This is a genomic window from Acidovorax sp. FW305-C-20-28 (assembly GCF_058783375.1).
The window spans coordinates 1-56,548 of the sequence record NZ_JBYSYM010000017.1; the positions used below are offsets into that span (position 1 = coordinate 1).

Genomic DNA, 56,548 nt, shown 5'->3' on the forward strand with positions numbered 1-56,548 from the left:
CGATTGGACGCCTCGGCTGCTTGCATGGGCATGAGCCCATGCGGCGCATCCGAAGCATCCACTCATCCCGATTGCGCTCCAACGCGATCCCCTGGGAGACAGTGAACAGGTTCTCATGGCGCCTGCAGCCAGTCCTTGAGCGGCTGGCCGGCCCAGGCCTTGGCTTCGTCACCCACGAAAGCCAGGGGCTTGGAGGCCGGCAGCTTGCGGCGCTTTTCCTGCGCCGCAATGGATTTCTGGGCTTCGCCCATCCAGTCGGTGGGCGACAGCTTCTCGGCGTCGGCCTGGCCGAACAGGGCTTCGGCAAACGGCGTGTGGTTGCCCGTGTACTGGCACTTGAACGAGGTGCCGCGCACATCGGTTGCGGTCAGCACCACGCGGTTCGGGGCCTTCAGCGGCTCGATGAAGGCGCCGCTGTAGCAGGCCGACAGCACCACCAGGGTGGGCACCTTGCCCAGGGGGGCCAGCGCATCGCTCAAGATCTTGGGCGTGATGGGCTGCAGGTTCTTGCCGCCGGCGTTGACGCTGAGCAGGCCGGGGTTGGCATGGCTGGAGATGAACAGCAGCACGCGGTCGCGCGGGCGCGCCACCTCGGCCGTCTTGGCCATCACGAGGGCGAAGTTCTCGGCCGTGGCCTGCGGCCAGTCGGCGCTCTGGTCCTTGGCCGGGTTGGCCAGCTTGAGCATCAGCGCGTTCGGGTCGATCTCGCTGACCAGCTTCTCGGCCAGCACCACGTCGTTGCGGAAGGCCTTGGCCTGCGAATGCATGGCAAAGCCGGCAAAGATGATGCGGCCCGGCGGCTCGGCCGGCGGTGGCGGCGCGGGGGCGGCCTGGGGCTCAGGGGGCGGTGCCTCGGCCACCGGCGCCGGGGGGGCGGCGCAGCCGGCGGCCACGAGGGCCAGTGCCAGGGCACTGGCGTGGAAGAAGCGCCGCTGGGCGGCGCCGGGAGCAAGGGGCGATGGCATCGAAGGCAGGTCCACAGGAAGGCAACAACAATCGGGAGAACCCGGTGCATGCGGTGCAGCGGGTTGCGAAGCGTGCGTATCGTAAGGGAGTGCCGTGGCCTGTCCAGCGCCTGTTTGGGTGAGCGGCCCAAGCACTGGTGTCGTTGTCATTCAAGACAATCAAGGGTCGATTGCTATTGAATGTGTAGCACTCAAGAAAAAGCCGGTGCATGCACCGGCTTCGTGTTTGTGTGGCATTTGTCACACTTTGATCATGCGGCCCGCAGTGCCGGGCGCGCCAGCCGGCTCGCATGCAGCCAGGCGCGGCGCAGCACCGGGGGCGACCAGGCCTCCTCGGGGATCAGCAGCAGGCGCTGCGCGCGCAGGGCACGGCCCAGGTCGATCTGGCTGGTCAGCACCGCCAGCGGAATCGCCAGCGCCAGCGGCAGGCCCACGGGCATGAGCCACAGCAGCGCGCTGCCGTCGACGAAGGCCACGCCCAGCGCCAGCAGGGCGATCACGGCGGTCATGGGCGCCAGCTGGCGCGTGGCCTGGCCCCAGGGCACGGCATTGGCTTCGCGTGGGGGCGACTTCCACTGCAGCTCCAGGCCGGTGATGGCCAGCAGCACGAACAGCGAGTGGGCCAGCATGCGCACGGGGGCTTGCAGGATGGCCAGCACGCTTTCGGCCATGGCGCTCTTGATGAGGCTCCAGCCGCCACCGTACTGCGCCTGTTCGCGGCGCATGAACACGGCGGTCACGCCCAGGATGCGCGGCAGGAACAGCATGGACACCGTCCAGCCCCACAGGCCCAGCAGCTCGGCCGGCAGGATGTGCCAGTTGGCCACCACCGGCGCGCCCGACAGCCACAGCGCCGTGCCCAGCGTCAGGAAGGCCAGCCACAGCGGCGCCGACAGGTAGGCCATGGCGCCGGTCACGAACATCGAGCGGTGCACGGCATGGATGCCGGGCTCGGCCACCAGGCGCGCGTTCTGCAGGTTGCCCTGGCACCAGCGGCGGTCGCGCTGCAGCTCGGCCAGCAGGTCCGGCGGCTGTTGCTCGTAGCTGCCGATCAGGTCGGACACCAGCCACACGTGGTAGCCGGCGCGGCGCATCAGCGCGGCCTCGACGAAGTCGTGCGACAGGATGCCGCCGGACATGCCGCCCTTGCCCGGGATGGGCGCCAGCGCGCAGTGCTGCATGAACGGCTCCATGCGGATGATGGCGTTGTGGCCCCAGTAGTGCGACTCGCCCAGCTGCCAGTACTGCATGCCCAAAGTGAACAGGCGGCCCGTGACGCGCGAGGCGAACTGCTGCGCGCGGGCATGCAGCGTGACGTGGCCGATGGCCTGGGTCGCGGTCTGGATGATGCCCGCGCTGGGATTGGCTTCCATGAGCTTGGCCATGGAAACGATGCAGTCGCCGCTCATCACGCTGTCGGCATCGAGCACCACCATGTAGCGGTAGTCCTTGCCCCAGCGGCGGCAGAAGTCGGCCACGTTGCCGGCCTTGCGGTGGCTGCGGCGCGTGCGCAGGCGGTAGTACACCTGCACCTGGGGCTGCTGGGCATGCTCGGCCAGCGCACTGCGCAGGTCTTCCCAGGCAGCGCGCTCGGCCTTGGCGATGGCAGGGTCGTAGCTGTCGGACAGCACGAACACGTCGAAGGTCGCGCCATGGCCCGTGGCCGCCACCGACTCGCAGGTGGCACGCAGGCCGGCGAACACGGTGGCCACGTCCTCGTTGCAGATCGGCATGATGATGGCCGTGCGCGCATCGGGTGCCAGCGTGTGCGAGGCCACGCTTTTGGCCGACAGCGCATGGCGGTCGCCGCGCACCATGACCCAGAAGCCCATCATGCCGGTCATGAAGCCGGTGACCACCCAGGCCGAGAGCAGGGCGAACAGCGCCATCTGGCCATAGCCCAGCCAGGCGTTGTCGTAGTCGGGCTGCACACCGGCGAAGAGCGTGGTGGCCAAGGTGGTGGAGAGCAGCGTGAGCAGCGCGAAGGTCCAGCGGCGGCGCTGGGCGGCGCCTTGCCAGGCCTCGGCCTGCGCGGGCGCTGCCGGGCCCTGGTTGCCGCGGCCGGTCAGGCGCGACAGCACGGCGGTGCCGATGCTGTTCCAGAAGCCGCGCCAGGGCAGGGGCGGCATGGAGCCGCGGTTCAGCGGCGGTGCCGTCACGGAGTTGGGGTGGCGCTCCTCGCGCAGCGCGCTGCGCTGCGGGCGCTTGGCGCCATGCAGCGCCACCACGACGGCGCCGGTGTCTTGGGAGACCGAGGCCTCCGGCAGGCTTACTCGGGAAGAATGATGTGCGTCCATGTTTCGCTCACAGCGTGGTTGTCGTGTTGAAGGAAGGCGCGCAACTCGATCGGGCGATCGCTCTGCTGGCGCTGCACGCGCACGGTCATGCGCCACTGCCCGTTGGCAGGGTTGCGGTAGGCCGCGTTTTCGAGAACCTTGCCGTTGGCATCGGCCGTGACCACGGCCTTGACGGCGGCGTCGGCCGGCAGGGCTGCGAGGGCCGGGCCGTTGAAATCGACCACGTACTGCACCTGCTGGCGCAGCTCCTGCGCGCTTTGCTTGGTAAAGCCCATGCCGCGGCGCGATTGGGTGACCCAGCTGCCCGGCGGGCGCTGCTGCTCGTCGCCCTGCCAGGCCAGCTCGTACGCAAACTCCAGCGGGGTGCCGGGTGCAGGCAGCTTGGCCGGCACCCAGTAGGCGACGATGTTGTCGTGCGTCTCGTCAGGGGTGTTGTTCTGCACCAGCTCCACGCGGCCCGTGCCCCAGTCGTGCAGTGGGCGCACCCAGGCGCTGGGGCGGCGCTCATAGCGCGCCTCCACGTCCTCGTAGCTGGCCCACTGGCGGTCGCGCTGCATCAGGCCGAAGCCCTTGGGGTTGGTGGTGGTGAAGGAGGTCACCAGCGTGCTGCCGGGGTTCTGCAGCGGGCGCCACAGCCACTCGCCCTCGCCGGTGGCGACCATCAGGCCGTCGGAGTCGTGCACCTCGGGGCGGAAGTCCTGCTTGCGCGGCTGGTTCTCGCCGAAGAAGAACATGCTGGTCAGCGGCGCCACGCCCAGCGTGCCGATGGCCTGTGCCGCGTTGCCGCGCACGAAGACCCGGGCGCGCACCGTGGTCACGGTCTGCGCGCCGGGGCGGATGTCGAAGCGGTAGGCACCCGTGGCGCGCGGCGAGTCGAGCAGCGCGAACACCGTGGCCTGCGTGCTGCCGGCCTCGGGGCGCACCAGCCAGAAATCGGTGAAGCGCGGGAACTCCTCACCGCCGCTGCCGCCCACCGTGTCGATGGCCAGGCCACGCGCCGACAGGCCGTACTGCTGGCCCGCACCGAGCGCGCGGAAGTAGCTCGCGCCCTGGAACACGGCCAGCTCGTCCTTGTAGTCGGGCGAGTTCAGGTGGTTGTGCAGGCGAAAGCCGGCAAAGCCCAGGTCGCCCCAGGCCTGGGGCTGCACGGTGTTCTTGCCGTAGTCGAAGTCGGCGCGGCTGTAGGCGATGTCGCGCGTGCCGGTGGGCGTGAGCTCGTGCAGGCGCACGGGCTGGGTCTGGTACAGGCCCAGGTGGAAGAACATGGCCTCGAAGGGCAGCTTCTCGGCACGCCACAGCGCGCGCTCGGGCTTGTAGCGGATGTCGCGCACCTGGTCGTAGTCGAGCCGGGCCAGGTCGGCGGGCAACTTGTCGCTGGCGGGGGTGAAAGGCTTGTCGGCGCGTTCGCGCGCCAGCTTCGTCAGGCTCTCGAAGTCGAACGCCTGGGCCTGCGCCACGCTGGCCGCCAGCAAGGCTGACAGCGCCAGCGCGGCAGCAGCACTGCGGCGCAAGGTGCGGGAAAAAGAAGGAAAGACAGCATCCATGCCGGCATATAGGGCAAACCCTGTGCCAGCTTGGAAAAACGCTTTTACATCAACGGCTTAGGCCCGGTTTGGCCTGTAAGCAGATGTGCGGTGCAGCAAAACAGCCTGAAAACACCGGTTTTTGTCGCCGGATGGCGACAAGGCGCTGGCCTGCTGTCGCCAATCCTTTTGAAATCAACAACTTACTCCTGTCGCTCATCGGCGACGTCGTCGCCGGAGCCCTCGTCAGGACCTGCATCGCTCTTGAAATGGCCGGGCGTCAGCGCGTGCTTTTGCAGCAGTCGGTAGAACTCCGTGCGGTTGCGCTGGGCCAGGCGCGCGGCGTCGGCCACGTTGCCGTCGGTCATCTTGAGCAGGCCCACCAGGTACTCGCGCTCGAAGCGCTGGCGTGCGTCGGCAAAGCTCAGCACCTGGGCCGAGGGAATGCGCAGCGCGCGCTGCACCAGGGTCAGCGGCACCAGTGGCGTGGTGGACAGCGCGCACACCTGCTCGACCACGTTGAACAGCTGGCGCACATTGCCGGGCCAGGCGGCCGTGGTCAGGGCCTTGAGCGCCTCGGGTGCAAAGCCCGACAGGCGCTTGTCGTACTTGCGTGCCAGCCGGTCCAGGAAGTGGTTGGCCAACAGGGGAATGTCTTCGCGCCGCTCGGCCAGCGGGGGCAGCGCCAGCGTCACCACGTTGAGGCGGTAGTACAGGTCCTCGCGGAACTGGGCGGCGGCCATCGCGGCTTCGAGGTCGCGGTGCGTGGCCGAGATGATGCGCACGTCGATGGGCGTGGACTGGCTCGACCCCACGGGCCGCACGGCCCGCTCCTGCAGCACGCGCAGGAGCTTGACTTGCAGCGCCGGCGGCATGTCGCCGATCTCGTCGAGCAGCAGTGTGCCGCCCTCGGCGGCCTGGAACAGGCCCTTGTGGTTGCTGGTCGCGTCGGTGAACGCGCCCTTGACGTGGCCGAACAGTTCGGATTCGAGCAGCGCCTCGGGGATGGCGCCGCAGTTGACCGCCACGAAGGGCTTGGCCGCGCGCGGGCTGGCCCGGTGGATGGCCTGGGCCAGCAGCTCCTTGCCGGCGCCGCTGTCGCCCAGCAGCAGCACGCTGGCATCGGACTGGGCCACCATGTAGGCCTCGGCCAGCAGCTCGGTCATGCGGTTGGAGCGGCTCACGATCTCGGCACGCCAGGCCTCGTTGGCATGGGCCTGGGCGAGCACCGGGGCGCTCAGTGCCAGGGCTTGGCCAATTTTTTCGAGCAGGTCCTTGCCGTCGTAGGGCTTGGTCAGGTAGGTGAACACGCCGCGCGAGGTGGCCTCCACCGCGTCGGGGATGGTGCCGTGCGCGGTGAGCAGGATCACGGGCAGCGAGGGGTGGCGCTCGCGCACCTCGTCGAACAGGGCCAGCCCGTCCTTTCCGGGCAGGCGCACGTCGCTCAGCACCAGCTGCGGGCGCGCCATGTCGAGCTGGGCCAGCGCGGCCTCGGCCGAGCCCACGGCGATCACCTCGTAGCCTGCGCCCTTCAGGCGCAGCGAGAGCAGGCGCAGCATGTCGGCATCGTCATCGACCACCAGGATGCGCTGCTGCGCACTGGCCGGGGCGCCGGGTGCCTTGTTGTTCGATGCGGGCATGGTCAGCGCGCCTCGCTGGCGGCGGGAGCGGCGGGGCGCGCGGTCATGCTGCGCTCGATGGCGCGCACGGCCTCCAGGCGCTCGTTGAGCTGGTCGGTGCGGCGCTGGGCCTCGCGCAGCTGCTGGGTCTGGCGCTCCAGTTGTTCCTCCAGCCGGCGCTGCTGCAGCAGGCGGCCTTCGAGCAGGCGCGCCAGCGGATGCAGGGGCTGGGTGGCTGCGTCGTTGTGGGCCAGCAGGCGCTGCACCACGGCCAGGGCGCGCGCCGTGTCCACGGGCTGGCGCGTCTGGGCCAGTGCCAGTGCCAGGTTCAGCGGGCTGGCGGCCAGGGTGTCCTCGGCCTCGCCCAGGCGCGCGATCTCGCGCGTGAGTTCGGCCGGCGCCATGCGCTGCACCCGGTCCGCGTAGGCCAGCGTGAGCGTGACCAGCGGGGCCTCGGGCGCGGGGGCTGCCACGGCGGGCGGGGCCGGCTGCGGTGCCGGCTCTGCGGGCGGTGCCACGGGCAGCGGTGCGGGCACCACCACGGCCACGGGCGCGGGCGGGGTGCGCGGCGGTGCGGGGCTGGTGCAGCCTGCCAGCAGTGCGGCCGGCGCCAGCACCAGCGCGCCGATGCGCAGGTGGGTGGTGCAAAAGGAGGTCGGCTGGCTAGGAGGCATGGGGCAGTTCGATGCGAAAGAAGGAAAGATCGCCATCTTCCACCAGTTCCACCCGGCCCCCGTGGGCTCCGACGTATTCCTGGACGATGGATAGGCCCACCCCGGTGCCGCGCACGGCGTCCTCGGGCTGGCGGGCGCCACGGTAGAAGGGCTCGAAGACATGGGGCCGGTCGGCCGGGGCCACGCCCGGGCCCTGGTCGATGACGTCGATGCGCACCCGCCCCGGCACCCGCGACACGGCCAGGCGCACGGTGCCCTGCTTGGGCGAGAAGCGGATGGCGTTGGACAGCAGGTTGCCGATGGCCGAGGCGATCTTGTCGCCGTCGAGGGCCAGCGACACCGGGGTGCCTTCCACCCGCACGCGCAGGCCGCGGGCCTGCCACTGCAGGCGCTGGGACTCGACCTCGGCCTCCAGCAGCGCCAGCAGGTCGGTCTCGCGCCGGTGCAGTTGCCGCGCCTCGAAGGCGGCGGCGTTGAAGCGCAGCAGCGCCTCGATCTCGTTTTGCAGCACCAGGGTGTTGTGGTGCAGGATCTGCGCGACTTCCTGCTGCCCGGGGTTGAGTTCGCCGGTCACGCCGTCCTGCAGCAGGGCCACGCCCTCGCGCAGGGAGGCCAGCGGGGTCTTGAGCTCGTGCGAGACATGGCGCAGAAAGCGCGCCTTGTCCGAGTCGAGCTCCAGCAGGCGCAGGCGCAGCCATTCGAGCTGCAGGCCCACGCGGCGCACGTCGGCCGGGCCGCTGATCTGGATGGGTTGCTCCAGGTCGTTCTCGCCCAGCAGGCGGATGGCGCCTTCGAGCCGCTTGAACGGGCGCGCCAGCCAGATGCCGAAGGACAGGGCCAGCACCAGCGCCAGCACGATCACGCCCACCACCTGGTGCGTGACGTCGCGGCGGCTCGCGTCCACCTTGGCCTGCAGGGCGCTGTTGCGCTCGGCGTTGAGCTCCTGCACGGCCTGCACGATGGCATTGTTCAGCGTGTCCAGCGCAACGAACTCCTCGGCCACGGCGCGCTCGTTCTCCAGCGACACCGCGGCCGGTGCCGCCACCAGCGACTGCACCGTGGCCAGGTGGGCGCGCCACTGCGCCACATGCTTGGCCGACAGGCCGCCGTCCTGCAGCTGCTGCAGGGTCTGCTGGGCCTCGCGCGCGATGTCGTCGAAGCCGCGGCGCAGTTGCGCATCGCCCAGCACCAGCGACTGGCGCGCCGTGCGCTCCATGGTCTGGCCACGCTGGCCCAGGGCCTGGGCGGCGGCGCTCAGGCGCGTGGCCTGCACCGCGCCCTCGCGGCTTTGCACCATGAGCTGTTCCAGCGAGTACAGCGCACCCAGGGAGCTGGCGCCCAGCAGGCCCGCGATCAGCAGAAAGGCCAGCAGCAGCAGTTGCTGGAACGACAGCCCGTGCAGCCGGTTCCGGCCGGGGTCGGCTGCGGGGGGCGTGCTGGCGTCCGCCATCGGGGCTGCTGCGGGATCAGGCCGTGGCCGTCTCGTTCACCACGACTTCGCCGCGCAGGGTGTAGGCCTTGGCCTCGGTGATGGTCACGTCCACCATCTGGCCCACCAGGCGCGGCTGGCCCACGAAGTTGACCACGCGGTTGCACTCGGTGCGGCCCATGAGCTCGGTGGCATCGCGCTTGGAGGCGCCTTCCACCAGGATGCGCTGCACCGTGCCCACGCGGCTTTCGCTGATGGACTTGATGTTGGCGTTGATCACCGCCTGCAGGTGCTGCAGGCGGCGCAGCTTCACGTCGTGCGGCGTGTCGTCGTGCAGGCCGGCCGCGGGCGTGCCGGGGCGCGGGCTGAAGATGAAGCTGAAGCTGTTGTCGAAGTGGATGTCGTCGATCAGCTTCATCATCTTGTTGAAATCGTCCTCCGTCTCGCCGGGGAAGCCGACGATGAAGTCGCTGCTCATCGCCAGGTCGGGGCGGATGGCGCGCAGCTTGCGCACCGTGCTCTTGTACTCCATGGCGGTGTAGCCGCGCTTCATGGCCATCAGGATGCGGTCGCTGCCATGCTGCACCGGCAGGTGCAGGTGATTGGCCAGCTTGGGGATGCTGGCGTAGGCCGCGATCAGGCGCGGCGTGAACTCGTTGGGGTGGCTCGTGGTGTAGCGGATGCGCTCGATGCCCGGGATCTCGGCCACGTATTCGAGCAGCAGCGCGAAGTCGGCGATTTCGGTGGTGCCGCCCATCTTGCCCAGGTAGGCGTTCACGTTCTGGCCCAGCAGGGTGATTTCCTTCACGCCCTGGTCGGCCAGGCCTGCCACTTCCACCAGCACGTCGTCGAAGGGGCGGCTCACCTCTTCGCCACGGGTGTAGGGCACCACGCAGTAGCTGCAGTACTTGCTGCAGCCTTCCATGATGGAGACGAAGGCGCTCGCGCCCTCGACGCGTGCCGGGGGCAGGTGGTCGAACTTCTCGATCTCGGGGAAGCTGATGTCCACCTGCGGGCGGTCCAGGCGCTCGCGCTGGTTCAGCAGCTCGGGCAGGCGGTGCAGGGTCTGGGGGCCGAACACCACGTCCACATAGGGCGCGCGCTTGATGATCTCGGCGCCCTCCTGGCTGGCCACGCAGCCGCCCACGCCGATCTTCACGCCGCGTGCCTTGAGGTGCTTGAAGCGGCCCAGGTCGCTGAACACCTTTTCCTGCGCCTTCTCGCGCACCGAGCAGGTGTTGAACAGGATCAGGTCGGCTTCTTCCGCGTTCTCGGTGGGCTCGTAGCCCTGGGCGGCGTTGAGCACGTCGGCCATCTTGTCCGAGTCGTACTCGTTCATCTGGCAGCCGAAGGTTTTGATGAAGACTTTTTTGGCCATGGCAGTCAATCTCGTGTCCGAATGGGGGATGCGGCGGCGCGCGTGGGGCGGCCGCTGGGGGCAGGGCGGGGCGCCGGGCGGCCTGCAGGGGCCGGCCCGGGCCGGGCGGTTACTTCTTGACCGGGTCCGACTCGGTGCGGAAGTTGAAGTGGATCTCGCCCGAGCCCTTGCGCGGCTGGGCGGCTTCGCCTTCGGTCAGGATCCAGGCGGACAGCAGCATGCCCGTGCTGTTCTCGACCAGGTAGTTGACCTTGAAGGTCTGGCCCTGCACCGTGTGCAGCATGACCAGCGTGTTCTGGGGCGTGAACAGGCGCATGCCGGGCGCCATGCGGATGGGGTTGCCGTTGAGCGTGGCCTGCGAGCCGGCCAGCACGGTCAGGTTGCCGCGCAGCGCGGCGTCGGGGAAATTGCGCATTTCACCCATGCCGCCGGGCACCTGCTGGGCCTGGGCCGGGAGGGTCGCGCACAGCAGCGCGGCGGCCAGGCCGCTCAGGGACAGGGCTTTGCGGGCCTGGGAGATCAGGGCGGGGGTGCAGCGGTTCATGGTGTGTATCCAGAGGCTGTGGGCCAAGGTGGGGAGGTCGATTTTACCGGCCGGTGCAGGGGCAAAGGCCTTGGGAAACAAGGTCTTACCGGGCACGGCGTGCGCCGAAACAACGCCCGCGCAAAGAAAAAACCCGCAACGCCGGGGCGTTACGGGTTTTCAGATTTGGTGGTGGTAGGTGGACTTGAACCACCGACATCAGCATTATGAATGCTGCGCTCTAACCAACTGAGCTATACCACCGCAAGACTGAAATTATAGAACAAAAATTATTGGTGTGTAAAGTTCGCGGCGCGCTTGTTCACGAAAGCGTCCATGCCTTCCTTCTGGTCCTGGGTGGAGAACAGCGCGTGGAACAGGCGGCGCTCGAACATCACGCCGTCCGACAGGCTGCCCTCGAAGGCGCGGTTCACCGATTCCTTGGCGGCCATCACGGCGATCTGCGAGAAGCCGGCGATGATGAGGGCCGCGCCCAGGGCTTCCTCTGCCAGCTTGTCGTAGGGCACGACGCGGCTCACCAGGCCGGCGCGCTCGGCCTCGGTGGCATCCATCATGCGGCCGGTGAGGGCCATGTCCATGGCCTTGGACTTGCCCACCGCGCGCGGCAGGCGCTGCGTGCCGCCGGCGCCGGGGATCACGCCGAGCTTGATCTCGGGCTGGCCGAACTTGGCGTTGTCGGCCGCGATGATGAAGTCGCACATCATCGCCAGCTCGCAGCCGCCGCCCAGGGCGAAGCCGCTCACGGCGGCGATCACGGGCTTGCGGATGGCGCGGATGGTCTCCCAGTTGCGCGTGATGTAGTCGCCCTTGTAGGTGTCGGCAAAGCTGTACTTGGCCATGGCGCCGATGTCCGCGCCCGCCGCGAAGGCGCGTTCGCTGCCGGTCACGATGATGCAGCCGATCTTCTCGTCGGCGTCGAAGGCCTTGAGGGCCTCGCCCAGCTCGTTCATCAGCTGGTCGTTGAGGGCGTTGAGCTGCTTGGGGCGGTTGAGCGTGACGATGCCGACCTTCTCGGCTTCGGTGCGCACTTCGATGGTTTCGTAGGCCATGGGGTCCAATCTCCTCGGGTGTTTGTCTCGGTAGGGGACTATACCCAAGCGCCGGTGGACGTGCCGGGTGCCATCACCCCAGCCACCGGCCCACGGTGCCGCTGTTGGTGATGGACAGGCTCACGGTGTCCACCTGGCCGCCCTTGCGCTCGCCCGCATCGGACGGCAGCACCAGGGGCAGCTGCAGCAGCCGGCCGTCGCGCGCCACCACGGCCACCAGCTTGTGCTCGGTGCCGGCATAGAAGGCCACGTCGTCGAGCTTCTGCACGCGCCAGCCCTGGCCGTCGACCAGCACGCCCAGCCATTCATCGCCCGCGGCGATCCCGGCCTTCTCGGCCGCACCGCCGCGCAGCACGGTCTTGACCTGCACGCTGTGGTTCTCCGCCACGCGCAGGCCCAGCCGCTGCGCCAGTTGCGGGCGCTCGGCCTTGAGCAGCACGCCGTGGGCGGCCAGCAGCTCGGCCAGCGGGAGCTCGTCCGTGCTGTGCACCCAGGCGTCGATCTCCGCATCGAACGGGCGGTGCGCCAGCTCCCGGAGCACCTCGCGCAGGTCGGTCTCGGCCATGGGACCGCCTGCGCAGCGCTTCCACAGCGCGCGCATCACCTCGTCCAGCGTGGTCTTGCCTTCGCGGCGCAGCGCCAGGTCCAGGCACAGGCCCACCAGCGAGCCCTTGGTGTAGTAGCTCACGGTGGAGTTGGGGGTGTTCTCGTCCTGGCGGTAGTACTTCACCCAGGCATCGAAGCTGGCCTGCGCCACGCTCTGCACATGGCGCCCGGGGGTCTGCAGGACCTGGTTGACGGTCTTGGTGATCAGGCGCAGGTAGGTGGCATCGTCGATCAGGCCCGCGCGGCGCAGCAGCAGGTCGTCGTAGTAGCTGGTGAAGCCTTCGAAGAACCACAGCAGCTCGGTGTAGTTCTCCTGGCCGTAGTCGTAGCGGGCCAGCTCGGTGGGGCGCAGGCGCTTGACGTTCCAGGTGTGGAAGTACTCGTGGCTGATCAGGCCCAGCAGTGTGGTGTAGCCGTCGCTGGCGCGGGCCTCGCCCTGGCGCGGCAGGTCGCGGCGGCCGCAGATCAGCGCGGTGGAATTGATGTGCTCCAGCCCGCCATAGCTGTCGCCCACGGCGTTGAGCATGAACAAATAGCTCTTGAACGGGGCCTTGCCCTTGTCGCCGTGCCAGAAGGCCATGGCCGTCTCGCAGATCTTCTGCGTGTCGGCCAGCAGGCGCTTGCCGTCGAACGAGGGCGCGGCGCCTGCCACCACGAAACGGTGGGCCACGCCGCCGGCCGTGAAGCGGCCGCTCCAGAAGGTGCCCATCTCCACCGGGCAGTCCACCAGCTCGTCGTAGTGCGCTGCGGTGTAGGTGCCGAAGCCGGCCTTGTCGATCGCGCGGGCGCTGAGCCCCGTGGCGACCGACCAGTGCGCCGTGGCGGCCGTGCTGGCCACCTCCAGCGTGTGCTCGCCGTCCTCCTGGCCATGCACGCGCAGGCACAGGCTGGTGCCGTTGAAGAAGCCGCGCGCGGCATCCAGCCAGGCGGTGCGCACCGAGTTGTCGTAGGCGCAGACCTGGTAGCTCAGCACCAAGGGCTGGCCCGGGCGGCAGTCCGCCTGCCAGCGGTTTTTTTCCAGTTGCACCAGGGGCACCGTGCGCCGGCCCTGGCGGGCCTGCAGCTGCTGCAGGTTCTTGGAAAACTCGCGCACCAGGTAGCTGCCGGGGATCCACACCGGCAGCGACAGCTCCTGCTGCTCGGCGGGGGCCGCCACCGTGAGGGTGACCGAGAACAGGCGGGCATGGAGGTCGGCCGGCTCTATGCGGTAGTGGACAGGGGCGTGGGACGTGTCGTCGGTGCGCTGGGTGGCCATGGGCGGTGGTGCTTTGCGTGGCGCGGGGCCTGACCCGCGCGGTTCGAAATCAGGGGGGAGCGCCGGGCGCGGTGGCCCGGTGCGTCCCGCGGGTCGCGGTCAGTTGGTCGTGGGGGTTTCTGCAGCGGCTTCGGCCAGGCGCTTTTCCACGTCCTGGGCGCCGATGGCGCCGGGCACGCGGATGCCGTCGGCAAAGATCAGGGTCGGCGTGCCGGTGATCTTGTGCTTCTTGCCAAAGGCCAGGTTGCGCTGCAGCGCGGTGGTGTCGCAGCTGGCGGATGCGGGGTTCTTGTCGCGCACCATCATGTCCTGCCAGGCGGCGACCTTGTCCTTGGCGCACCAGATGTTGCGCGACTTCTCGGCCGAGTCGGGGCTCAGGATGGGGTAGAGGAACAGGTAGACCGTGACGTTGTCCACCTTCTGCATGTCGCGCTCGAAGCGCTTGCAGTAGCCGCAGTTGGGGTCTTCGAACACGGCCACCTTGCGCTTGCCGTCGCCGCGCACGATGGTGAAGGCGTCCTTGATCGGCAGGGCCGAGAAGTCCACCGCCGTGATCTTGGCGATGCGGTCTTCCGTCAGGTTGCGCCGTGCCTTGGTGTCGATCAGCTCGCCCTGGATCAGGTAGTTGCCCTTGGCGTCGGTGTAGAACACGTCGGTGCCGATGCGCACCTCGTACAGGCCCTGCATGGCCGTGGGGCTGACCTCGTCGATCTGCTTCATCTGCGGAATGCGCTCGGCCAGGGTCTTGCGGATGGCCGCTTCCTGGGCCGTGGCCGACAGGGCCAGCAGGCCCAGGGCAGCGCCTGCGAGCAGGGTGGGAATCAGTTTCATGGTGGTCTCGATGGCTTGGATTCGGGAAGGGGCCACGGCGCGCAGCCCCTTCGGTGTCGGTCGTTTGGTCAATAGATCCCCATGGCCTGGCGGGCCACAAAATGCTTGAGCGGTCCGCTGTGCTCGAAGCCCTTCATGCCCCAGTTGCGCAGCGCCTGCCAGGGGCCTTCCTGGCGGGCGAACAGCTGCTGCAGCCCATCGGTGGCCAGTCCCATGGGCAGCAGCGCCGTCTTGCGCTCCCGCTCGTAGCGGCGCAGCAGCTTGAGGTCGGCCACGCTGCGCCAGTAGTCGCGTGCATGCAGCAAGCCGCCCAGGGCCTGGGCATCGGCCAGCCCCAGGTTCAGGCCCTGGCCTGCCAGCGGATGCACGTTGTGGGCGGCATCGCCGGCCAGCACAAAGCTGCGCTGCTGCCGGCCCTTGGGGGCCAGCGGGCCGCACCATCGGTCGGCCCGGGCCTGCTGCAGCGGCCAACTGGCACGCTCGCCCGCCAGCTGCAGGCGGCCCAGGGTGCGTTGGCTCGCCGCTTCCAGGCGCTGTGCGAATTCCTCGGGGGCCAGCGCCAGCAAACCGGGCACCTGCTCCTTCTGCACAGACCACACCACGGCCACGGAGTTCCCTTCGGATCCACCCAAAGGCAGAAAAGCCAGGATGCCATCGGGCAGGAACCACTGGCGCGCCACCTGCCCGTGCGGCAGCTCGCACTGCAGCCGGGTGGCAATGGCGTGCTGCCCGTAGGGCGTGACCTCGAACTCGACCCCGAACTCGGCACGGGTCTGGCTGGCACGGCCCTCGCAGACCACGGTCAGTGCGGCCTCGACCGGGGCCTCCAGCGTCTCGACCTGGGGCTGGTAGCGCACGGCCTCGGCCAGCCGGGCTTCCAGCGCCGGCACGTCCACGATCCAGGCCAGGGCGTCCACGCCCTGCGCCTGCGCGTCGAAGCACACGGCACCGCCCTGGTCGCCCGCCACCTGCATGGAGCGGACCGCGGTGGCGTGGGCCGCATCGGGCCAGCTGCGCAGGCCTTCGAGCAACTGGCGCGAGGCCAGGTTCAGCGCATAGGCGCGCACGTCGGAGTGGCCGCTCGACGCCGGGGCCGGGCCGGCCACCAGGGCCACGCGCAGGCGGTCGCGCGCCAGCAGCAGGGCCAGGGTGCGGCCCACGATGCCCGCGCCGCGAATACAGATATCAAAGGTTTGCGCCATGCGGGCCATTGTAGGAGCGGGGGCGGGCCCGCGGAGGCAGTGCAGAATTGGGGCCTTTCCCTGTCCGTTCTTTTTCAGGAGCGCCACCGCGTGAGCTTCAGCACCGAATCCGACCTGTCGGGCACCATCGCCCGGCTGTTTGTCTACCCCATCAAGTCCTGCGCCGGCATCGAGGTGCGCGAAGCCCTGCTCACCGAAACCGGCCTGGACCTGGACCGTGCCTGGATGGTGGTCGACCCCCAGGGCCAGTTCCTCACCCAGCGCGAGCTGCCGCGCATGGCGCTGATCCGCCCCCAGCTCAAGAGCGAGGAGATGGTGCTGCGCGCCCCCGGCATGCTGGCCCTGCACGTGGGCATCGACGTGGTCGAGGAGCCCATGACCGTGACCGTCTGGCGCGACACCGTGCCCGCCTGGGACATGGGCGCCGTGGCCGCCCAGTGGTTCACCGACTTCCTGGGCACGCCCTGCCGCCTGGTGCGCTTCGACCCCGAGGTCAAGCGCCTGTCCAGCATGGACTGGACCGGCGGCGTGGAGGCGCCCAACCAGTTCGCCGACGGCTTTCCGGTGCTGGTGGCCAGCCAGGCCTCGATCGACAGCTTGAACGAGCGCCTGGCCGCCGCCGGCCACGCCGCCGTGGGCATCGAGCGCTTTCGCCCCAACGTGGTGCTCGATGGCGTGGAAGCGCACGACGAGGACCGCGTGGACCAGATCCGCGTCGATGCCGAGGGCGGCGAGCTGCACCTGGCGACCGTCAAGCCCTGCGCGCGCTGCCCCATTCCCGACATCGACCCCGTCACGGCCGAGAGCACGCCGGTGGTGGGCGACACCCTGCGCACCTACCGCCAGGACAAGCGCCTCGATGGCGCCATCACCTTCGGCATGAACGCCATCGTGCGCCAGGGCGCGGGCCAGGTGCTGCGCGTGGGCCAGCGCATCGCGGCCGATCTGCGCTTCGACTGAGGGCTTGTGGGAGGGCGTGTGGGGCCTGCGGCCAGCCGCCCGTAAAATAGGCGGTTTGTCTCCCGAATTCCAGAAAGCCCTGCCATGAGCCTCCAATGCGGCATCGTGGGCCTGCCCAATGTGGGCAAGTCCACCCTCTTCAACGCGCTGACCAAGGCCGGCATCGCCGCCGAGAACTACCCGTTCTGCACCATCGAGCCCAACACCGGCGTGGTCGAGGTGCCCGATCCCCGCCTGCAGAAGCTGGCCGGCATCGTCGAGCCCGAGCGCATCGTGCCGGCCATCGTCGAGTTCGTGGACATCGCCGGCCTGGTGGCGGGCGCCTCCAAGGGCGAAGGCCTGGGCAACCAGTTCCTGGCCCACATCCGTGAGACCGACGCCATCGTCAACGTGGTGCGCTGCTTCGAAGACCCCAACGTGATCCACGTGGCCGGCCGGGTCGACCCCATCGCCGACATCGAGGTCATCCAGACCGAGCTGTGCCTGGCCGACCTGGCCACCGTCGAGAAGGCCCTGAACCGCTACAGCAAGGCCGCCAAGTCGGGCAACGACAAGGAGGCGGCCAAGATCGTCTCGCTGCTCACGCCCATCCAGGCCGCGCTCGACCAGGGCAAGCCCGCACGCAGCATCAGCGTGAGCAAGGAAGACGCGCCCCTGCTCAAGCAGTTCTGCCTGATCACCGCCAAGCCCGCCATGTTCGTGGGCAATGTGAGCGAAGACGGCTTCGAGAACAACCCGCTGCTCGACCGCCTCAAGGAATACGCCACCGCCCAGGGCGCCCCCGTGGTGGCCATCTGCGCCAAGATCGAGGCCGAGATGGCCGAGATGGGCGACGAGGACCGCGACATGTTCCTGCAGGAGATGGGCCTCGAAGAACCCGGCCTGAACCGCCTGATCCGCGCCGGCTTCAGCCTGCTGGGCCTGCAGACCTACTTCACGGCCGGCGTCAAGGAAGTGCGCGCCTGGACCATCCACATCGGCGACACGGCGCCCCAGGCGGCCGGCGTGATCCACGGTGACTTCGAGCGCGGCTTCATCCGCGCCCAGACCATCGGCTTTGACGACTACATCGCCTACAAGGGCGAGCAGGGCGCGAAGGACGCAGGCAAGATGCGCGCCGAAGGCAAGGAATACGTGGTCAAGGACGGCGACGTGCTGAACTTCCTGTTCAACGTCTGACCCTTTCCGGCCGACTCCTCGGCAGGCGCCCCCAGCGCCTGCCCCCGCATCCCTGCTGGGCCCTGGGCCTTGCAGGGATTTTTTTATGCGCCCGAATCCCCGATCCCCATGAACCCCGGAATCCTCTACGCCAGCCTGGCCTATGTCGCCTGGGGCCTGCTGCCCGTGTACTTTCGCCAGGTGGCCGATGTGCCCGCGCTCGAAGTGGTGGTGCACCGCACGGCCTGGGCCTTGCTGTTCCTGCTGGCGGTGCTGGGCTTGCGCCGGCAGTGGGCCTGGCTGCCGGCCCTGCTGCGCCAGCCGCGCGTGGTGGCGGCCTTTGCGCTGTCGGCGCTGCTGCTCTCGTCCAACTGGCTGACCTATGTCTGGGCGGTGCAGAACCAGCATGTGGTGGATGCCAGCCTGGGCTACTTCATCCTGCCGCTGGTCAACGTGGCCATGGGCTTTTTCTTTCTGCACGAGCGGCCGCGCCCGGGGCAGTGGCTGGCGGTGGCCGTGGCGGCCGCGGGCGTGCTCTGGCTCACGCTGCAGACCGGGCGCCTGCCGTGGATTGCACTGGTGTTGGCGCTCACTTTCGGCATCTATGGGCTGGTGCGCAAGCTGGCACCGCTGGGGGCGCTCGAAGGCCTGGCGCTGGAGACGCTGATGCTCGCACCCCTGGCCTTCGGCGCCATGGCCTGGTGGGCCTGGCAAGGCCAGGGCGTGCTGGTGCAGGGCGATGCCACCCACATCGGCTGGCTGGCGCTGGCGGGGCCGCTCACGGCCATTCCGCTGCTGCTGTTCGCCGCGGGGGCCCGCAGGCTGCCGCTGGCGACGCTGGGCATCCTGCAGTACATCTCGCCCAGCCTGCAGTTCGCCCTGGGCGTCTGGCTGTTCCACGAGCCGCTGCAGCCCTCCCGGCTGGCAGGCTTCGTGCTTATCTGGGCGGCATTGGTCGTCTACAGCCTGGAAGGGTGGTGGCAGGTGCGTGCGGGCACGGCCGTGGCTGCGGCAGACCGCTGACCCGCGCGGGCGGGGGGCGCTACTGGAAAACACGGGGGTGGCTGCGGGGGGCTGTACCTAAAATACCGGGTCCCGTGATCGGGGCCCCAAGACTGTGCGCGCGCGCCCTGTCTGTGCGCCAAGCGCCGGTGCGAACCCGCCCTGGCCCTGGTGGCTGTCCATTGACTGAAAAAACGAACGTTTCCAACCAAGTGCACAGACCACCATGGGCGCCACCTCCCCCCTCGCGACGCTGTTTGGGCGCAAGAAGCCGCTGTTCGCCAACACCGATGCCTTTCCGCTGACGGACGCCATCCTGGAGTTCGATGACTCCAGCGACGAGCCTGCGGCGCAGCACCACCTCTCGCGCCGCGAGATGGACCTGGCCGGCCAGCCACGCGACCGGGCCGCCGCCCGGCGCTGGTGGGTGGCCAGCGCGCTGATCGCACTGTACTTCCTGGCGCTGCTGGGCTTCCATGCGCTGGGCATGGTGCAGGCGCGCACCGTGTTCGTCGCGCTGGCGCTGGTGGCTGTGGGCGTGCCCGGTTTTGCCCTGGCCTTCGCGCTGGGGCTGCACCACCGCGCCCGGGACAAGCAGCTCAAGCTGCCCATCGCCATGGTGGCCTGCGCCAGCCTGCTGGTGCTCTGCTACCTCGCCCCCATCCTGCAGATCCTGATGGCGCCGTTTGCCTTCATCGTCGTGGCCTATGCCATGTACCGGGTGTCGGGCCGCGCGCTCATGGCCCTGGCCGGCATGCTGATGGGGGGTTACGCGCTGGTGATCGGCCTGCACCATGCCGAGCAGGGCAACGAGGCGCTGCTGCGGCTGGAGCTGGCGCACTGGCTGTCGCTGGCGCTGGCGCTGCCGGCCTTCATCCTGCTGATCGGCAAGGTGCAGAAGCTGCACCGCATCCTGCACCGCGCCAGCCGCAAGATCCGCAACATCCAGGAAGATGCCCAGCGCGACACCCTGGTGGGCTGCTTCAACCGGCGCTACACCGTGGCCGCGCTCGAAGAGCAAAAGCAACTGGCCGACGAGAGCGGCATCCCGCTGTGCCTGGCGGTGATCGACCTGGACCATTTCAAGCGCATCAACGACGAATTGGGCCACCTGGGCGGCGACGAGGTGTTGCGCACCTTCTCGCGCGTGGCGCAGGACAATGTGCGCGCCGGCGACATCTTCGGGCGCTATGGCGGCGAGGAGTTTTTGCTGATCTTCCCCGGCACCTCGCTGCTGCCCGCGCTCAACACCTGCGAGCGCATCCGCGCCCACGTGGAGTCGCATGCCTGGCCCGCGGCGCTGCAAAGCCGTGTGTCCGTGTCCATCGGGGTCACGCAGTACATCCTGGGCGAGTCGGTGCTCGAATTCTTCTCGCGTGCCGACACGGCCATGTACATGGCCAAGGAAGGCGGGCGCAACCAGGTGGTGGTGGAGGAGCCCGTCTCCAAGGGCGATTCGTCCATTGCACCCCTGGGCACCGAAAAGGACTTTCTCGGCACCCCCGCGCCCTGATCAGCCGCCCAGTTGCCCGGGCATGAAGTGCAGCAGCACGGTGGTCATCACCAGGTAGCGCATGAACTTGCCCACGGCCATGTAGGCCAGGCAGGGCCAGAACGGCAGCTTGAGCCAGCCGGCCACGGCGCACAGCGGGTCGCCCACCACGGGCAGCCAGCTGAGCAGGCAGGCGCGGGCGCCAAAGCGCTCCAGCCAGGCCAGGGCGCGCACATTGGTGGCATGCCCGCGCGCCTTGTCCACCGCCTTGTGGGCCCCCAGGCCCATCCACCAGCTGACGCCGCCACCCAGCGTATTGCCCACCGTCGCCACGAGGATGGCGGGCCAGAACATTGCCGGGTTGAGTTGGATGAGGCCGAACACGGCCGGCTCCGAGCCCAGCGGCAGCAGCGTCGCCGAGACGAACGAGACGACGAAGACGGTGCTCAGGCCGACCTGGGGCAGGGCCAGCCACTGCATCAGCTGGTGCATCCATATTTCCATGCTTTCCATGCACCAGAGTTTAGGGGTGGCCCGCGGCCGAAAAGCCGGCTAGGGCTTCCGTCCTACAGGGGCGCGCGCCATCTGCGCATGGCCCGTCGCGGCGCGGATTCGTATCGTTCATGGACGCTACCGCTCACGCAGGAGGCCCCATGCACACCATCCATCGCACCCCCACCATCGCCCGCCGCAGCCCCTGGCTGTCGCTGGCAGCGGTCGCGTTGCTGGCCGCGTGCGCGCAGAGTCCCCAGGCAGCCGTGCCCCCTGCAGTGCCCTCGGGCGCGACCAGCGTGGTGCCGGGGCAGGGCTGCACTGCCACCGGCCAGCCGGCCGCCCTGCGCGCCGTGGAAGACAGCCTGAAGGCCCAGGGCCTGGCGCTCAAGGCGCGCTGCCATGCCGAGAGCGGGGCCTGGGTGGTGCGGGTGGCCGTGGTCGATGGCCTGCGTGCCAGCAAGCTCGTGCGCGGCCCCCTGGCCGATGGCGGCGAGGTGGACATGGGCACACCGTCCGGCGTGCTGGCACCGGCCACCCAGGACTTCTCCCCCGATGTGCACCACAACCGCCAATGGCTGCGCAGCCTGATGGCGCGCCACCAGTTCGACAACCTGCCCGATGCCTGGTGGCACTACACCCAGCGCGGCGTGCCGGCACCGGCCAGCGATACCGATCTCGCGGCCCGCTGACCGGGCCCCTTGCAGGGGTGATGCAGTATTGCTGCACTGCAGCATGCGCGCCTCAAAAAAGTCGCGCATATTTCATTTGCTGAAATTTTAAGCAGGTACAATCCTGCCTCCTTTTTCGGCATTCGCGGCATTCGCGCACCCCCATCCCCTCCATGCAGATCGGCCACATTCCTTTGGCGAACGCCTTGTTCGTCGCCCCGATGGCGGGCGTCACGGACCGGCCGTTCCGCCAGCTGTGCAAGGCGCTGGGGGCGGGCTATGCCGTGAGCGAAATGGTGACCTCGCGCAAGGACCTGTGGAACAGCCTCAAGACCTCGCGCCGGGCCAACCATGAAGGCGAACCCGGGCCCATTGCCGTGCAGATCGCCGGCACCGAGGCGCAGATGATGGCCGAGGCCGCGGTCTACAACGTGGAGCGCGGCGCGCAGATCATCGACATCAACATGGGCTGCCCGGCCAAGAAGGTGTGCAACAAGTGGGCGGGTTCCGCCCTGATGCAGGACGAGGCGCTGGCCGTGTCCATCGCGCAGGCGGTGGTCGAGGCCTGTGCACCGCACAAGGTGCCCGTCACGCTCAAGATGCGCACCGGCTGGTGCCAGGAGCACAAGAATGCCGTGGCGCTGGCGCGCCAGTTCGAGGCCGTGGGCATCCAGATGCTCACGGTGCACGGGCGCACACGCGAGCAGGGCTATAAGGGCCAGGCCGAGTACGACACCATCGCTGCCGTGAAGGCGGCGGTGCGCGTGCCCGTGGTGGCCAATGGCGACATCACCTCGCCCGAGAAGGCGCGCGAGGTGCTGGCCGCGACCGGGGCCGATGCCATCATGATCGGCCGCGCGGCCCAGGGGCGGCCCTGGATCTTCCGCGAGATCGGGCATTTCCTGGCCACGGGCGAACACCTGGCGCCACCGCTGGTGGCCGAGGTGCGGCGCCTGCTGCTGGACCACCTGCACGACCACTACCGCCTGTATGGCGAGCTGACCGGGGTGCGCAGTGCGCGCAAGCACATTGCCTGGTACCTGCGCTCCATGCCGGGCGGCGAAGCCTTTCGACAACACATCAACACCATCGAGGACTGCGCGGTCCAGTGGCAGGCGGTGGCGGACTACCTGGATGCGCTCGCGCAGCAGATGGACCGTTTTCCCGCCGCCAGCACACTGGCCGCCGACGCAGACCCCAGCGAAGAACAAGAGGGATTGGCTGCATGAGCAAGAAACATATTGAAGAGTGCGTGCGTGAGAGCCTGCAGGGCTACTTTCGCGACCTGGGCGGCGAGACGCCCGATGGCATGTACGACATGCTGGTGCGCGTGGTCGAACGCCCGCTGCTGGAGGTCGTGATGCAGCAGGCCGAGAACAACCAGTCGCGTGCCGCCGAATGGCTGGGCCTGAACCGCAACACCCTGCGCAAGAAACTGGTGGAGCACAAGCTGCTCTGACCTCGGCGCCGGATCGTTGCTGGCGCGCCCTTCCACCGGCGCGGTCGCCTGCCTCCACGCCCCACCCGATTCCACACTACCCACCGACCTGCCATGAACGCACTTCTTTCCGTCTCCGACAAAACCGGCATCGTTGAATTTGCCCAGGCGCTGCATGCCCTGGGCATCAAGCTGCTGTCCACCGGAGGCACGGCCAAGCTGCTGGCCGACAAGGGCCTGCCCGTGACCGAGGTGGCCGAGGTCACCCAGTTCCCCGAGATGCTGGACGGCCGCGTCAAGACCCTGCACCCCAAGGTGCACGGCGGTCTGCTGGCACGCCGCGAACTGCCCGAGCACATGGCGGCGCTCAAGGAGCACGGCATCGACACCATCGACCTGCTGGTGGTCAACCTCTACCCCTTCGAGTCCACCGTGGCCAAGGCCGGCTGCACCCTGGCCGACGCCATCGAGAACATCGACATCGGCGGCCCCGCCATGGTGCGCAGCGCCGCCAAGAACTGGAAGGACGTGGGCGTGCTGACCGACGCCTCGCAGTACCCCGCCGTGCTGGCCGAGCTCAAGGCCGCGGGCAAGCTCTCCGACAAGCTGCGCTTTGCGCTGTCGGTGGCCGCCTTCAACCGCATCGCCCAGTACGACGGCGCGATCAGCGACTACCTCTCGTCCGTCACCTTCGAGGAAGAAAAACTGTCGGAGACCTACGTGCCCGCGCGCGCCCAGTTCGCGGGCCAGAGCAACGGCATCTTCACCAAGGTGCAGGACCTGCGCTACGGCGAGAACGCCCACCAGCAGGCCGCGCTGTACCGCGACCTGCACCCCGCGCCCGGCTCGCTGGTCACCGGTGAGCAACTGCAGGGCAAGGAACTCTCGTACAACAACATCGCTGACGCCGACGCCGCCTGGGAGTGCGTCAAGAGCTTCGAGGCACCGGCCTGCGTCATCGTCAAGCACGCCAACCCCTGCGGCGTGGCCGTGGGCCTGGACGCGCTGGACAGCTACAGCAAGGCCTTCCAGACCGACCCCACCAGCGCCTTCGGCGGCATCATCGCCTTCAACCGCCCGGTGGACGGCAAGGCCGCGCAGCAGATCTCCAAGCAGTTCGTCGAGGTGCTGATGGCGCCCGACTTCACGGCCGAGGCGCTGGAAGTCTTCAAGGCCAAGGCCAATGTGCGCCTGCTCAAGATCGCGCTGCCCGCGCACGGCGGCACCACCGACTGGCAACGCGGCCGCAACGCCATGGACGCCAAGCGCATCGGCTCGGGCCTGCTGCTGCAGACTGCCGACAACCATGAGCTGTCGCTGACCGACCTCAAGGTCGTGACCCAGAAGCAGCCCACGCTCGAAGAGATGGAAGACCTGCTGTTCGCCTGGAAGGTGGCCAAGTACGTCAAGAGCAATGCCATCGTCTTCTGCAAGGGCGGCATGACCATGGGTGTGGGCGCCGGCCAGATGAGCCGCCTCGATTCGGCCCGCATCGCCAGCATCAAGGCCGGCCACGCCAACCTGAGCCTGCAGGGCACGGTGGTGGCGAGCGACGCCTTCTTCCCCTTCCGCGACGGCCTGGACGTGGTGGTCGATGCGGGCGCGACCTGCGTGATCCAGCCCGGTGGCTCCATGCGCGACAACGAGGTCATCGACGCCGCGAACGAGCGCGGCGTGGCCATGGTGTTCAGCGGCGTGCGCCACTTCCGCCACTGAGGACAACGGGAGGCCGCAGGCCTGCCGGCGCACCGAAGCACAAAAGGCCAGGGCCTGGAGGCGACTCCAGGCCCTGGCCTTTTTCCGTGGGCGGCTCTTGCCTCAGGTGCCGAAATCCATGGGCAGGCCCACGTAGTTTTCGGCCAGCGCCGTGGATGCGGCGCGCGAGTGGATCAGGTAGTCGAGCTCGGCTTCCTGCATCTTCTGGCCGAACTCGCCGGTGTCGGGGAAGCGGTGCATCAGCGAGGTGAACCACCACGAGAAGCGCTCGGCGCGCCAGACGCGGCGCAGGCAGCGGTCGGAGTAGGTGTCGATGCCGGCGCTCGACTTGTCGCCGTAGTAATCGGCAAACGCGTTCCACAGGTAGCCCACGTCGCTGGCGGCCAGGTTCAGGCCCTTGGCGCCCGTGGGGGGCACGATGTGGGCCGCGTCGCCCGCCAGGAACAGGCGGCCGAAGCGCATGGGCTCGGCCACGAAGCTGCGCAGCGGGGCGATGCTCATCTCCAGCGCCGGGCCGGTGACCAAGTGCGCGCGTGCCTCGGGGTCCAGGCGGTTCGCGAGCTCGGCCCAGAACTGTTCGATGCTCCAGTTCTCCACCTTGTCGGTGTCGGGCACCTGCAGGTAGTAGCGGCTGCGCGTGGTGCTGCGCATGCTGCACAGCGCAAAGCCGCGCTCGGTGTTGGCGTAGATCAGCTCGTGCGAGACGGGCGGCACGTCGGCCAGCACGCCCAGCCAGCCGAAGGGGTAGACGCGCTCGTAGGTCTTGAGTGCGCCCTCGGGCACGCTGGCGCGGCACACGCCGTGGTAGCCGTCGCAGCCGGCGATGAAGTCGCAGCGCAGCTCGTGCGTCTGGCCGTCCTTCTCCCAGGTCACGCACGGCTGGCTGCCGTCGAAGTCGTGCACGCGCACATTGGCGGCTTCGTACACGGTGGTGAGGCCCGCGGCGGCGCGCGCGTCCATCAGGTCGTGCGTGACCTCGGTCTGGCCGTAGACCGTGACGCGGCTGCCGCCGGAGAGGGCATGCAGGTCGATGCGGTGGCGCGCGCCCTTGAACAGCAGTTCGATGCCATCGTGCGGCAGGCCCTGGGCATGGGCGCGGGCGCTCACGCCGGCTTTTTCCAGCAGGTCCATGGTGACCTGTTCGAGCACGCCGGCGCGGATGCGGCCGAGCACGTAGTCGGCGCTGCGTTGCTCGATGATGACGGCCTCGATGCCGGACGTGTGCAGCAACTGGCCGAGCAGCAGGCCGGCCGGGCCGGCGCCGATGATGGCAACCTGGGTACGCATGGGGGAACCTCGCAAAGCTGGGGATGGACGGGCCCTGCAAGCTCTCTTGCAGGGCATGGCCCAAGCGTAGGTTGATGCAGGTCAAAGCGCGATGCCGCCCAACCGGTTGCGTGCGATCAGTGGACGCTTTGTGCGATCATCGCGCAATGCTTGAGTGCCCGACCGCCTGCCGCCCATGACCACTGCCGCCACCCCCATCGCCAAGGCCGACCTCATCGAAGGCATGGCCAAGGGCATGGCCGTGCTGGAGAGCTTCGATACCGAGCGCCAGCGCCTGAACGCCACGCTGGCCGCGCAGCGCACCGGGCTCACGCGCGCGGCGGCGCGCCGGCACCTGCTCACGCTGGCGCACCTGGGTTACCTGGAGAGCGATGGCAGCTACTTCTGGCTGGCGCCCAAGGTGCTGCGTTTTTCGGGCAGCTACCTGGCCTCGGCACGGCTGCCGCGCGTGCTGCAGCCCACGCTCAACCGGCTGGCAGCGCAGACGCAGCAGTCCTTCTCGGCCGTGGTGCTCGATGGCAGCGAGGTGGTGATCGTGGCGCGCAGCGGGGTGTACGGCGCGCCCTCGCGCGTGCTGGCCTATGGCCTGCACCTGGGCGCGCGGCTGCCGGCGCACCCCACCTCCACCGGGCGGGTGCTGCTGGCGGCGCTGCCCGCGCCCGCACTCACGGCCTGGCTCAAGGGCGCCACGCTGCAGCGGCTCACGCCCCACACCCTCACCCAGGTCGGCCCGCTGCGCCAGGCCATCGCGCGTGCGCGCCGCGACGACTGGTGCCTGGCGGTGGAAGAGCACGAGCTGGGCGTGCACGCCCTGGCCGTGCCCCTGCGCAACCTGCAGGGGCAGACCGTGGCGGCGCTGAATGTGGTGGCCTCGCCCAAGCAGCTGGACGAGGGCAGCCTGCAGCGCGAGATGCTGCCGCTGTTGCAGGAGGCCGCCCGCGAACTGCGCGGCCTCCTGTAGCTGTCTCTTATTTTGCGAGGGCCTTGAAGACCTCGCGCGCGGCAGCCACGGTGGCGGCGATGTCTTCTTCGCTGTGGGCCGAGCTCACGAAGCCGGCCTCGTACAGCGCGGGCGCGATATAGACGCCGCGGTCCAGCAGCCCATGGAACAGCTGGTTGAAGCGCGCGCTGTCGGTGGTCAGCACCTCGGGGTAGCTCTGGGGCAGGGTGGGCAGCAGGAAGAAGCCGAACATGCCGCCTTCGCTGTCGGCGCAAAAGGGCACGCCCTCGGCGGCGGCAGCCGCCTTCAGGCCGTCCACCAGCGACTGCGTGCGGGCCGACAGGGCCTCGAAAAAACCGGGCTTCTTGATCTCGCGCAGCGTGGCCAGGCCGCAGGCCGTGGCCACCGGGTTGCCCGAGAGCGTGCCCGCCTGGTAGACGGCGCCGATGGGCGCCAGGTGTTCCATGATGGCGCGCGGCCCGCCGAAGGCGGCCAGCGGCATGCCGCCGCCGATCACCTTGCCCAGCACGGTGAGGTCGGGCTGGAAGCCGGGGATGCTCTTGGCGTACACGCCCTGGGCGCTGGTCAGGCCCACGCGGAAGCCGGTCATCACCTCGTCGAGCACCAAGAGCGCGCCGTACTCGGTGCACAGCTCGCGGCAGCGCTGCATGAAGGGCACGCTCGCGCGCACGAAGTTCATGTTGCCGGCGATGGGCTCGATCATCAGGCAGGCCAGGTCCTTGCCGTGCAGGGCGAAGGCTTCTTCGAGCTGGGCGATGTCGTTGTATTCGAGCACCAGGGTGTGCTGCACCACCTCGGGCGGCACGCCCGCGCTGGTGGCGTTGCCGAAGGTGGCCAGGCCCGAGCCGGCCTTGACCAGCAGCGCATCGGCATGGCCGTGGTAGCAGCCGTTGAACTTGATGATCTTGCTGCGGCCGGTGGCGCCACGCGCCAGGCGGATGGCGCTCATGCCGGCCTCGGTGCCCGAGCTGACCAGGCGGATCATCTCCATCGAGGGCACCAGGCCGATGATCTCCTCGGCCAGTTCCACTTCGCGCTCGGTCGGCGCGCCAAAGCTGAAGCCCTCCAGCGCCGCCTTCTGCACCGCCTCGACCACGGCCGGGTGGCCATGGCCCAGGATCATGGGGCCCCAGGAGCCGATGTAGTCGATGAAGCGCTGGTCGTTGGCGTCCCAGAAATGGGCGCCCTGGGCGCGCTTCACGAAACGGGGCGTGCCGCCCACGGCCTTGAAGGCGCGCACGGGCGAGTTCACGCCGCCGGGGATCAGCGCCTTGGCGCGTTCGAACAAGGGGATGTTGAGGTCAGTGCTTGGTGTCATGGGGGGGCATCACAAAGCCTTCGATGGCCGTGGTGTCATCAAGGGCGGCTTCTTCGTCGTCCCCGTCCTCGTCCTCGGGCTGGGCCCAGAACATGCGGTCGGGCACGATGTGGCCCATTCCGGGGCGAAAGCCGGCGTCCAGGCAGCGGTCCAGGTAGCCCAGCGCCTCGCTGGTGGCTTCGCCCAGGTCGTTGCCGCTGGCCACCAGGGCCGTGAGCGCGGCCGACAGGGTGTCGCCCGCGCCCGAGAAGGTGGCGTCGAACAGCTCGAACTTGCCGCTGCCCAGCACGGTCTGCGGCGAGGCCAGCACATTCTCGACGAACTGCTCGGGCAGGGGGATGCCGGTGACCAGGGTGTAGGGCACGCCCATCTCGGAGGCCGCCCGGGCAATGTCGCGCGCGGTGGGGTTGCGGTCGCTTTTCCAGTCCGGCAGCAGCCAGCGCCACAGCGTGCTGTGGTTTCCAACCAACACTGAGGTCTGCGGTAACAACAACTCACGGAAAGCGTCCAGGTACTCATCGATCTGCTCATCCGTCCACCAGGACAGGTTGGGCATGTAGGCTATGACTGGAACCTCGTCATAGTCTGTGGTTATTTCGGCGATGGCGCTGATGTTCTCGGGGCTGCCCACGAAACCCACCTTGATGGCCTGCACCGGCATGTCTTCGAGCACCGCGCGGGCCTGCTCGGACACGGCCTCGTCGTCAAAGCTGAAATGGTCGAATATCTGCGCCGTATCACGTGCGTAGGCGCCTGTGACCACCGCGACGGGGTGGCCTCCGACCGATGCGATGCTGCTGATGTCGGCCGTCAGGCCGCCGGCGCCGCTGGGGTCGCTGGCGTTGAAAACCAGCACGCAGGCCGGGCTGGCTTCGTCGCCGGATGCGTCATCGGTGTCACCGATTTCGGAAGGGGGGAGTGCAGAGGATGTCATGGGCCAGTGGCAGCATAGGGGGTGGCAAGGAAGCCGCAGCCCGGGGAGATGACTAGATACAATCGTTGCATTCTATGTGAAGGCCCTTTAAGCTGTGACCGACTCTAAAACTTGGATGTGTTTGATTTGCGGGTGGATATATGACGAGGCAGAGGGTGCGCCCGAGCACGGCATCGCCCCCAACACTCCATGGGACCAGGTCCCCATGAATTGGACCTGTCCGGAATGTGGCGCCCGCAAGGAAGATTTCGAGATGGTTCAGATCTGATGCGCGGCTCTTGGGCCGCGCTGTTTATTTTTCCATCGGGAGCATTAGCAATTGACTACAACAGGCGCATCTTTCAAAGTGCTCGTGGTGGATGACAGCAATACCATCCGCCGAAGCGCCGAGATTTTTCTCAAGCAGGGGGGGCACGAAGTCTTGTTGGCAGACGACGGCTTTGATGCTTTGGCGAAAGTGAACGATTACCAGCCGCAGCTGATTTTCTGTGACATTCTCATGCCCAAGCTCGACGGGTACCAGACCTGCGCGATCATCAAGCGCAATGCCCGTTTCGCAGATACTCCGGTGGTGATGCTGTCCTCCAAGGACGGCGTGTTCGACAAGGCGCGCGGGCGCATGGTCGGCTGCCAGGAATATCTCACCAAACCGTTTACCAAAGACCAGTTGCTGCAGGCTGTGCAGCAATTCGGCAATTCCCAACAAGGAGCGATGTAATGCCCATCCAGAAAGTTCTGGTCGTCGACGATTCGAAGACCGAGTTGATGTTTCTGACGGACCTGCTGCAGAAAAAAGGCATGCAGGTGCGCACGGCGGAGAACGCCGAAGAAGCCTTCCGCCGCCTGGCCGAAGACAAGCCCGACCTGATCCTCATGGACGTGGTGATGCCCGGCCAGAACGGCTTCCAGCTCACGCGCGCGATCACCCGCGACCCGCTGTACGCCGATGTGCCCATCATCATGTGCACCAGCAAGAACCAGGAGACCGACCGGGTCTGGGGTATGCGCCAGGGTGCGCGCGGCTACATCACCAAGCCGGTGGATCCCGCCGAGCTGCAGGCCAAGATTGACGCGCTGAACTGAGGCGGCGGCGCGTTCATGGCCAACCGCGAAGCCCTCCGCGAGCTCCAAGTCCGACTGGCCAGCCGCCTGCAGGCCGCCAGATCGGAAGGCTTGTCCGTATCGTCCTGGCTGGCTGTCGAGACAGCAGGGCAGTACTACCTTCTACCTCTCGCCCAATCGGGCGAGATTTTTCCTTGGGTCACCGTCCAGCCCGTGCCGTACACGCAAAGCTGGTTCCTGGGGGTTGCCAACCTGCGCGGCGGGCTGGTCGGCGTGGCCGACCTCGCCGGCATGCTGGGTACCACGGTCACGCGCTCCGAGCAGGCCCTGGCCGAGTCCAGCCTGCTGGCCTTCAACGCCGTGCTCGAAGTGAACGCCGCGCTGCTGGTGGACCGCCTGGCCGGCCTGCGCGGCACGGAGTCCTTCGTGTCCTCGGAGCCTCCTGCACCGGAATCTCCCGCATTCTTCGGTACCACCTACATCGATGCAGGTGGTGCGCGCTGGCAGGAGCTCAATCTGCAGATCCTGTCCCAACATCCCGCTTTCCTGAGCATCAGTGCTTGAGTTTTTCTGTAAGGCTGCACCATGTCCGTCGTCAATCAATTTGGAAAACTGTTCAACCGGAAGCCCGGCACGCCGGACGCCGCAGCGGGCAATGCTGCGGCCGATGACGGCCAGGACGCACTGGGGACCGGTTCGCTCGAGGCAGCCGCGCTGCGCGAGTACCAGAGCGATGCGATGAACAGCGTGCAGGGTGACCCCGGTGGCTACCCCTCCGAGCTCAGCGAACCCGATAGCGATGACGACCTGATCTCCCTGCCGGTGCTGGGCACCTCCACGGCAGCCGGCCACCAGCGCCGCCTGCTGGCCCTGCTGGCCGTTGGCGTGGTGGTGCTGGGTGGCATCGCCTACTGGGTGCTGGTGCAGGCGGACCGCTCGGCACAGCAGCTCGCTGCTACCGGCCAGTCCCTGATGCAGTCGCAGCGCCTGGCCAAGTCGGTGTCGCAGGCCCTGGTGGGCAGCCCCCAGGCCTTCCCCGACGTGGTGGAAAGCTCGGGCGTGCTGGCGCGCAACGTGCGCGCCCTGACCGCGGGTGACAACGAACTCGGCGTGCAATCGCTGGGCGAACCCTACAAGCCCGACCTGGAAGCCGTGACGCCGCTGATGGAGCGCGCCGAGCGCAACGCCGGTGTGGTGATGGGCCAGCAAAAGATCCTGACCCAGGTGGGCGACGCTCTGCGCACCATCAACCGCCAGTCGTCCGACCTGCTGGAAATCGCCGAGACGGTGTCCTCGCTCAAGCTGCAGCAGAACGCTCCCGCCGCCGAAATCTCGGCCGCCGGCCAGCTCGTGATGTTGACCCAGCGCATCGGCAAGTCCGCCAACGAATTCCAGACCATGGAAGGCGTGAGCCCCGAGGCCGTGTTCCTGCTGGGCAAGGACTTGAACTCGTTCAAGGAAATCGCCCAGGGCCTGCTCGACGGCAGCCCCGAACTGCGCCTGGCCGCGACCAAGGACGCACAGACACGTGAGCAGCTCGACGGTCTCGTGAAGCTGTACGAGCAGACCCGCACGCAGGCCAGCGCCATTCTGGGCAACCTGCAAGGCCTGGTGTCTGCCCGTGAAGCGCAATCCGCCATCATTGCCGACAGCGAACCGCTGCGCCGCCAGCTCGAAGGCCTGCAGAGCAAGCTGTCTGCCCAGACCGGCCTGGGTGCCGGGCAGATCGCGGCCCTGGGCCTCGCCGGCCTGTTCGTGCTGCTGTGCGGTATCGGCATTTCGCGCGTCCAGCTGCTGGACAGCCGTGGCCGCCAGACCGCTGCCGAATCGCAACAGAAGGACGCCAAGCGCCAGGAACAGGAAGCCAAGCGCGTCAACGACGCCAACCAGGCCGCCATTTTGCGTTTGATGAACGAACTGCAGTCGGTCGCTGAAGGCGACTTGACCCAGGAAGCCACCGTGACCGAGGACATCACCGGCGCCATCGCCGACTCGGTGAACTACACGGTGGAAGAACTGCGCCAGCTGGTGGGCAGCGTGCAGAACACGGCGACCCGCGTGGCGCAGACGACGGCCCAGGTGGATTCCACCTCGACCGAACTGCTGGCGGCCTCGACCGAACAGCTGCGCGAAATTCGCGAAACCGGCCGCTCCGTTCTCGACATGGCGACCCGAATCAACGAAGTGTCCACGCAAGCGCAAGAGTCGGCCACTGTGGCCCGCCAATCGCTGCAAGCCGCCGACTCCGGTCTGCAGGCCGTGCAGAACGCCATCGGCGGTATGAACTCCATCCGCGACCAGATCCAGGACACCTCCAAGCGCATCAAGCGCCTGGGCGAATCCTCGCAGGAGATCGGTGAAATCACGGAACTGATTTCCGACATTACCGAGCAGACGAACGTGCTGGCCCTGAACGCTGCCATCCAGGCCGCATCCGCTGGTGAAGCCGGTCGCGGCTTCTCGGTGGTGGCGGAAGAAGTGCAGCGCCTTGCTGAACGCTCCGCAGACGCCACGCGCCAGATCTCGGCACTCGTGAAGGCCATTCAGACCGACACCCAGGACGCCGTGGCCGCTATGGAACGCTCCACGCAGGGTGTGGTGGAAGGGGCTCGCCTCTCTGACTCCGCCGGTACCGCACTGACCGAAATCGACCGCGTGTCGCGCCGCCTTGCCGAGCTGATCGAGCAGATCTCCTCCTCCACCTCGCGTGAAGCCGTTCTGGCCAACGAAGTGGCCGACAACATCCAGCACATTTTTGCCGTGACGGAGCAGACCGGAGAAGGTACCCGTACCACGGCCCAACAGGTGCGCGAACTGTCGCACATGGCCGAAGAACTGCGCCAGTCTGTCGCCCGTTTCAAGATCGCCTAAGTCGATCCGTAGTCATCAACCAGCTGGCTCATTGCAGCCGGGGACGAACCCATGCCATCTATTGATGTCAAAAATGCACCGGCCGCAGACTGGACCCAGGGAGATCAGGACCTGGGTCCTTTGGCTTGGGTGCTCGACGAACTGCGCAAATCCCTGGGCGGTGCCGTCAAATCCATGCGCCGTTTCGTGCGCGACACGGAAACCGCGAACGAATCCGATCTGGCGGCCCTCGACGCCGGCGCCCTGCGCATCGCGCGCCAGCAACTGCACCAGGCCAGCGGTGCGCTCGAAATGGTGGGCATGGGCCCACCGGCCCTGGTGCTGCGCGCCATGGAAGCCGCAGTCCAGCGCTTCGTGCAACGCCCCGAGCTGTGCACCGACGAGGCCACCAACACCATTGAAAAGGCCAGCTTCGGCCTGATCGAATACCTGGAGAGCGTGCTGGCGGGCAAGGGTGTCTCGGCCGTCGCGCTGTTTCCCCAGTACCGCGATGCCCAGGCCCTGGCCGGTGCCGAGCGCGTGCACCCGGCCGATCTGTGGCCCGTGGAACGCCGTTTCCGCGAACCCGAAGTCACCATCCCGGCCGAACCGCTGCCCTACGGCCCGCAGGCGCGCGCGCTGCTGGACGCCGCCGTGCTGCGCATCGTCAAGACGGGTGATGCCAAGGCCGCCCGCAGCATGTACGAGACCTGCCTGGGCTTTGTGGCCGCCCAGCAGGACCGCCAGTCGCGTGCGTTCTGGAAGATCTGCGCCGCCTTCTTCGAGGCCTTTGCCGGCGGCCTGCTGCCGCCCGATGTGTATGTGAAGCGCGTGGCCTCCCGCGTGCTCATGCAGTACGCCACCCTGGCCAAGGGCGACAACACCATCGCCGACCGCCTGGTGCAGGACCTGCTGTTCTTCTGCTCACAGACCACGGTGCCTGCGGGCGCTGCCGACAAGTTCCCCGCGCTGATGACCGTGCGCCATGCGTTCAGCCTGGACCGCTTCAAGCCCGTGGAGTACGAGGTCGCGCGCTTTGGCCGCTTCGACCCGGCCGTGCTGGCCCAGGCCAGGAAGCGCATCGCCGCCGCCACCGAGACCTGGTCGGCCCTGGCCGGCGGTGACCGCAACAAGATCAAGCCCGCGGCCGACCAGTTCAGCCTGGTCTGCGATTCGCTGCGCAAGCTCAGCCCCGGCAGCGAAAAGCTGGCGGTGGCGCTCACGCAGGTGATGGATGCCACCACCAAGTCCGGCGAGCCGCCAACGGCCGAGCTGGCCATGGAGGTGGCGACCTCGGTGCTGTACCTGCAGGCCGCGTTCGAAGAACTCGATTCGGCCGAAGAGCAGATGGCCGAGCGCGCCGCCCGCCTGTCCGAGCGGCTCGCCGCCGTGGGCGCCGGTGCCGAGCCCGAGCCCCTGGAAGCCTGGATGGAAGAGCTGTACCGCCGTGTCAGCGACAACCAGACCATGGGCAGCGTGGTGGACGAACTGCGTGCCACCCTGGCCGAGGCCGAGAAGTGCCTGGACCTGTTCTTCCGCGACCCCAAGGACGTCTCCGTGCTGGCCCCGGTTCCGGGCCACATGGCGCAGATGCGCGGCGTGCTGTCCGTGCTGGGGCTGGACCAGGCCTCGATGGCCGTGGTGCGCATGCGCGACACCGTCGACCGCCTGCTGATCAACGACATCCCCGAGGAAGAGCGCCAACCCGCGTTCGAGAAGCTGGGCAGCAGCATGGGCGCGCTGGGCTTCCTGATCGACATGCTGAGCTACCAGCGCGCCATGGCGCGCAAGCTCTTCGTCTACGACGAAGAGCAGGGCGAGCTGCGCATCCTCACGGGCCGCACCCGTTCGCGTGCCACCGACAACACCCAGGAAGCCACGCCCGCCAAGCTCGAAGAGCGCGCGGCCGTTCCGCTGCCCGACGTGGTGCCACGCTTCCCGGTCGAAGAGCCCGAGAGCGCTCCGACCGACTTCTCGCCCCTGCCCGGTGAATTTGCCGAGCCGGCCCCTGCGCCCGCACCGGTGGAGCAGCTGGCCCCCGACATCGGCTTCGGCCACCTGGGCGCGGCCCCTGCCGCTCCCGTGGCCCCTGCCCAGGCCGCGCCGGCACCGGTGCCGGTGGCGGTGGCGGTGACTTCGGGCCCGGTGGTGCGTCCGCCGGTCGAGGTCGAAGACGAACTGCTCGAGATCTTCCTGGAGGAGGCGCGCGAGGTCGTCGAGACCGGCCTGACCGCCATTGCCACGCTGACCCAGGAGCCGGGCGAGCTGAGCGAGCAGACCACGCTGCGCCGTGCCTTCCACACCCTGAAGGGCAGCTCGCGCATGGTGGGCCTCAACGACTTCGGCGAAGCCGCCTGGTCGATGGAGCAGATGCTCAATGCCTGGCTGGCCGAGCAAAAGCCCATGAAGGCGCCGCTGTTGCAGCTGTCCACCGAGGCCCTGCGTGCCTTTGGCGACTGGGCCGACAGCCTGGCCACCGGCAGCCCCACGCACTGGCAGCCCGAGGCCTTCCGCAAGGCCGCGGAAGCCATGCGCCAGGACGGCACCCTGCTGCCCCTGACCTCGGCCGCTGCCGAGCCCGCTGCAGCCCCCGCACCTGCACCGGCACCCGCCGAAGAAGTGCCGGCCCTGATCGACGTGCCTGCCGACATCGTGGCCGAGGTGCCCGCCGAGCTGCCCGAGGCCGTGCCCCAGCCGGTGGAGGTGCCCGAGCTGATCGAGGTTCCCGCCCTGGCCGAGCCGGTGGCCGAAGCCCTGCCGCTGGAAGAAGAAGAGATCGTCCACGTCGACTTCGAATCCACCGAAGTGCCGGAAGACGCGATCGAGCCCGAAATCGTCGCGCTCGAAGCACCCCAGGAAGTGCCCGACACCAGCTCCACGGTCACCGAAGAGATCGACTTCGCGGTGTTTGCCGACGCGGTCGCCCAGGTGCCCGAGATTTCCGAAGTGCCCCAGGCCATCGAGCTGCCCCCGGTGGCCGAGCCCGTCGCGGCCGCCCCGGTGGTGGACTTCGACCTGCCGATGCTCGACAGTTTCGAGGCCGCGGCAGAGCCGGCCCCGGCGCCCGTGGCCGAGCCCGCACCCGTGGTGCCGGCCGTGGTCGACACGCCGTTCGAGTTCCAGCTCGATGACCAGTTGCTGCAAGCCGGTGCCCCGGCCCCTGCACAGCCGGAGGAGCTGTCCGAGGCCGACGCCCTGATGGCGTTTGCCCCCGAGCCCGATCAGCCCGCACCCGCAGTGGTGGCCGCGCCCATCGCAGCCGTCGAAGCCCTGCCGGAGGTGCTGCCCGAAGTGCTGCCTGAAGTTGCGGCAAGCCCCGTGGCGCCCCCGGCCGCCGCTCCGGTGGTCGAAGAGCCACCGTTCGACGAGGCCGTCAAGGTCATCGAGACGCTGCGCATCGGCATCCCGCTGTACAACGTCTACCTGAACGAAGCCGACGAATGGTCGCGCCGCCTGGCCACCTGCCTGCAGGAATGGTCGCTGGAGCTGCACGAGCCCCTGCCGGACACGGCCGTGGCGCTGGCGCACTCGCTGGCGGGCAGTTCCGCCACGGTGGGCTTCACGGCCCTGTCCGAGCTGTCGCGCGTGCTCGAGCACGCCCTGCAGCATGTGCAGCTGCAGACGCGCGGTACCAAGGAGCAGGGCCAGGTCTTCCTGGATGCGGCCGAAGACATCCGCCGCCTGCTGCACCAGTTCGCCGCCGGTTTCCTCAAGGAGCCGAGCCCCGACGTTCTGGCCGCGCTGCGCCAGATCCTGGAGACCGAGGTCGACAACACCCTCACGCCCGCCGAGGACGAAGTCGAAGTCGAAGCGGTGGCCGAGCCTGAGCCCGAACCCCAGGCCGAAGCTGAGCCCGAACCCGTGCCGGAGCCCGAGGCCGTGGTGGCCCCGGTGGTGGTGCCCACAGGCCATGTGGCGCCCGCGCTCTCGCCGGTGGTGCACGACGACGACCACGACTACGCGCATGAGCAGCAGGTGGACGATGCCATCGCCCGCGCGGTGGAGCACGCGACCGACATCGATGACGACATCGACGCCATCGACGTGATCGACCCCGACCTCTTCCCGATCTTCGAGGAAGAGGCCCAGGAACTGCTGCCCCAGCTGGGTGGCGCCTTGCGCCAGTGGGCGTCGCGCCCCGACAACCTGGGCGCCCGCAGCGAAGTGCTGCGCGCCCTGCACACCTTGAAGGGCAGCTCGCGCCTGGCCGGTGCCATGCGCCTGGGTGAAATGGCCCACCGCCTGGAATCCGCCATCGAGCAGCTCGATGTCGAAACCGTCACCAGTGCCGAGATCGAGCCCCTGCAGGCCAGCTTCGACGGCCTGGAGGCCAACTTCACGGCCCTGAGCGCCATTGGCCAGAGCCCGGCCGATGCCGTCGTGCCCCTGCCCGTGCCGGCCCGTGCCGAAGCCGCTGCGGTGGCTGCGGCGCCCGCCGCCGCTGCGGCCCCGGCCGCTGCCGCTGCTGCTGCACCCACCGAGCAGCGCGCTGCGCCTGCCGCCCTGGCGGCCCCGGCCGTGCGCCTGCCCGGCCCATCGCAACTGGCCCCGCTGCGCGTGGCGGCCAACCAGTCGGTGCGTGTGCGCGCCCAGCTGCTCGACCGCCTGGTCAACCAGGCCGGCGAGGTCATGATCAGCCGCTCGCGCCTGGACGTGCGCCTGTCGCAGTTCCGCTCCTCGCTGACCGACCTGTCGGGCAACCTGGACCGCCTGCGCCTGCAGCTGCGCGACATCGAGGTGCAGGCCGAATCGCAGATGCAGTCGCGCCTGGCCCTGTCCAAGGACTCTGCCGCCGGCTTCGACCCGCTGGAGTTCGACCGCTTCACCCGCGTGCAGGAGCTGACCCGCATGATGGCCGAGTCGGTCAACGACGTGGCCACCGTGCAGCGCAACCTGCAGCGCACCATGGAAGGTGCCGAAGACGACCTGATCGCCCAGGGCCGCCAGGCGCGCGAACTGCAGCGCGACCTGCTGCGCACCCGCATGGTGGAGTTCGAAGGCATTGCCGAGCGCCTGTACGCCGTGGTGCGCCAGGCCTCCAAGGAAACCGGCAAGCAGATCAAGCTGGACATCACCGGCGGCTCCATCGAAATGGACCGTGGCGTGCTGGACCGCATGACCCCGGCCTTCGAGCACCTGCTGCGCAACTGCGTGGCCCACGGCATCGAGAACCCCGAGGCCCGCGTGGCCGCCGGCAAGCCGGCATCGGGCACCATCCTCGTGGACCTGCACCACGAAGGCAACGACGTGTCGGTGGAATTCCGCGACGACGGCGCCGGCCTGAACCTGCCGCGCATCCGCGAGAAAGCCATTGCCCAGGGCCTGATCGAGCCCGGCCTGGAGCTCAGCGATGCCGACGCTGCCAACCTGATCTTCACGCCCGGCTTCAGTACCGCCAGCGAAGTGACCGGCCTGGCCGGCCGCGGCATCGGCATGGACGTGGTGCGCTCCGAGATCAACGCCCTGGGGGGCCGCATCGAGACCACCACCGAAACCGGCAAGGGTGCCGCCTTCCGCATGGTGCTGCCGTTGACCACCGCCGTGACGCAGGTGGTGATGCTGCGTGCCGGCGAGTTGTCCATCGGCGTGCCCGCCAACCTGGTGGAAATCGTGCGCCGCACCTCGGTGCCCGACCTGCAGGAAGCCTACAAGGCCGGCCACTTCGACGACGGCATGGAGCAACTGCCCTTCTTCTGGGCCGGTGCCCTGCTGCAGGCCTCGGCCCGCAGCCACGAGACGGTCGGCAAGACGCGCCCCGTGGTGATCTTCCGAAGCGCCTCGCAGCGCATCGCCATGCACGTGGACGAAGTGCTGGGCAACCAGGAAGTCGTGGTGAAGAACCTCGGGCCGCAGCTGTCGCGCCTGCCCGGCCTGGCCGGCATGTCCGTGCTGGCTTCGGGTGCCGTGGTGCTGATCTACAACCCGGTGGCCCTGTCCACCGTGTACGGCGACCAGGTGCGTGCCGCCAGCGAAAACCTGCCCATGGTCACCGACAAGGTGGAGGCGGGCGGCCCGGGCAGCACGCCGGTGCCGGCCGGTGTCAACCAGGTGCCGCTGATCCTGGTGGTGGACGACTCCATCACCGTGCGCCGTGTCACGCAGCGCCTGCTGCAGCGCGAAGGCTACCGCGTGGCCCTGGCGGCCGACGGCCTGCAGGCGCTGGAGCGGCTGCAGGAAGAGCGCCCGACGGTGGTGCTGTCGGACATCGAAATGCCGCGCATGGACGGCTTCGACCTGGCGCGCAACATCCGCGCCGGCGGTGCGCTGCGCGACCTGCCCATCATCATGATCACCTCGCGGATCGCCGAAAAGCACCGCGAGCATGCGATGGAGCTCGGGGTGAACCACTACCTGGGCAAGCCTTACTCGGACGAGGAGCTGCTCAGCCTGATCCAGCACTACGCCCGCATCGCCGCTGCCGCAGAAGCCTGATCCCACCGCCGAACGCCTGCATCCTCACCGGTGCAGGCGTTGGTGTTTTGGGGTCTGGCAAAGCGGCTTTTTCGTGTCCCCCTGCCCAACCAGAGATACCGATGGAGTCGACTTCCCCCGCTGCCGACAGCCGCCTGCTTGCCTGCCTGGCCCTCGTGGCGCGCGAAGGCGCGTCCGACCTGTTTTTGCTCGCGGGCGCCTCGCCCACGGTCAAGCGCCAGGGCCTGTACGTGCCCATCTCGCGCCAGGTCATGGGGGCCGACGACATCCGCGTGATGGCCTACTCGGTGATGCGCAAGGCCCAGCGCGAGGAGTTCGAGGCCACCATGGAGTGCGACCTGTCGTACACCACGCCCGATGGTGAGCGCTTTCGCTTCAACATCCACATGCAGCGCGGGCAGGTCGGCATCGTGGTGCGGCACGTGGTCTCCAACATCCCGCAGCTCGAGCAGCTCGGCCTGCCCCCGGTGCTCAAGCAACTGGCCTTCCTCAACGGCGGGCTCATCCTCACCGTGGGCGCGGCCGGCTCGGGCAAGACCACCACGCTCGCGGCCATGCTGGACCACCGCAACGAGCACGCCAACGGCCACATCCTCACCATCGAGGACCCCATCGAGTACCTGCACAACCACAAGAAGTCGCTGGTGACCCAGCGCGAGGTGGGCCTCGACACCCTGTCCTACGACGAGGCCCTGCGCCGCGCCATGCGCGAGGCGCCCAGCGTGATCCTGATCGGTGAGATCCGCGACCGCGCCACCATGCAGCATGCGCTGCACTATGCGCAGTCGGGCCACCTGTGCGTGTCCACCCTGCATGCGCACAACGCCAGCCAATCGGTGCAGCGCATCCTCAACTTCTTCCCCGAGACCGCCCACCAGCAGCTGCTGATGGACCTGTCGCTGAGCCTCAAGGCCGTGGTCGCGCAGCGCCTGATCAAGGGCGTCAAGGGCCACCTGGTGCCCGCCACCGAGGTCATGCTGCTCACCCCCTTCGTGGCCGACCTCATCCAGAAGGGCCAGATCGACGAGCTCAAGACCGCCATCATCCGCGGCAGCGAGCAGGGCATGGGCAGCTTCGACCAGTCGCTGCTGGCCCTGGTGGAGGCCGGCTCCATCACCCCGGCCGAGGCCGTGGCCAATGCCGACAACCGCACCGACGTGACCCTGCGCCTGCGCCTGGCCTCGGGCGGCAATGCCATGGCCATCGACGATGGCGGCATGCAGATGGCCGAAAAACCTCGGGATCCGATTTCGAGGTTTTAAGCCTGGCCCGCACAGGGGCCGCCTTCAGTCGGCGGCCGTCTTCACCACCGCATAGCGCTGCAGCGTGCGCTCGCGCGCCTCGTCGTGCGCCACGATGGGGTGCGGGTAGTTGCCGCCCAGCACCACGTCGGCCGCCTGCAGCTCCATGGGCGTGGCCTTCCAGGGCGCATGCAGGGCGGCGTCGGGCAGGTAGGCCAGCTGCGGCAGGTACTTGCGGATGAACTGGCCCCGGGCGTCGAACTTCTCGCTCTGGCTCACCGGGTTGAAGATGCGGAAATAGGGCTGCGCATCGCAGCCGCTGGAGCTGGCCCATTGCCAGCCGCCGTTGTTGGCCGCCAGGTCGAAGTCGTTGAGCTGGGTGGCGAAGTATTGCTCGCCCCAGCGCCAGTCGATCCCCAGGTCCTTCACCAGAAAGCTCGCCACCACCATGCGCAGGCGGTTGTGCATGTAGCCCGTCTGGTTGATCTGCGCCATGGCCGCATCCACCAGCGGGTAGCCCGTGCGCCCCTCGCACCAGGCGGCGAAGAGTTCTTTCGCCGCGGGGCCGCTTTCCCACGCGATGGCGTCGTAGGCCGGCTTGAAGCTGTGCCCCACCACATGCGGGTGGTGCGCCAGGATCTGGTGGTAGAAGTCGCGCCAGATCAGCTCGTTAAGCCAGGTGGCTGCGCCCGCATTGCCCTGCAGCATCAGCGCATGCGCCGTGCGCGCCAGCAGGCGCGGCGAGATGGTGCCAAAGCGCAGGTGCACGCTCAGGTAGCTCGGGCCCTTCACGGCCGGAAAATCCCGCGCCTCGCCATAGCGCGCGATGCGCTGGCAGAAGTCGTCAAACAGCCGCTGCGCCCCGCTGGCCCCCGTGGGCAGCGCCTGCTGGTTCAGCCCCGCGGGCTCGAAACCCAGGGCCTTCAGGGCGGGCACGGCGTGCGCGTGTGCCTTGGGCCGGGCCGCCAGGCGGGCGGCGTAGCGCTCCACCGGGTAGCTCTTCAAGTAGAAGGCGTCGATCTTCTTGAGCCAGGCGTTCTTGTAGGGCGTGAACACGCTGTAGGGCTTGCCCGTCTGGGTCAGCACCTCGTCGCGCTCGAAGACCGTGTGGTCCTTGGAGGTGTGGAACGCGCGCCGCGCCGCCGCCAGCCGCGTGCGCACCCGCTGGTCGCGCGCCAGGGCCTGGGGCTCGTCGTCGTGGTTGGTGAAGACGGCTTCCACCGCCAGCTCCTCGGCCAGCGCAGGAATGGCATCGCTGGCCACGCCATGCAGCACGATCAGCCCGCCCGTGGCATGGCCCGACAGGGCGCGCAGCCGTTCGTCGAGCTCCACCAGCGACTCGCGGATGAACTCCACACGCCGGTCCTTGCGGGGCAGCGCATCCAGGATCTCTGTGTCGAAGACAAAGGCGCAGTGCACCTGGCGGCATTCGGTCAGCGCGTGGTAGAGGGCCGCGTGGTCGGTGGCGCGCAGGTCGCGCCGGAACCAGACGAGACCGGCGGAATAAGAGGGATCCATGTTCACCGTTAAAATTGGGCCATATGTCTATCGATTCTGCGCCCACCATCAACCTGACGCATCATTTCCTGATCGCGATGCCTGGTCTGGAGGATGAGTCTTTCGCGCGCAGCGTGGTCTACCTGTGCGAGCACAGCGAGCGGGGCGCGCTGGGGCTCATCATCAACAAGCCCACCGACATCACCTTGAAGGGCCTGTTCGACAAGGTGGACCTCTCCCTGCGCCGCGAGGACCTGCGCACCGCGCCCGTGTTCTCGGGCGGCCCGGTGCAGACCGAGCGCGGCTTCGTGCTGCACGAGCCCATGCTCATGGACAAGGCCGAGACCGAGGAATCGGCCTACGCCTCCACCATGACCATCCCCGGCGGCCTGGAGATGACCACCTCCAAGGACGTGCTCGAAGCCCTGTCCACCGGCGCCGGCCCGCGCCGCGTGCTCATCACCCTGGGCTACTCGTCCTGGGGCGAGGGCCAGCTCGAATCCGAACTGGCCGAGAACGCCTGGCTCACCGTGGGGGCCGACCTGTCGGTGATTTTCGACACCCCCGTGACCGAGCGTTACGACCGCGCACTGGCCCTTCTGGGCCTGCAGGCCTGGATGCTCTCGCCCGAGGCGGGGCACGCATGACCGGCTTGCCCGTTCAGCCGGCCGTTCCTGCGCATTTCCAGACCTTTCTTGCATTTGATTTTGGCGCCAAGCGCACCGGCGTGGCCACGGGCAACCGCATGCTGCGCAGCGCCAGCCCGCAGCAGACCATCAAGGCCGAGGGCGCAGATGCCCGTTTGACGCAGGTGGCCCAGCGCATCAAGGAGTGGCAGCCCGACGCCCTGGTGATCGGCGTGCCCTACCACCCCGACGGCGCCAGCCACGAGAACACCGAGCGTGCCCTGAAGTTCGGGCGCCAGCTGCGCGGCCGCTTCGGTTTGCAGGTGTTCGAGGTCGATGAACGCTACAGCACCGCCGAGGCCATTGCCGGTGGCGCCAAGGATGCCGATGCCGCCTCGGCCTGCATCATCCTGGAACAGTTTTTGAGGAATCTTCCACCATGACCACGCCCACCTCTCCTTCACCGTCCGGCAGCCTGGTGCTCGACGCCGAGGCCCTGTACCGCGAGCTGCTGCGCGGCGTGCGCAGCATGATGACCACCAACCCCGGCGCCACCTACCTGGCGGGCATCGCCTCGGGCGGCGCCTGGCTGGCCGAGCGCCTGCAGAAGGGCCTTAGCCTCGATGGCGCGCCCGGCGTGCTCTCGTCGGTGATGCACCGCGACGACTTCGCCCAGCGCGGCCTGGCCGCTGGTGCGCAGACTTCGTTGCCGTTCGACGTGAACGGCGCCGACATCATCGTGCTCGACGACGTGCTCTACACCGGCCGCACCATCCGTGCCGTGCTCAACGAGCTGTTCGACTACGGCCGCCCCGCCAGCGTGCGCCTGGCCGTGCTGGTGGACCGCGGCGGGCGCGAGCTGCCCGTGCACGCCGAATTCGCCGCGGCCCGCGTGGCGCTGCCGGCCACGCAATCGCTGGCCCTGGCGCGTGACGCGCAGGGCGGCTTCCAGTTCCAAGTCCACCAAGCCCGGGAGGCCTGACCGTGCTGCACAAGCGCAACCCCCAACTCAACAGCCACGGCGAGCTGGTCCACCTGCTGTCCATCGAGGGCCTGCCGCGTGACATCGTCACGCACATCCTCGATACCGCCGCCAACTTCGTGAGCGTGAGCGACCGCGAGGTCAAGAAGGTGCCCCTCTTGCGCGGCAAGAGCGTGTTCAACCTGTTCTTCGAGAACAGCACGCGCACCCGCACCACCTTCGAGATCGCGGCCAAGCGCCTGTCGGCCGACGTCATCAACCTCGACATCGCGCGCAGCTCGGCCAGCAAGGGCGAATCGCTGCTCGACACCATCGCCAACCTCTCGGCCATGGCCGCCGACCTGTTCGTGGTGCGGCACAGCGAATCGGGCGCGCCCTACCTGATCGCCCAGCATGTGGCGCCCCACGTGCACGTGATCAACGCGGGCGATGGCCGGCATGCCCACCCCACGCAGGGGCTCTTGGACATGTACACCATCCGCCACTACAAGAAGGATTTCAGCAACCTCACCGTGGCCATCGTGGGCGACGTGCTGCACTCGCGCGTGGCGCGCTCCGACATCCACGGCCTGACCACCCTGGGCTGCGCCGAGGTGCGCGTGGTGGGCCCACGCACCCTGGTGCCCTCCGACATGTCGCAGATGGGCGTGCGCGTGTGCCATACGCTCGAGGAAGGCATCAAGGACGCCGACGTCGTCATCATGCTGCGCCTGCAGAACGAGCGCATGAGCGGCGCGCTGCTGCCCTCGAGCCAGGAGTATTTCAAGAGCTTCGGCCTCACGCAGGAGAAACTGCAGCTGGCCAAGCCCGACGCCATCGTTATGCACCCCGGCCCCATCAACCGCGGCGTGGAGATCGACTCCGCCGTGGTCGACGGCAAGCAGAGCGTGATCCTGCCGCAGGTCACTTTCGGCATCGCAGTGCGCATGGCCGTCATGTCCATCGTTGCAGGAAATGAAGCATGAAGATACTGATCCAGAACGGCCGGGTGATCGACCCCGCATCCGGCTTCGACCAGACCTGTGACATCGCCCTGGCCGCGGGCCGCATCGTCGGCATCAACCGCGTGCCGCCCGACTTCGCGCCCAACCGCGTGGTCAATGCCGCCGGCTGCTACGTGCTGCCCGGCCTGGTGGACCTGGCCGCGCGCCTGCGCGAGCCCGGCCATGAGCACGAAGGCATGCTCGAATCCGAAATGGCCGCCGCCGTGGCCGGCGGCGTGACCAGCCTGGTCTGCCCGCCCGACACCGACCCCGTGCTCGACGAGCCCGGCCTGGTGGAGATGCTCAAGTTCCGCGCCGAGAAGCTGCACCAGAGCCGATTGTTCCCGCTGGGCGCGCTCACGCGCAACCTGGCCGGCGAGGTGCTCACCGAAATGGCCGAGCTCACCGAGTCCGGCTGCGTGGGCTTCAGCCAGGCCGAGGTGCCGTTGGCCAGCACCCAGGTCACGCAGCGCGCGCTGCAGTACGCCGCCACCTTCGGCTACACCGTGTGGCTGCGCCCGCAAGACCTGCACCTGGGCAAGGGCGTGGCCGCCAGCGGCCCCCTGGCCACGCGCCTGGGCCTGTCGGGCGTGCCCGTGGCGGCCGAGACCATCGCCCTGCACACCATCTTCGAGCTGCAGCGCAGCACCGGCGCCCACGTGCACCTGTGCCGTATCAGCAGCGCCGCGGGCGTGGACCTGGTGCGCCGCGCCAAGGCCGAAGGCCTCAAGGTCACGGCCGATGTGAGCATCAACTCCCTGCACCTGACCGACGTGGACATCGGCTTCTTCGACAGCCGCGCCCGCCTGTCGCCCCCGCTGCGCCAGCAGCGCGACCGCGATGCGCTCAACGCCGCGCTGGCCGACGGCACCATCGACGTGCTGGTGAGCGACCACACCCCCGTGGACGAAGACGCCAAGACCCTGCCGTTCGCCGAGGCCGAGCCCGGCGCCACCGGGCTGGAGCTGCTGCTCAGCCTGGCCCTCAAGTGGTCGCAGGACAGCGGCGTGCCGCTCCAACGCGCGCTCGCCGTCGTCACCAGCGAGCCCGCACGCGTGCTCGGCGGCGCCCTGGGCACGCTGCAGGCCAGCGTGGGCAAGATCGTCGAAGGTGGCGTGGGCGACCTGTGCATCTTCGACCCCGCCGCCGCGTGGACGGTGCAGGGCGACGCCCTGCGCAGCCAGGGCAAGCACACGCCCTTCCTGGGCTACGAGCTGCCCGGTCGCGTGCGCACCACCCTGGTCGGCGGGCAGATCGCCTTCGACCGTGGCGGCTGAGCTGTGACCACCGTGCAGCCATGAAGGCCCTGCGCGCCGTCTGGCGCCTGTGGCGCATGCTGGGCCACATCCTCAAGGGCATGGCCATCGTCGCGCTGCGCTTTCCCGCGCTCTCGCCCGACCAGCAGCACGCGCGCGTGCAGGCCTGGTCCATGGAGCTTTTGGCCAAGGCCGGCATCACGCTGCGCCTGCTGGGCCAGCCGCCGGTCACCGGCCCGGTGATGCTGGTGGCCAACCACATCTCCTGGCTCGACATCCCGGTCATGCACGCGGCACGCCACTGCCGCTTTGTCTCCAAGTCCGACGTCAAGGCCTGGCCCCTCATCGGCGGCCTGGCGACTGCCGCCGGCACCCTGTACATCGAACGTGCCTCGCGCCGCGACGCCCTGCGCATGGTGCACACCATGCAGGAGTCGCTGGAGCGCGGCGAGGTGCTCGGCGTCTTCCCCGAAGGCACCACCGGCGACGGCCGCGACATCCTGCCCTTTCACGCCAACCTCATCCAGGCCGCCGTGGCCGCCAATGCCCCGGTTCAGCCCGTGGGCCTGCGCTTTGTCGACCGCAGCACCGGCGAGCTGAGCTTCGCCCCCAGCTACATCGGCGACGAAACCCTGGTCGGCTCCATCTGGCGCACCCTGAGCGCCCCGGCCATCGAGGCCGTGGTGCACTATGGCGAGGCGCAGCTGCCCGCAGGGCGGGACCGGCGTGTCTTCACGCAGGATTTGCAGGGGGCGGTGGATCGGTTGCGGCGGGGGTGAAACGGCCTGGCACTGGTCTGCAGGAGTTTCTCGGGTGCTCCGAAAGGGTTGTTGTCCGACTTCGAGCGGGGTCCGCCAGTGCGACACTCTGCCCATCCTTGATGGAGGCAGCCTCTATGCAATTCGTTCAACACCTGAGCGTGTGGGCCGTGCTGACCCTCAGTTCCATGGCCGCCGTGGCCCAAGGCGTCAACACGCCCGCCATCGTGCCCGGGCTGCGGCCGGCGGTCCCTCCGGCATCGTCCCCCTACCAGCCCCCGGTGCCATCGACCAGCACCACGCCGCAGCAGACCCCCGCGCCCCCGCCCAGCCAGACGCCGGCCCAGACGCCGGAGCTACCGCCCTCCCAATCGCCTTCCGAGACGCCGCGCGAGCCGGTGGCTGCGCCGCCCGTGCAGGGTGAGTGACGTACAGAGGGGGTGCGAGGGCCGCGTCGCCCTGCCGCCTGTGAACCCTTTTGCGCGTGCTGGCCGCGGCGCGCACACCGTGCTTGGTGCGCGAGCAATGGCTGCATTAGAGTGCGGTGATGCTGCTGATGATCTTCTTGCGCACATGCACCCGGGCGATGGCGGTGCTGGCGGTGGCGCTGGTGCCGTCGTTTGGTTGGGCCTTCAAGATTGTGGGCGATGTCTATTTTGATCCGGGCTCGTCCGTCCTCTCGGGCGAGCAAATCGACTATCTCGACCAGCAGAAATGCAAGGCGGGGTCGGAACCGCTGAAGGAGATGGTGGTCATTGGACATGCATCGCCACGGGAGCGGAATGCGAAAGACTTGTCGTTGGCCAGGGCGCTCGCCGTGAAGGAATGGTTGGTGGCCAATACAGGGTGGGACGCGAACAGGATCCACGCCGAGGGCAAGGGCGCACGCCAGCCTGTGGCGGACGATGCCACTGACGTTGGCAGTATGAAGAACCGCCGGGTAGAGCTGGAGTCGATCTCCGACGGAAGGTATCGCTACTCGCCCCCTTCCCCGCAGTGTCGCCTTGTCAGGTGGGAAGCCGCCTTCCTCGCAACGGAAGGCGACTCTGCAATGGTGGTGGCTCGGTCGCTGGCCCGCACGGGCTGGGTACGGGCTCCTACCCTGTACCGTTCAGCGCTGCAGCACCGGCGCGACGACCTGTTCACCCGGTTGCCCCATGCAGGCATCGCCACCACCCGCATGCAGCGGATCGAGATTGCCGGGATGGCCCTGGCTTTCGGCAAGTTCGATTACTTCACGGACTGGCTGCGTCGCGAGGGCCGAGCCCTTGGTGGCAACCAGCTGGACGCGCTGCTGCAGGCCGCATGCGAGGGGGAGGGCAGAGCGACCGAGCGCGCCACCGTCATCCGCTTGCTGCACGCGGCAGGGGCGGAGTCCCGCACGCCGGCGGGGCTTCAATGTGCGGTGGCCGGAATCGATCAAGCCCAGGTGGTCGACGCCTATCTCGCGGGTGGGGCACAGCGGTTCATCGATGCGGACATGGTGGTTGACGCTGGCAGAAAACCCGCCGTTTTGGAGCGCCTGCTGGCTTGGGGTGGCAATCCGGCCAGCCGGACCGCGCAGGGCGCCACGCTGTTCCACACCTCCCGGCTGAAGACGGTTGCCGATGTGCAGCGCCTGCTCGGCTGGGGCCTGGATATCAATGCCAAGGGGCCTACCTTTCCGTCCAACCCGCAGACCACTCCTCTGCGGGAAGCGCTGGGCTATGCCAGCGTGGAGGTCCTGGATTTCATGAAGCAGGCGGGTGCCGATACCAGTAGCGTGGAGGGCGGGGAGCCGCTGGGGGCGACCCGGATCATCGCCAACCAGCTTTGGCTTCTGCGCAACGGGGCGCCGCTCTTGAATGCAAGCGATGCCATGGTGTCCGTGGCACGGCAGGGAGATGTGGCGCTGCCCGTGCTGGAGGCCTTGCACGAACGTGGTGTGGATCTCGGTGCGACCGATGAGCGAGGGATGAGTGCATTGGGCGTCGCCATCGAACGGTACGCACCCGCCCTGGTGCGGTTTCTGGTGGCACAGGGCGTGTCCCTGCAGGTGCGCACGTGGCAAGACGCAGCGCTTCGGCCCGCCCTGGAGGTGGCAGAAGACCTGTCGGAGGTGGTTCCGCAGCTTGCCTGCATGTCCCATGGCCCATGCCATGCCGTGCCGTTTCTGTCCGTTGTGGACCCGGAGCGCCAGCGCAAGAAACGCGAGATTCTGCGGATCCTGGGCGCTGGGGCCTCGTGAGATGCCGTCGGTCATGCCTGCAGCGCAGCGCCGGCCGTTCATTCACCCGGGGCATCCACCATCGCAGCCACCAGCCGCTGCCCGAAGTGGTCGAACACATGGCGGAAATCAAGAATGCCTTCCTGGTACAGCGCCAGTATGCGGTTGTCTGCGTCGCTGAGCCCTGGGCAGGGCTGCTGGGCCAGCGCCGATGTCAGGTGGGCAATGTCATCGGCCCGCTTTGCCAAGGGTCTGTCGTCAAGCTGTTGTTCCACGTCGGCAACGCAGGCTTGCAATGCCAGTACCTCGGTCGGAACCAGCTTCCCCTCCGTGTCGTGGCTGAATTTCATGGCTCGCCCCCTCGGCCGCCTTGCGCGGAACTGCGGGGCGGATACTCGGTGCCACTGTATCGCTCGCCGCGATTCCTGCAAGCCGGCCCCGTTTGCCCGCTCCCAGACAGCCGGAGTAGCCTGCCCGCCCGAAACCGTGCATATTCCACATTTGCGGCGCGAGGGAGCCGGGATGGGGCGTGGAAACCCCTGCAATTGCCTTATCGTCCGCACCAGTTGACCAGCCAGCCTGCCTGCCTCCATGTCGAGGGCGCAGGCGTCCATTCACACTGCCGGGAGGGCACCGCCATGAACCTGATTGAACGCGTCAAGAACATTCTTCTCAAACCCAAGGAGGAGTGGGCCACCATCGACGCCGAGCCGGCCGATGTGGCCGGCCTGTACACCCAGTACCTGATGATCCTGGCGATCATCCCGGCGGTCTGCGGCTTCATCGGCGCATCGCTGGTTGGCTATGGCGGCTTCGGGTTCACCGTGCGCGTGCCCATCTTCTCGGGCCTGATCAATATGGTGGTCTCGTACGTGCTGAGCCTGGTGGGCGTGTTCGTGCTGGGACTCCTCATCGACGCGCTGGCACCGACCTTCGGCGGCCAGAAGAACCAGATCCAGGCGCTCAAGGTGGCGGTCTACGGCAGCACCGCGGCGCTGCTGGGCGGCATCTTCATGATGCTTCCTGCCCTTTGGATTCTGGGCATGCTGGCCTCGCTGTATTCCATCTACCTGGTCTACCTGGGCCTGCCAGTCCTGATGAAGAACAACCCGGACAAGACCATTGCCTACACCGCCGTGGTGATCGTGGCCGGTATCGTGGTCGGGGTCATCATCGGCGCCGTGAGCACGCTGTTTGCGCCCCGTGGCCCCGCCCTGTTCGGCGGCGCCGATGCGCCCGCGATTTCCGTGAACACCCCCGGCGGCAAGGTCACCATCGACACGGCCGGCCTCGAAGCCGCGAGCAAGAAGATGGAAGAGGCCGCACGCCAGATGGAAAAGGCCCAGAAGAGCCAGGACCCCGCCGCCATTGCCGCGGCCAACAGCGGTGCCGTGGCGGCTGCCGCCGGCATGATGGGTGGCGGCCAGGCCGTGGCGGCCCAGTCGCTCAAGGCCGCACTGCCCGAGAAGCTGGCCGACCTGCCGCGCACGGGCTTTGACGTGCAGGACGGTGCGGCCCTGGGCCTGCCCACCAGCCAGGCCAGCGCCTCCTATGGCAGCGGCGACAAGCGCGTGCGCATCGAGATCATCGACATCGGCGGCCTGGGCCAGATGGCGGCCCTCGCCATGGGCATGGGCCAGGGCGAAAAGGAAGACCAGACCAGCGCCGAGAAGACCTGGCAGGAAAACGGCCGCACCCTGCACCAGAGCTACCAGAAGGATGGCAGCCGCGCCGAGTTCAAGACCGTGCTCAAGAACGGCCTGGTGGTCGGCATCGAAGGCGACGGTGTGGGCGTGAAGGACCTGCGCGGCATGCTCTCGCAGGTGGACCTCAATGCGCTGGAAGCCCTCCAGCGCAAGCCCAAGGGCTAAGAAGGTGGGAATGCACCCGGCATGCCCGCTCATCCCGCCAAAACACACGCGCTCGTCGTTGCAAATGCTCGCCATAGCCCGAGCTATGTCTCCGCTTTGCGCCTAGATCGCGCGTGTTGTGGCGGCCTGCTCGGGCACGCCGGATACATCCCCACCTTCTGAGTGGCGAATGTGCGTGCGCGGGCTCCGGCCCGCTTTTTTTGCCTGCGCACCAAGGCGGGTAGACTGGGCCAACACAGGCTTTTGTCCTGGATGCAAGGTCCCATGAACGACACCATTGCCCCTGCCGCACCCGCCACGCTGTACCAGCGCGTGATGGGCGGCGACTTCGATCGGCTGTCCTCCCCCGTGGCGCGGTTTCACCGCCTGGCGGGGCCGCAGGTGCTGCATGGCCAGGTGCAGGTGCAGGCGCCCGCATCGCTGCTGGGCCGGGTGCTGGCCTGGGGCCTGGGTGCGCCGCAGCAGGCAGGGCAGGGGGCGATCCGCTTCGAGCTCGATGCCACGCCCAGCGCCGAGGTGTGGACGCGCATCTTCCCCACGCGCACCATGCGCTCCACCTTGCGCGAGGCGCCGGGCTTCGTCGAGGAGCACATGGGCGCGGCGCGGCTGCTGTTCGGCCTGTCGGCCGTGGAGGGCGGCCGGCTGGAGATGCGCCTGGTGCGCATGCGCTTTCTGGGCCTGCCGTGCCCGCGCTGGCTGCAGCCCGCCATCGTGGCGCGCGAGACGGGGCAGGGCGATGACGAGCTGCACTTCGAGGTGCAGGCCACCGTACCCTGGATCGGCCGCGTGGTGGCCTACCAGGGGCATCTGCGGGTGCCGGTTTAGCCACCATGATTGTCGTCTTCGATGGCAAGTGTTTGCTGTGCAACGGCTGGGTGCAGTTCCTGCTGCGCCATGACCGGCAGGGCCGCATCCGCTTTGCCTCCATGCAGGGCGAGCAGGGCGCGCGCCTGCTGAACGAGGCGGGCCTTTCGGCCGGTGAGGGGTTGCAGACGCTGCTGGTGATCGAAGGCGGGCGCAGTTGGCAGCACACGGCCGCCATCCTGCGCATCCTGCACCGCCTGGGCTGGCCCTGGCGCCTGGCCTGGGTGGGCTGGCTGGTGCCGGCGCCCCTGCGCGATGCGCTGTACCGGCTGGTGGCGCGCAACCGCTACCGCATCTGGGGGCGGTCCGAGGTCTGCATGGTGCCCGCCCCGGAGCACGCGGGGCGCTTCCTGGACTGAGCTTTACCCCCTGTGGGCGCGCCGCATGCAACTGGCGCGGCCGAGGCCAGTGCCCCCGTGCAAGGGCCGCCCCGCCGCACCGGGGGCGTCCCCCTCCCAGATTGCGAAGCAATATGAGAGAGGGGTGAGGGCGCGAAGCGACTCAGGGGGTGCTCTCTAAATTCTCGCCTTGACGTGGAACTGTGCCGTGCGGCCCTCGGTATCGGGGCTGGGGGCAAAGCTGTATTCCAGCGGCGCGCTGGCGTCGCGCGCAATGGTCAACAGGCCCAGGCCGGCGCCCTTGCTCAGCGTGTCGTTGGCGCTGTGGTCGGCATTGCGCAGCTGCTCGCGGTAGCTTTGCTTGATCTCTTCGAGGCTCATGGCGCGCAGGGTGTCGAGCTTGTCGGTGAGCCGCGGCACGTGCGCGATGTCCACCGCGTTGCTGCACACGATCCAGTACTGGGCGGGCGCGGCCTCGGCAGCCTCCTGGCCGTGGTCGGGCAGGTCCTTGCCCACGCCGATGGCGCCCTTGGGGCCGGGGGCCGCATCCGCAGCCAGCGGCGCAGCGCCATCGTCCTCGGGCGGCACGGCATAGTGCAGGATGTTGTGCGCCATTTCCACAAAGGTGGAGAACAGCTTGCGCTTGGCCGGGCCCGAGGCGTCCTCGGTGGCCAGGCGCTGCTTGAGCGAGTCGGCCGCCGCGGCCACCACGGCGGGCGTGAATTCCCCCGCGTAGTAGAACAGCACGCCGCAGTCCTGCGCGTTGGCCTGGAAGCGTTCGAAATCGGGGCCGTTCATGCGGCGGCTCCAGCAGGGGCGAGGTCAGGGGCGCCGCCGGCCGCCATGGCCGGGCGCGGGTCGAGGAGAGGCATGCGGGTAGAACCGATGATGCTACGAATTGCAACCGATTCTTGCCGCCCTGCATGACGGCGCCGTGACGTTTCGATGATGATGGCGGTGAGGGGCAGTGGCCCCGGCGGCCCCTGCGCTGCCCGTTCAGGCCGCGCTGGCCGCGGCTGCTGCCTCGCGCGGGAAGGTCACCACATGGTCGGCCTCGGCGCGGATGCCGATCCACTCGCCCACCGCATGGTCGTGGTGGCTGGGCACATGGGCCAGCATGGTCTGGCCGTTGGCCAGGCGCAGGGTGTACAGAAACTCCGAGCCGCGGAAGGACTTGCGTACGATCTGCGCCTGCACCGGCGAGGCGTCGTCGTGCACGATGTCGTCGGCACGCAGCAGCACATCGCATTCGCCGCCCGGGTAGCTCGCGGGCAGGGGGCACTCGGCCAGGTCGGTGAGTTCGCCCACGGGCGTTTGCGCCACCACGTTGCTGCCGCGCTGCACCAGCGTGGCGGGGGCGAACACGCCATGGCCGATGAAGTCCGCCACGAAGCGCGTGGCCGGGCGGTGGTACAGGGTGTAGGCATCGTCCCACTGGTGCAGCCGGCCTTCGTGCATCACGCCGATCGCGTCGCCGATGGCAAAGGCCTCCAGCTGGTCGTGTGTGACGAACAGCGCCGTGGCGCCCGCCGCCTTGAGGATGCCGCGCACCTCGTGCGCCAGGCGCTCGCGCAGGTCCACGTCGAGGTTGGAAAACGGCTCGTCCAGCAGCATCAGCTGTGGGCGCGGCGCCAGGGCGCGCGCCAGCGCCACGCGCTGCTGCTGCCCGCCCGAGAGCTCGTGCGGAAAGCGCTGCTCGCTGCCTTCAAGCCCCACCAGGGCCAGCACCTCGGCCACGCGTGCGGCCTGCTCGGCGCGCGGCAGCCGGTGGATGCCAAAGGCCACGTTGCGCCCCACCGAGAGGTGCGGAAACAGCGCATAGTCCTGGAACACCATGCCGATGCGCCGCTGCTCGGGCGGCACGCTCACGCTGGCGCTGCTGACCACCTGCCCGGTCAGGCTGATCTGCCCGCCCGACACGGGCTCGAGCCCCGCCACGGCGCGCAGCAGCGTCGTCTTGCCGCAGCCCGAGGGGCCGATGAGCACGCCGATATCGCCCGCGCGCAGGCCCAGGGACACGTTCTGCACGGCGGCGCGGGCGCGGCCGGCATAGCGCACTTCGAGTTGGGAGACCTCAAGAAACATGGCCCCATTTTAGGTGGCCGGGGCCAAATGCTTAAAATTCGCATTTGCATTCCCGAACTTCCCTGGTGCCTTGTGCCGGGACCGGCATGCGCTGATCTCTTTGCCGAGCCCTTTCGCCTTGCGCCGCACACCCTTTCGCCCCCAAACCATTCCCCTGGTCCTGCTTGCAGGCGTGCTGGTCCTGCCCGTGCTGGCGGTGCTGGCCTCGTGGCTGCCCTTTGGCCACACCGATGTGCAGGCCGGCGCCATCCTGCGCGAGATGGCGTCCACCGTGCTGCCGGGCTATGTGGTCACCACCCTGTGGCTGAGCGTGCTGGTGGCGCTGGGCGCGGCCATCGTGGGCACGGGGGCGGCGGCGGCGGTCACGCTGTTCGACTTCCCCGGCAGGCGCACCCTGGAATGGCTGCTGCTGCTGCCCCTGGCCATGCCGGCCTATGTCACGGCCTATGCCTACACCGACTTCCTGCAGTTCAGCGGGCCCCTGCAGGTGTGGCTGCGCGCCACGTTCGGGCTCGAAGGCCGGCTGCTGCCCGAGGTGCGCAGCCTGGGCGGCGCGGTCTGGGTGTTCATCTTCTCGCTCTACCCCTATGTCTACCTGCTGGCGCGCACCGCGCTGGGCGAGCGCGCCGCACATTTGATGGAGGCCGCGCGCCTGCTCGGTGCGCCGCTGCCGCGCCGCATCCGCACCGTGGCCTTGCCGCTGGCGCGCCCGGCCGTGGCGGCGGGCGTGGCCCTGGTGCTCATGGAGACGCTGGCCGATTTCGGCGTGGCCAGCTACTTCGGCATCCAGACCTTCACCACCGGCATCTACAAGGCCTGGCTGTCCATGGACAACCGGCTCGCCGCCGCGCAGCTGGCCACCATCCTGCTGGTGGTGGTGATGGCCCTGCTGCACCTGGAGCAGCGCGCGCAAAAGCGCATGCGCTTTGCCGGCGGCCTGGGGCGTGCGGGCTCGGCCGAGGCCCAGCCCCTGGTGCTGCGCGGCGGGCGCCGGCTGCTGGCCTGGGCCGTGTGCGGGCTGCCGGTGCTCATGGGCTTTGTCGCGCCCGTGGTCTTCATGCTGCGCCCGCTGGCGGCCGACTGGTCGGTGCTGCCCTGGGCGCGCTTCGTCGAATGGGCCGGCAACAGCGTGCGCCTGGGCGCCATCACCGCCGTGCTGGCCGTCATCGTGGCGCTGGCGCTGGCCTTTGCCGTGCGCCGCAGCGCCGACGCGGTGGCGCGCGGCGTGGTGCAGCTGGTGAGCCTGGGCTATGCCGTGCCCGGCGCCGTCATCGTCGTGGGCCTGCTGCTGCCGGTGGGCTGGCTGCAGGCGGCCATGCCCCAGTGGGGCCTGGGGGCCCTGGTCACCGCTACTGCCACCGGCATCGTCTGGGCCTACCTGGTGCGCTTTTGCGCGGTGGCGCTGCAGTCCATGCAAAGCGGCTATGCGCGCATCCCGCAAAGCCTCGACGACTCGGCGCGCATGCTGGGCACCGGCGGCGCGGGCCTGCTGGCGCGCGTGCACTGGCCGCTGCTCAAGCGCTCCACCGCCGCCGCCGCGCTGCTGGTCTTTGTCGACGTGATGAAGGAGCTGCCCGCCACCATGGTGCTGCGCCCCTTCAACAGCGACACCCTGGCCGTGGTGGCCTACCAACTGGCGCGCGATGAGCGCCTGGGCGAGGCCGCGCTGCCCTCGCTGGCCCTGGTGGCCGTGGGGCTGGTGCCGGTGATACTGCTCAGCCGCACCCTGCGCTCCGGCAAGCGCTGAGAGCGGCTCAAAAAACTCTTCTGGCGTCGTTGCCGCGTCTTGTCGTACTGCTCGTACTGCCTGCGATAGCTACGAGGTGTGGCGCCTAGCCAGAACCGCTTCGCTGAGTTTTGTGAGCCGCTTGAAGCCGTGCATCTGCAGCACTTGGCGGCAAACCGGGTAACCTGCTCCCCATGCACGCCCGAGTTCTCCGCTACCTCGACGAAGTGGTGCGCCGCGGTTCCATCCGCAAGGCGGCCGAGCACCTGCACGTGGCGCCCACGGCGGTCAACCGCCAGATCCTGGACCTGGAGGCGGAACTGGGCGCGCCGCTGTTCGACCGCATCCACAACCGCCTGCGCCTCACGCCGCTGGGCGAGATGGTGCTGGCCCATGTGCGCAGCACCCTGCGCGAGCATGCGGCGCTGCGCGAGCGCATTGCCGAGTTCAAGGACGAGCGCCGCGGCGAGATCACGGTGGCCACCACGGCGGGCCTGGCGGGCTCGCTGCTGCCCTCGCTGGTGCATGCGTTTCGCCAGCGCTACCCGGGCATCGCGGTGCGCGCGATCGACCTGCCCATCACCGAGATCCCGGCCGCCGTGGAGCGCGGCGATGCCGAGCTGGGCCTGGGCTACGACCTCTCGCTCAAGCCCGCGCTGCGCACCCTCTCGGCCAGCGAATGGCCCATCGGCGCCGTGGTGCCGCCCAGGCACGCGCTGGCGCGCCAGTCCTCCGTGCTGCTCAGCGATTGCATCGGCCATGCGCTCATCCTGCCGGCGCCGCAGCTCACCATCCGCACCCTGCTCGACGAGGCCTTTGCGCGCAATGCCATCACCGTGACACCCGTGGCCGAGTCGACCTCGATGGCGCTGATCCTGCGCCTGGTGGTGCTGGGCGAGGGCATCGCGCTGCTCAACCCGCTCGACGTGATGGAAGAGCGCGCGCGCAACGCCCTGGTTTTCGTGCCGCT

At 68.6% G+C, this 56,548-nt stretch carries 49 protein-coding genes and 1 tRNA gene (1 of these 50 cut by a window edge); 29 read left to right on the forward strand and 21 right to left on the reverse strand.

What is annotated here, in order from left to right; translation table 11 throughout:
* Positions 1-113: 113 nt before the first annotated feature.
* From AC3WOH_RS19265 to AC3WOH_RS19325, 13 genes are all read right to left on the reverse strand, one after another.
* Positions 114-965 carry a C13 family peptidase gene (locus AC3WOH_RS19265; protein WP_492230919.1) on the reverse strand — a complete coding sequence of 284 codons (852 nt, stop codon included), beginning with the start codon at positions 963-965 and terminating at the stop codon, positions 114-116.
* A 251-nt stretch (positions 966-1,216) separates the two neighbouring features.
* The gene (gene mdoH, locus AC3WOH_RS19270; RefSeq protein WP_492230920.1) at positions 1,217-3,262 is read right to left on the reverse strand and encodes a glucans biosynthesis glucosyltransferase MdoH; all 2,046 of its coding nucleotides are present in this window, start codon (positions 3,260-3,262) and stop codon (positions 1,217-1,219) included.
* Positions 3,235-4,806 (reverse strand): glucan biosynthesis protein G, encoded by a 1,572-nt coding sequence (locus tag AC3WOH_RS19275; protein ID WP_492230921.1) that lies wholly within the window; start codon positions 4,804-4,806, stop codon positions 3,235-3,237. The genes mdoH and AC3WOH_RS19275 overlap by 28 nt, the downstream gene beginning before the upstream one ends.
* A 182-nt stretch (positions 4,807-4,988) precedes the next feature.
* Entirely contained in the window at positions 4,989-6,425 is a 1,437-nt protein-coding gene (locus AC3WOH_RS19280) for a sigma 54-interacting transcriptional regulator (RefSeq protein WP_492230922.1), read from the reverse strand.
* 2 nt (positions 6,426-6,427) lie between these two features.
* Positions 6,428-7,078: a hypothetical protein gene (locus tag AC3WOH_RS19285; protein ID WP_492230923.1), complete on the reverse strand. Its 651-nt coding sequence runs from the start codon at positions 7,076-7,078 to the stop codon at positions 6,428-6,430.
* Positions 7,068-8,528 carry a sensor histidine kinase gene (locus tag AC3WOH_RS19290; protein WP_492230924.1) on the reverse strand — a complete coding sequence of 487 codons (1,461 nt, stop codon included), beginning with the start codon at positions 8,526-8,528 and terminating at the stop codon, positions 7,068-7,070. The genes AC3WOH_RS19285 and AC3WOH_RS19290 overlap by 11 nt, the downstream gene beginning before the upstream one ends.
* 16 nt (positions 8,529-8,544) lie before the next feature.
* Complete coding sequence (gene miaB / locus AC3WOH_RS19295; RefSeq protein ID WP_492230925.1) at positions 8,545-9,885, reverse strand: tRNA (N6-isopentenyl adenosine(37)-C2)-methylthiotransferase MiaB; 1,341 nt, start codon at positions 9,883-9,885, stop codon at positions 8,545-8,547.
* Between the two features lie 109 nt (positions 9,886-9,994).
* Positions 9,995-10,429, reverse strand: coding sequence for a hypothetical protein (locus AC3WOH_RS19300; protein ID WP_492230926.1), 435 nt, complete (start codon positions 10,427-10,429; stop codon positions 9,995-9,997).
* Positions 10,430-10,595: 166 nt separating this feature from the next.
* Positions 10,596-10,672 (reverse strand) — tRNA-Met (locus AC3WOH_RS19305).
* Positions 10,673-10,698: 26 nt separating this feature from the next.
* Positions 10,699-11,478 (reverse strand): enoyl-CoA hydratase, encoded by a 780-nt coding sequence (locus AC3WOH_RS19310; protein WP_184857386.1) that lies wholly within the window; start codon positions 11,476-11,478, stop codon positions 10,699-10,701.
* Positions 11,479-11,551: 73 nt separating this feature from the next.
* The gene (locus AC3WOH_RS19315) at positions 11,552-13,339 is read right to left on the reverse strand and encodes a M61 family metallopeptidase (protein ID WP_492230927.1); all 1,788 of its coding nucleotides are present in this window, start codon (positions 13,337-13,339) and stop codon (positions 11,552-11,554) included.
* A gap of 99 nt (positions 13,340-13,438) precedes the next feature.
* Entirely contained in the window at positions 13,439-14,170 is a 732-nt protein-coding gene (locus AC3WOH_RS19320; protein WP_184857390.1) for a DsbC family protein, read from the reverse strand.
* A gap of 68 nt (positions 14,171-14,238) precedes the next feature.
* The gene (locus AC3WOH_RS19325; RefSeq protein WP_492230928.1) at positions 14,239-15,372 is read right to left on the reverse strand and encodes an FAD-dependent monooxygenase; all 1,134 of its coding nucleotides are present in this window, start codon (positions 15,370-15,372) and stop codon (positions 14,239-14,241) included.
* 90 nt (positions 15,373-15,462) lie between these two features.
* Between AC3WOH_RS19325 and AC3WOH_RS19330 the strand changes: the two genes are divergently transcribed.
* The 4 genes from AC3WOH_RS19330 to AC3WOH_RS19345 all read left to right on the forward strand — a co-directional run bounded on the left by AC3WOH_RS19330 (position 15,463) and on the right by AC3WOH_RS19345 (position 20,005).
* Positions 15,463-16,332, forward strand: a complete 870-nt coding sequence (locus AC3WOH_RS19330; RefSeq protein WP_492230929.1) for an MOSC domain-containing protein — start codon at positions 15,463-15,465, stop codon at positions 16,330-16,332.
* An 84-nt stretch (positions 16,333-16,416) separates the two neighbouring features.
* Positions 16,417-17,511 carry a redox-regulated ATPase YchF gene (gene ychF, locus AC3WOH_RS19335; RefSeq protein ID WP_492230930.1) on the forward strand — a complete coding sequence of 365 codons (1,095 nt, stop codon included), beginning with the start codon at positions 16,417-16,419 and terminating at the stop codon, positions 17,509-17,511.
* Between the two features lie 108 nt (positions 17,512-17,619).
* Positions 17,620-18,513, forward strand: a complete 894-nt coding sequence (gene rarD / locus AC3WOH_RS19340; protein WP_492230931.1) for an EamA family transporter RarD — start codon at positions 17,620-17,622, stop codon at positions 18,511-18,513.
* Between the two features lie 205 nt (positions 18,514-18,718).
* Entirely contained in the window at positions 18,719-20,005 is a 1,287-nt protein-coding gene (locus AC3WOH_RS19345; RefSeq protein ID WP_492230932.1) for a GGDEF domain-containing protein, read from the forward strand.
* On the opposite strand, the gene AC3WOH_RS19350 is transcribed toward AC3WOH_RS19345, so the two are convergent.
* Positions 20,006-20,476, reverse strand: a complete 471-nt coding sequence (locus AC3WOH_RS19350) for a YqaA family protein (RefSeq protein ID WP_492230933.1) — start codon at positions 20,474-20,476, stop codon at positions 20,006-20,008.
* A gap of 161 nt (positions 20,477-20,637) precedes the next feature.
* Here AC3WOH_RS19350 and AC3WOH_RS19355 point away from each other — a divergent pair, with 161 nt between their 5' ends.
* The 4 genes from AC3WOH_RS19355 to purH all read left to right on the forward strand — a co-directional run bounded on the left by AC3WOH_RS19355 (position 20,638) and on the right by purH (position 24,301).
* A complete protein-coding gene (locus AC3WOH_RS19355; RefSeq protein ID WP_492230934.1) occupies positions 20,638-21,168 on the forward strand; it encodes a D-Ala-D-Ala dipeptidase in 531 nt (176 codons plus the stop codon).
* A gap of 152 nt (positions 21,169-21,320) precedes the next feature.
* Positions 21,321-22,376, forward strand: coding sequence for a tRNA dihydrouridine synthase DusB (dusB, locus tag AC3WOH_RS19360; protein WP_492230935.1), 1,056 nt, complete (start codon positions 21,321-21,323; stop codon positions 22,374-22,376).
* The gene (locus tag AC3WOH_RS19365; RefSeq protein ID WP_007853190.1) at positions 22,373-22,606 is read left to right on the forward strand and encodes a Fis family transcriptional regulator; all 234 of its coding nucleotides are present in this window, start codon (positions 22,373-22,375) and stop codon (positions 22,604-22,606) included. The genes dusB and AC3WOH_RS19365 overlap by 4 nt, the downstream gene beginning before the upstream one ends.
* 93 nt (positions 22,607-22,699) lie before the next feature.
* Entirely contained in the window at positions 22,700-24,301 is a 1,602-nt protein-coding gene (gene purH / locus AC3WOH_RS19370) for a bifunctional phosphoribosylaminoimidazolecarboxamide formyltransferase/IMP cyclohydrolase (protein WP_492230936.1), read from the forward strand.
* A gap of 102 nt (positions 24,302-24,403) precedes the next feature.
* Here the strand turns inward: purH and pobA are convergent, their stop codons facing one another.
* Positions 24,404-25,588, reverse strand: coding sequence for a 4-hydroxybenzoate 3-monooxygenase (gene pobA / locus AC3WOH_RS19375; RefSeq protein ID WP_492230937.1), 1,185 nt, complete (start codon positions 25,586-25,588; stop codon positions 24,404-24,406).
* Between the two features lie 175 nt (positions 25,589-25,763).
* Between pobA and AC3WOH_RS19380 the strand changes: the two genes are divergently transcribed.
* On the forward strand, positions 25,764-26,549 hold the full coding sequence (locus AC3WOH_RS19380; protein ID WP_184857413.1) for an IclR family transcriptional regulator domain-containing protein: 786 nt from the start codon (positions 25,764-25,766) through the stop codon (positions 26,547-26,549).
* Positions 26,550-26,556: 7 nt separating this feature from the next.
* Here AC3WOH_RS19380 and hemL read toward each other — a convergent pair whose 3' ends face one another.
* Positions 26,557-27,867 carry a glutamate-1-semialdehyde 2,1-aminomutase gene (gene hemL / locus AC3WOH_RS19385; RefSeq protein WP_492230938.1) on the reverse strand — a complete coding sequence of 437 codons (1,311 nt, stop codon included), beginning with the start codon at positions 27,865-27,867 and terminating at the stop codon, positions 26,557-26,559.
* Positions 27,851-28,801 carry a bifunctional hydroxymethylpyrimidine kinase/phosphomethylpyrimidine kinase gene (gene thiD / locus AC3WOH_RS19390; protein ID WP_492230939.1) on the reverse strand — a complete coding sequence of 317 codons (951 nt, stop codon included), beginning with the start codon at positions 28,799-28,801 and terminating at the stop codon, positions 27,851-27,853. Before thiD ends, hemL begins: the two co-directional genes overlap by 17 nt.
* A gap of 94 nt (positions 28,802-28,895) precedes the next feature.
* On the opposite strand from thiD, the gene AC3WOH_RS19395 reads away from it, so the two are divergent.
* The 7 genes from AC3WOH_RS19395 to AC3WOH_RS19425 all read left to right on the forward strand — a co-directional run bounded on the left by AC3WOH_RS19395 (position 28,896) and on the right by AC3WOH_RS19425 (position 40,407).
* Entirely contained in the window at positions 28,896-29,069 is a 174-nt protein-coding gene (locus tag AC3WOH_RS19395; protein WP_007853166.1) for a rubredoxin, read from the forward strand.
* A 51-nt stretch (positions 29,070-29,120) separates the two neighbouring features.
* Positions 29,121-29,519, forward strand: coding sequence for a response regulator (locus AC3WOH_RS19400; RefSeq protein ID WP_005796099.1), 399 nt, complete (start codon positions 29,121-29,123; stop codon positions 29,517-29,519).
* Positions 29,519-29,884 carry a response regulator gene (locus AC3WOH_RS19405; RefSeq protein WP_007853160.1) on the forward strand — a complete coding sequence of 122 codons (366 nt, stop codon included), beginning with the start codon at positions 29,519-29,521 and terminating at the stop codon, positions 29,882-29,884. The genes AC3WOH_RS19400 and AC3WOH_RS19405 overlap by 1 nt, the downstream gene beginning before the upstream one ends.
* 15 nt (positions 29,885-29,899) lie before the next feature.
* The gene (locus AC3WOH_RS19410; RefSeq protein WP_184857419.1) at positions 29,900-30,427 is read left to right on the forward strand and encodes a chemotaxis protein CheW; all 528 of its coding nucleotides are present in this window, start codon (positions 29,900-29,902) and stop codon (positions 30,425-30,427) included.
* 21 nt (positions 30,428-30,448) lie between these two features.
* Complete coding sequence (locus AC3WOH_RS19415; protein WP_492230940.1) at positions 30,449-32,734, forward strand: methyl-accepting chemotaxis protein; 2,286 nt, start codon at positions 30,449-30,451, stop codon at positions 32,732-32,734.
* A 51-nt stretch (positions 32,735-32,785) separates the two neighbouring features.
* Complete coding sequence (locus AC3WOH_RS19420) at positions 32,786-39,145, forward strand: hybrid sensor histidine kinase/response regulator (protein ID WP_492230941.1); 6,360 nt, start codon at positions 32,786-32,788, stop codon at positions 39,143-39,145.
* A gap of 101 nt (positions 39,146-39,246) precedes the next feature.
* Positions 39,247-40,407 carry a PilT/PilU family type 4a pilus ATPase gene (locus tag AC3WOH_RS19425; RefSeq protein WP_492230942.1) on the forward strand — a complete coding sequence of 387 codons (1,161 nt, stop codon included), beginning with the start codon at positions 39,247-39,249 and terminating at the stop codon, positions 40,405-40,407.
* 24 nt (positions 40,408-40,431) lie between these two features.
* Here AC3WOH_RS19425 and AC3WOH_RS19430 read toward each other — a convergent pair whose 3' ends face one another.
* Positions 40,432-41,904 carry a cryptochrome/photolyase family protein gene (locus tag AC3WOH_RS19430; protein ID WP_492230943.1) on the reverse strand — a complete coding sequence of 491 codons (1,473 nt, stop codon included), beginning with the start codon at positions 41,902-41,904 and terminating at the stop codon, positions 40,432-40,434.
* A 23-nt stretch (positions 41,905-41,927) separates the two neighbouring features.
* Between AC3WOH_RS19430 and AC3WOH_RS19435 the strand changes: the two genes are divergently transcribed.
* The 8 genes from AC3WOH_RS19435 to AC3WOH_RS19470 all read left to right on the forward strand — a co-directional run bounded on the left by AC3WOH_RS19435 (position 41,928) and on the right by AC3WOH_RS19470 (position 48,715).
* Positions 41,928-42,530, forward strand: a complete 603-nt coding sequence (locus tag AC3WOH_RS19435; protein WP_492230944.1) for a YqgE/AlgH family protein — start codon at positions 41,928-41,930, stop codon at positions 42,528-42,530.
* A complete protein-coding gene (gene ruvX, locus AC3WOH_RS19440) occupies positions 42,527-42,952 on the forward strand; it encodes a Holliday junction resolvase RuvX (RefSeq protein WP_492230945.1) in 426 nt (141 codons plus the stop codon). Before AC3WOH_RS19435 ends, ruvX begins: the two co-directional genes overlap by 4 nt.
* Positions 42,949-43,491, forward strand: coding sequence for a bifunctional pyr operon transcriptional regulator/uracil phosphoribosyltransferase PyrR (gene pyrR, locus AC3WOH_RS19445; protein WP_492230946.1), 543 nt, complete (start codon positions 42,949-42,951; stop codon positions 43,489-43,491). Before ruvX ends, pyrR begins: the two co-directional genes overlap by 4 nt.
* Before the next feature lie 2 nt (positions 43,492-43,493).
* Positions 43,494-44,456, forward strand: coding sequence for an aspartate carbamoyltransferase catalytic subunit (locus tag AC3WOH_RS19450; protein WP_492230947.1), 963 nt, complete (start codon positions 43,494-43,496; stop codon positions 44,454-44,456).
* Positions 44,453-45,751 carry a dihydroorotase gene (locus AC3WOH_RS19455; protein ID WP_492230948.1) on the forward strand — a complete coding sequence of 433 codons (1,299 nt, stop codon included), beginning with the start codon at positions 44,453-44,455 and terminating at the stop codon, positions 45,749-45,751. The genes AC3WOH_RS19450 and AC3WOH_RS19455 overlap by 4 nt, the downstream gene beginning before the upstream one ends.
* A 20-nt stretch (positions 45,752-45,771) precedes the next feature.
* Positions 45,772-46,509, forward strand: a complete 738-nt coding sequence (locus AC3WOH_RS19460) for a lysophospholipid acyltransferase family protein (protein WP_492230949.1) — start codon at positions 45,772-45,774, stop codon at positions 46,507-46,509.
* Between the two features lie 116 nt (positions 46,510-46,625).
* Positions 46,626-46,916: a hypothetical protein gene (locus AC3WOH_RS19465; RefSeq protein WP_492230950.1), complete on the forward strand. Its 291-nt coding sequence runs from the start codon at positions 46,626-46,628 to the stop codon at positions 46,914-46,916.
* Between the two features lie 119 nt (positions 46,917-47,035).
* A complete protein-coding gene (locus AC3WOH_RS19470; protein ID WP_492230951.1) occupies positions 47,036-48,715 on the forward strand; it encodes an OmpA family protein in 1,680 nt (559 codons plus the stop codon).
* Positions 48,716-48,753: 38 nt separating this feature from the next.
* On the opposite strand, the gene AC3WOH_RS19475 is transcribed toward AC3WOH_RS19470, so the two are convergent.
* Positions 48,754-49,044, reverse strand: a complete 291-nt coding sequence (locus tag AC3WOH_RS19475) for a hypothetical protein (RefSeq protein WP_492230952.1) — start codon at positions 49,042-49,044, stop codon at positions 48,754-48,756.
* A 288-nt stretch (positions 49,045-49,332) separates the two neighbouring features.
* Between AC3WOH_RS19475 and AC3WOH_RS19480 the strand changes: the two genes are divergently transcribed.
* The 3 genes from AC3WOH_RS19480 to AC3WOH_RS19490 all read left to right on the forward strand — a co-directional run bounded on the left by AC3WOH_RS19480 (position 49,333) and on the right by AC3WOH_RS19490 (position 51,788).
* Positions 49,333-50,565, forward strand: coding sequence for a Yip1 family protein (locus AC3WOH_RS19480; protein WP_492230953.1), 1,233 nt, complete (start codon positions 49,333-49,335; stop codon positions 50,563-50,565).
* A gap of 264 nt (positions 50,566-50,829) precedes the next feature.
* Positions 50,830-51,390 carry a DUF4166 domain-containing protein gene (locus AC3WOH_RS19485; protein WP_492230954.1) on the forward strand — a complete coding sequence of 187 codons (561 nt, stop codon included), beginning with the start codon at positions 50,830-50,832 and terminating at the stop codon, positions 51,388-51,390.
* 5 nt (positions 51,391-51,395) lie between these two features.
* Positions 51,396-51,788, forward strand: coding sequence for a thiol-disulfide oxidoreductase DCC family protein (locus tag AC3WOH_RS19490; protein WP_492230955.1), 393 nt, complete (start codon positions 51,396-51,398; stop codon positions 51,786-51,788).
* 156 nt (positions 51,789-51,944) lie between these two features.
* Here AC3WOH_RS19490 and AC3WOH_RS19495 read toward each other — a convergent pair whose 3' ends face one another.
* Positions 51,945-52,565, reverse strand: a complete 621-nt coding sequence (locus tag AC3WOH_RS19495) for a DUF6272 family protein (protein ID WP_492230956.1) — start codon at positions 52,563-52,565, stop codon at positions 51,945-51,947.
* A gap of 198 nt (positions 52,566-52,763) precedes the next feature.
* Positions 52,764-53,852, reverse strand: coding sequence for an ABC transporter ATP-binding protein (locus tag AC3WOH_RS19500; RefSeq protein ID WP_492230957.1), 1,089 nt, complete (start codon positions 53,850-53,852; stop codon positions 52,764-52,766).
* A 118-nt stretch (positions 53,853-53,970) separates the two neighbouring features.
* Between AC3WOH_RS19500 and AC3WOH_RS19505 the strand changes: the two genes are divergently transcribed.
* Both AC3WOH_RS19505 and AC3WOH_RS19510 read left to right on the forward strand, forming a co-directional pair.
* On the forward strand, positions 53,971-55,599 hold the full coding sequence (locus tag AC3WOH_RS19505; protein ID WP_492230958.1) for an ABC transporter permease: 1,629 nt from the start codon (positions 53,971-53,973) through the stop codon (positions 55,597-55,599).
* A 173-nt stretch (positions 55,600-55,772) separates the two neighbouring features.
* Positions 55,773-56,548, forward strand: partial view of a LysR family transcriptional regulator gene (locus AC3WOH_RS19510; RefSeq protein WP_184857460.1) — the 5' portion only. 133 nt of this gene lie beyond the right edge of the window; the window shows 776 of its 909 coding nt (coding positions 1-776); the start codon lies at positions 55,773-55,775; the stop codon falls past the right edge of the window.

Coding starts and splice junctions, on each gene's coding strand:
- AC3WOH_RS19265 (WP_492230919.1), bottom strand. CDS start 965: ATGCCATCGCCCCTTGCTCCCGGCGCCGCCCAGCGGCGCTTCTTCCAC.
- mdoH (WP_492230920.1), bottom strand. CDS start 3,262: ATGGACGCACATCATTCTTCCCGAGTAAGCCTGCCGGAGGCCTCGGTC.
- AC3WOH_RS19275 (WP_492230921.1), bottom strand. CDS start 4,806: ATGGATGCTGTCTTTCCTTCTTTTTCCCGCACCTTGCGCCGCAGTGCT.
- AC3WOH_RS19280 (WP_492230922.1), bottom strand. CDS start 6,425: ATGCCCGCATCGAACAACAAGGCACCCGGCGCCCCGGCCAGTGCGCAG.
- AC3WOH_RS19285 (WP_492230923.1), bottom strand. CDS start 7,078: ATGCCTCCTAGCCAGCCGACCTCCTTTTGCACCACCCACCTGCGCATC.
- AC3WOH_RS19290 (WP_492230924.1), bottom strand. CDS start 8,528: ATGGCGGACGCCAGCACGCCCCCCGCAGCCGACCCCGGCCGGAACCGG.
- miaB (WP_492230925.1), bottom strand. CDS start 9,885: ATGGCCAAAAAAGTCTTCATCAAAACCTTCGGCTGCCAGATGAACGAG.
- AC3WOH_RS19300 (WP_492230926.1), bottom strand. CDS start 10,429: ATGAACCGCTGCACCCCCGCCCTGATCTCCCAGGCCCGCAAAGCCCTG.
- AC3WOH_RS19310 (WP_184857386.1), bottom strand. CDS start 11,478: ATGGCCTACGAAACCATCGAAGTGCGCACCGAAGCCGAGAAGGTCGGC.
- AC3WOH_RS19315 (WP_492230927.1), bottom strand. CDS start 13,339: ATGGCCACCCAGCGCACCGACGACACGTCCCACGCCCCTGTCCACTAC.
- AC3WOH_RS19320 (WP_184857390.1), bottom strand. CDS start 14,170: ATGAAACTGATTCCCACCCTGCTCGCAGGCGCTGCCCTGGGCCTGCTG.
- AC3WOH_RS19325 (WP_492230928.1), bottom strand. CDS start 15,372: ATGGCGCAAACCTTTGATATCTGTATTCGCGGCGCGGGCATCGTGGGC.
- ychF (WP_492230930.1), top strand. CDS start 16,417: ATGAGCCTCCAATGCGGCATCGTGGGCCTGCCCAATGTGGGCAAGTCC.
- rarD (WP_492230931.1), top strand. CDS start 17,620: ATGAACCCCGGAATCCTCTACGCCAGCCTGGCCTATGTCGCCTGGGGC.
- AC3WOH_RS19345 (WP_492230932.1), top strand. CDS start 18,719: ATGGGCGCCACCTCCCCCCTCGCGACGCTGTTTGGGCGCAAGAAGCCG.
- AC3WOH_RS19350 (WP_492230933.1), bottom strand. CDS start 20,476: ATGCACCAGCTGATGCAGTGGCTGGCCCTGCCCCAGGTCGGCCTGAGC.
- AC3WOH_RS19355 (WP_492230934.1), top strand. CDS start 20,638: ATGCACACCATCCATCGCACCCCCACCATCGCCCGCCGCAGCCCCTGG.
- dusB (WP_492230935.1), top strand. CDS start 21,321: ATGCAGATCGGCCACATTCCTTTGGCGAACGCCTTGTTCGTCGCCCCG.
- AC3WOH_RS19365 (WP_007853190.1), top strand. CDS start 22,373: ATGAGCAAGAAACATATTGAAGAGTGCGTGCGTGAGAGCCTGCAGGGC.
- purH (WP_492230936.1), top strand. CDS start 22,700: ATGAACGCACTTCTTTCCGTCTCCGACAAAACCGGCATCGTTGAATTT.
- pobA (WP_492230937.1), bottom strand. CDS start 25,588: ATGCGTACCCAGGTTGCCATCATCGGCGCCGGCCCGGCCGGCCTGCTG.
- AC3WOH_RS19380 (WP_184857413.1), top strand. CDS start 25,764: ATGACCACTGCCGCCACCCCCATCGCCAAGGCCGACCTCATCGAAGGC.
- hemL (WP_492230938.1), bottom strand. CDS start 27,867: ATGACACCAAGCACTGACCTCAACATCCCCTTGTTCGAACGCGCCAAG.
- thiD (WP_492230939.1), bottom strand. CDS start 28,801: ATGACATCCTCTGCACTCCCCCCTTCCGAAATCGGTGACACCGATGAC.
- AC3WOH_RS19405 (WP_007853160.1), top strand. CDS start 29,519: ATGCCCATCCAGAAAGTTCTGGTCGTCGACGATTCGAAGACCGAGTTG.
- AC3WOH_RS19410 (WP_184857419.1), top strand. CDS start 29,900: ATGGCCAACCGCGAAGCCCTCCGCGAGCTCCAAGTCCGACTGGCCAGC.
- AC3WOH_RS19415 (WP_492230940.1), top strand. CDS start 30,449: ATGTCCGTCGTCAATCAATTTGGAAAACTGTTCAACCGGAAGCCCGGC.
- AC3WOH_RS19420 (WP_492230941.1), top strand. CDS start 32,786: ATGCCATCTATTGATGTCAAAAATGCACCGGCCGCAGACTGGACCCAG.
- AC3WOH_RS19425 (WP_492230942.1), top strand. CDS start 39,247: ATGGAGTCGACTTCCCCCGCTGCCGACAGCCGCCTGCTTGCCTGCCTG.
- AC3WOH_RS19430 (WP_492230943.1), bottom strand. CDS start 41,904: ATGGATCCCTCTTATTCCGCCGGTCTCGTCTGGTTCCGGCGCGACCTG.
- AC3WOH_RS19435 (WP_492230944.1), top strand. CDS start 41,928: ATGTCTATCGATTCTGCGCCCACCATCAACCTGACGCATCATTTCCTG.
- ruvX (WP_492230945.1), top strand. CDS start 42,527: ATGACCGGCTTGCCCGTTCAGCCGGCCGTTCCTGCGCATTTCCAGACC.
- pyrR (WP_492230946.1), top strand. CDS start 42,949: ATGACCACGCCCACCTCTCCTTCACCGTCCGGCAGCCTGGTGCTCGAC.
- AC3WOH_RS19455 (WP_492230948.1), top strand. CDS start 44,453: ATGAAGATACTGATCCAGAACGGCCGGGTGATCGACCCCGCATCCGGC.
- AC3WOH_RS19460 (WP_492230949.1), top strand. CDS start 45,772: ATGAAGGCCCTGCGCGCCGTCTGGCGCCTGTGGCGCATGCTGGGCCAC.
- AC3WOH_RS19465 (WP_492230950.1), top strand. CDS start 46,626: ATGCAATTCGTTCAACACCTGAGCGTGTGGGCCGTGCTGACCCTCAGT.
- AC3WOH_RS19470 (WP_492230951.1), top strand. CDS start 47,036: ATGCTGCTGATGATCTTCTTGCGCACATGCACCCGGGCGATGGCGGTG.
- AC3WOH_RS19475 (WP_492230952.1), bottom strand. CDS start 49,044: ATGAAATTCAGCCACGACACGGAGGGGAAGCTGGTTCCGACCGAGGTA.
- AC3WOH_RS19480 (WP_492230953.1), top strand. CDS start 49,333: ATGAACCTGATTGAACGCGTCAAGAACATTCTTCTCAAACCCAAGGAG.
- AC3WOH_RS19485 (WP_492230954.1), top strand. CDS start 50,830: ATGAACGACACCATTGCCCCTGCCGCACCCGCCACGCTGTACCAGCGC.
- AC3WOH_RS19490 (WP_492230955.1), top strand. CDS start 51,396: ATGATTGTCGTCTTCGATGGCAAGTGTTTGCTGTGCAACGGCTGGGTG.
- AC3WOH_RS19495 (WP_492230956.1), bottom strand. CDS start 52,565: ATGAACGGCCCCGATTTCGAACGCTTCCAGGCCAACGCGCAGGACTGC.
- AC3WOH_RS19500 (WP_492230957.1), bottom strand. CDS start 53,852: ATGTTTCTTGAGGTCTCCCAACTCGAAGTGCGCTATGCCGGCCGCGCC.